Here is a 56,097-nt window from a genome sequence, read left to right as displayed (position 1 = left end):
TGACGCCAGGGATGGCGCCGAGCTTCCAGGCGGCGTAGTTGGCGTTTTCGATGGACCGGGCGGCCTGGCGGGAGAGACCCTCGTTGCCGGTGAGGCAGAGATTAATGAGCGCGCGCAGGGCGCACAGGGCCTGGTTGGAGCAGATGTTGGACGTGGCCTTCTGGCGGCGGATGTGCTGTTCGCGGGCTTGCAGGGTCAGCACGTAGCCGGTGCGGCCGGCGGCGTCCTTGGTGCGGCCGGCGATGCGGCCGGGCATCTGGCGCACGAGGCTTTTCTTGCAGGTCATGATGCCGAGGTAGGGGCCGCCAAACGACAGCGGCAGGCCCAGGCTCTGGCCTTCGGCCGTGGCGATGTCCGCGCCCATGGCTCCGGGGGTTTTGAGCACCGTCTGGAGCACCGGGTAGCAGGAGATGACCGACACCGCGCCCTTTTCCCGGGCGTGGTCGAACAGGGCGGTGAAGTCCTGGACACTGCCGAAGAAATTGGGATTTTGCACGACGATGGCGGCGGTGTCGCCGTCCACGGCGGCTGTCAGGGCCTCGAAGTCGTCCAGGCCGTTTTTATGGGGCACGACGACCAGATCGAGGTGGAGATTTTTGGTGTAGGTGGCCAGCACGATGCGGTAGATGGGGCTGACCGTCTCGCTGACCACGGCCTTTTTGCGCCGGGTGTGGCGCACGGCCATCATCAGGGCCTCGTAGAGGGCTGTGCCGCCGTCGTAGACGCCGGCGTTGGAGCACTCCATGTCCATGAGCCGGCACACCGCGGTCTGGTACTCGAAGATGGCTTGCAGCGTCCCCTGGGAGGCCTCGGGCTGATAGGGCGTGTAAGCGGTGTAGAATTCCCCGCGCGACAGCAGCAGGTCCGAGGCGGCCGGGACGTAGTGGTCGTAGAAGCCGCCGCCGAGAAAGCTCGTCAGATCGGTGCGGTTTTTGGCCGAGAGCTTCTCCATGGCGGCGCGCACGGCCATTTCCGTGGCTCCCTTGGCCAGATCGAAGCTCTGGGGGCGCAGCGCGGCCGGGATTTCGGCAAACAGGGCATCGACGTCGGGCGCGCCGACGGCGTCGAGCATCTCCCGGATTTCCGCCGGGGTGTGGGGGATATAGGGCATGGGGCGCTCCGATTTTAGTGCTCGGCCTTGGCCAGTTCCTCGTACTCCTCGGGCGACAGCAAGCCGGCGGGTTCGTCGGTGAGCCGCACGCGGATCAGCCAGCCTTCGCCGTAAGGATCGGAATTGACCTTTTCGGGAGCGTTTTCCAGCTCCTCGTTGACCTCGATGACCTCGCCGCTGACCGGGCTGTAGAGTTCGCTGGCCGCCTTGACGGACTCCACGGAGCCCATTTCCCGGCCGGCCTCGACGGTGTCGCCTACGGCCGGCAGTTCCACAAAGGTGATGTCGCCGAGTTGTTCCTGGGCGAAGTCGGTGATGCCGACCACCGCGATTTCGTCCTCGACGCGAGCCCATTCATGGGACTTGGAATAGAGTAGATCCTTTTGCATGGCGCTTCTCCCTGGCGTGATGATCGGTCTTAGGCCCGCCCGCGACAGGCCGCGACGGGCTGGCCGTCAAATAGCGCGTTGACAGGCCTGGGGCAAGCGGCGTCGGGGCAATGCTTCGGTTTGCTGCCGAAGAATCGTCGGGCGTGCCCCGGGTTGCGCATTTTCGTGAATCACGGTAACACGGAAGATGCGTCATGGCGCGTTTTTGACTTGTAAGGAAGCTCATTCGTGAACAGAATTGCCGTCCCCGGACCGATCCTGCCCCAGTGGGCCGCCGCGCCCCAATGGGTGGACGGCCGCATGCGCCTGCCGCTGCCCGGCCGCGAATACGTCTTGTGGCGCGAGGCGGACATGGAGTCGCTGTGGGAAGGCCTTGGCCAGGACGGCTTCGGGGCCGACGAGCGGATGCCCTACTGGGCCGAGCTGTGGCCGGCCAGCCTGCTTTTGGCTGCCTGGCTGGAGTCCCGGCCCGACGAACTGGCCGGCAAGCGCGGCCTGGACCTCGGCTGCGGCATGGGGCTATCGGCCATGGCCGGGGCGGCGGCCGGGGCACGGGTGCTGGGCGTGGACCACGAGCCGGCGGCCGTGGCCCATGGCTTGCGCAATGCCCGGGAAAACGGTTTGCCGGCGACCTTCGCCGTCATGGACTGGCGCGCCCCGGCCCTTGTCCCCGGCGTTTTCGACCTCATGTGGGGCAGCGACATTTTATACGAGACGCGGTTTTACGAGCCGCTGACCGCGATTTTCCGCTCCTGCCTGGCTCCGGGCGGCCGCGTCGTGCTGGCCGAACCCTGGCGCGAGGTGTCGCGGGGCGTGTGGGACAGGCTTGCCGCCGACGGCTTTGCCGTCGCCCGGCTGCATGAGGAATCGGTGGCCGTGGCCTCTTGCCGCAGCACCATCAGCCTCTACGAAATCAGACCCTAGTGTTGCGTCCTTAAAAAATACGTCAGTATTTTTTAAGAAAAAACAATGATTCAACGATGGTGTCCTCGAAGAAGGCGTAGGCTTTCTTCGAAGACACGGCACCAGGAGAGGGCGCATGGGACAGACCATCCGCTTTGGCGTGTCGCTCAATTCCGAACTTCTGGAGAAGTTCGACGCGCTGTGCGACGAAAAGAGCTATCAGACCCGTTCCGAAGCCATTCGCGACCTCATCCGGGGCGTTTTGGTGCAAAAGGAATGGGAGCAATCGGACAAGGAAGTGGCCGGCGTGCTGACCCTGGTCTACGACCACCACACCTCCGATCTGGCCCAACGGCTCATTGAGACCCAGCACGAGCAGCACGACGTGATCCTGTCGTCCATGCACGTGCATCTCGACCACCACAACTGTCTGGAAGCGCTGGTGCTCAAGGGGCCGGGCGAGGCCGTGCAGCGGCTGTCGCAAAAGCTCATTTCCACGCGCGGCGTCAAGTACGGCAAGCTGACCCTGGCCACCACCGGCCAGGAGATCGTCTAGCGGCGCGTCCGTATAACCGCTGGCGGCGTTTTGCGGATGACAGAGTAAATTCCTTGTTTTTCCTGAAAAACACCAACGTCTTTTTCAGGAACGAGACATAAAGGCGTTCCCGGCCGGCTTCGTTTTCCGGCCGATGCCAGCCGGAAGGGCAGGACGGCCTGCCGCCGGCTTTACAGGGGCGTCCGCCCGGCGTAGGAAACGCCTCCCCCGCGCCAGACGCCATGGCGGCCCAGGTGCGGGACATCCCTCCCGGAGACACGCCATCATGGCCATGCAAGACGTGCAAAGCGGACCCCCCGAGGTCCCCATCGACCTCGATAGGGTCGGCATCAAGAATTTCCGCCTGCCGCTTCTGGTGCGCGACCGCACGCGCGGCCGCCAGCACACCGTGGCCGACGTGGAGCTGTCCGTCGACCTGCCGGCCCAGTTCAAGGGCACCCACATGAGCCGGTTCGTGGAGGCCCTGTCCGGTTTTGCCGGCGAGCTCGACCTTGTCACCTTCAAGGCCCTGCTCGAAGACGTGCGCGCCCGCCTGGAAGCCCAAAACGCCCACATGACCCTGCGTTTTCCCTATTTTTTGTCCAAGGCCTCGCCGGCCACCGGCGCCGCGGCCCTGATGGACTACGCCTGTCTGGTCTCGGGGGAGTTCGAGGGCGACAAGTTTCGCCTGACGCTGGGCGTGGACGTGCCGGTCATGACCGTGTGCCCGTGTTCCCTGGCCATTTCCGATCAGGGGGCGCACAGCCAGCGGGCGGTCATCTCCATCCGCTGCCGGTTTTCCGGGCTGCTGTGGCTGGAGGAACTCATCGAAACCGCCGAAGCGGCCGGCTCGTCGCCGGTCTACGCCCTTTTAAAACGCGAGGACGAGAAACACGTCACCGAACAGGCCTTCGCCAATCCGACCTTTGTCGAGGATGTGGCCCGCCAGGTGGCCCGTTCCTTGCGGGAGCATCCCAAGGTGACGTGGTTTCGGGTGGAAGTGGAAAGCTTCGAGTCCATCCACAATCACAGCGCCTTTGCCGGCATCGAAGGCCGTAACGCCCGGTAGTCGTTGTCGGATAGGAAATATCCGGATAATTGGTGCGAGGCATGCAATGGCCCTTGCCGGCTGGCCGGGCGACAGGATATGCAATTCTCTATGGGCGGTCAGGAAGCGCTTGCGGCCAACTGCGAGCAGATCATACAACTCGCTCCGGTTTCGATCATGCACATCGACGCCGAGGGCGTCATTACGTTCGTCAACGACTGGCACTTGACCAATTTTGCCCGGGGCAAGCGCGACCGCGATTTTTTTCTTGGCCGAAAGCTCAAGGATATGCCCGGGATCACCAGCTCCTCCATGGGCGGGGAGATCGACCGCATCCTTTCCGGCGAAACCGTCCATCTTGAGGCCGTCTACGTTGACGCCTGCAGCGGCGGCCAGTCCGCCTACCAGAACATCCGGGGCATTCCGGTCATGGAAAGCGGCCGGGTCTCCGGCGGCATCATCATCCGCGAGGACGTGACCAAGATCGTTTTGGCCCAACAGCTGCTCGCGGAAAACCAGGCCATCTTCAAGGCCCTGCTCGACGCCACCCTTGATTCCATCATCCTGTCCGACGTGGACGGCTACATCCTGGTGCTCAACGAGGAGGCGGCAAGGCGTCGGGGCCAGACCGTGGACGCGCTCATGGGCGCGAGCCTGTACAGCCACATGCCCCTGGAACAGGCCGCGACGCGGCGTGACAAGCTGCGCGAGGCCGTGGCCCGCAACGCCATCGTCGGGTATGAGGAGCGCTACGGCGAAACCTGCTATCAGGTGAGCATTTGCCCCATCGCCGACGCATCCGGCCAGGTGCTGTACGTGGCCAGCTATTCCCGGGACATCACAACGCTTAAGGAAACCGAGCACCAGCTTCGCCGGGAACGGGAGCTGGCCTTTTCCTCCAGCCAGGCCAAGTCGCAGTTTCTCGGCAACATCACCCACGAGCTGCGCACGCCCTTAAACGGCATCATGGGGGCCGCCCAGCTGGCCCTGCAGGAAGCGGCCGGGGGCGAGGAGCGGGAGTTGTGGGAGATCGTCGAGGATTCGGGCAAGCGGCTTTTGTCCATCGTCAACAACGTGCTGGAGCTGGCCGACATCGACGCGGCGGCCATCGAACCGGTGCTGGCCACCTTTTCCATGGGCGAGGTGCTGGGGTCGCTTAGCCGCAGCTACGGCGTGCGGGCCAAGGTGCGCGACGTACAGTTTCTCACGCGGCTTGATCCGCGCATTCCCGAGCGGCTGGTGGGCGACGTGTTCCGGCTGCGCCAGATTTTGTCCAATCTGGTCGACAATGCGCTCAAATGCACCAAGAACGGAACCATCGAGGTTCGGGCCAAACTTATCCGGTCGGAGCGTCTCAAGTTTTCCGCCCAATACCGCACGGTGCTGTTCATGGTGCGCGACACCGGCATCGGCATCGCCAAGGAACTGCAGGGCAAGATTTTCGAGGATTTCGAGCTGGCCGAGCACTACCTGACCAAGCGGGTCAGCGGCGCCGGGCTTGGGCTGTCCATCGCCAAGCATCTGGTGCAGCTGCTTGGCGGGCGCATCTGGGTCAAAAGCGCGCCGGGCAAGGGCAGCACGTTTTATTTCGCGGCCCCGTTTTCCCTCACGGATTTCGAGTGCCGGGACGAGTCCGTGGTGTACGCCAGCGAGGACCCGGTGTTTTCGCCCGAAGAGTATACGGTGCTGCTGGTGGAGGACGAGCGCATCAACCGCCTGACCACGGGCCGGGCGCTTTCGCGGCTGGGCTACAACGTGCTGGAGGCGATAAACGGCCAGGAAGCCTTGCAGACGTTGTCCCGGGAGCAGGCCGACATCATCCTCATGGACATCCAGATGCCGGTGATGGACGGCATCGAGTGCACCCACCACATCCGCCACGGCGAGGTGCCGGGGCTGTCCAAGCGCATCCCGGTGGTGGCGCTGACGGCCTATGCCAGCGAAAAGGACCGTGAGCGGTTCTTGCGCCTGGGCATGAACGATTATCTGGCCAAGCCGCATTCCATCGACCAGCTGGCCGAGGTGCTGGAAGCCAACCTCAAGCAGGCCGGCCGAGCCTCGCCCCTGGGACCGAGGATGTAGGCGCGGGCGGGCCGCCTCGTTTGTTTTGGGGCTCCGTCCGCCTTGACCTTCCCCCCGACCGGTGGCAATCCCGGGAAATCGGCGGACTCCCGCCGCGTGCCGCATCCGTCACTCCAACCCGGGAGATAGGCCCCATGCCCACAGTGCGCGACGTCACCTTTGCTCTGCTCAGACGCCTTGGCCTTACCACCGTGGTCGGCAACCCCGGCTCCACCGAGGAAACCTTCCTCAAGAACTTTCCCGACGATTTCACCTATATCCTGGCCCTGCAGGAATCGAGCGTGGTCGGCATAGCCGACGGCCTGGCCCAGGGGCTAGGCAAACCCGTGCTGGTCAATGTCCACACCGGGGCCGGCATGGGCAACGCCATGGGCTGCATCCTCACCGCCTACCTCAACAAGACGCCGCTTATCATCACCGCCGGCCAGCAGACCCGCGACATGCTCCTGGGCGAACCCTTTCTCACCAACATCGACGAGACCATGCTGCCCAAACCCTGGGTGAAATGGAGCTATGAGCCCAAGCGTCCCCAGGATGTGCCCGGGGCCTTCATGCGCGCCTACGCCATGGCCATGCAGCAGCCCCAGGGGCCGGTCTTTTTGTCCCTGCCCCTGGACGACTGGGAAAAGGACATGGACGCCGTGGACGTCTACCGCACGGTCTCGGTGCGCCACGCCCCGGACCCGGCGCGCATCGCGGAATTCGCCGCGCGCATAAATGCCAGCGCGAACCCCGTGCTGGTCTACGGCGCGGACCTGTCGCGAAGCCAGGCCTGGGAACAGGGCATCGCCCTGGCCGAGGCGGTGCAGGCCCCGGTCTGGCTTGGCCCCTTTACCGAGCGCGTGCCGTTTCCCCACAACCATCCGCTCTATGCCGGGGTGTTGCCGCCGGCCGTGGGGCCGCTTAGCAAGGCCCTGGCCGGGCATGACCTCGTGGTGGTCGTGGGCGCGCCGGTCTTTCGCTACTATCCGTGGGTGGCCGGCGAGACGCTGCCGGCCGGAGCCAAGCTTTTGCAGATTATTGACGACCCCTACGAGGCTGGCAAGGCCGTGGTTGGCGACAGTCTGGTTGCCGACAGCTTGCTTGCCGTGGAGGCGCTTTTGCCGCTTGTCGCCAAGCGCCCGGCCCGGGGGCCGGTCCGGCCGGAGCGGGCCAAGGTCGCCGTGCCCGACGACGCGCCGTTGCCGCTGACCCCCAGGCAGATTTTTGGCGTCCTTTCGGAGGTGATCGTCGGCGGCGACTGCATCCTGGTCAACGAGTCGCCCTCGAACATGGCCGATCTGGCGGCCACGCCCCTGGGCGTGGTGACGCAGCCGGACAGCTCCTTTGTCATGGCCTCTGGGGGCCTGGGCTGGGGGATGCCGGCTGCCGTGGGCTTGGCCCTGGCCGAGAAGGCCTCGGGCCGGGGCAAGCCGGTGGTGGCCGTCATCGGCGACGGGTCGTTCCAGTATTCGTTGCAGTCGATCTGGACGGGCGTGCAGCATGGGGCGCACGTGGTCTACGTGGTCCTTCGCAACGACGAGTACGGCATTCTCAAATCGTTTGCCCGGCTGGAAGAGACGCCGGGCGTGCCGGGGCTGGATCTGCCGGGCCTGGACATCGTGTCCCTGGGCAAGGGCTACGGCGCGGCCACGGCCAAGGTCGACACGCCGGCCGCCATCCGCGAGGCCTTTGCCGACGCCCTGGCCTTCAAGGGCGTGTCGGTCATCGAGATCGCGGCCGACAAGCATGTCGGCGACCTCATCCCGAAATAGCGCCGCTTTTCACGGCGTCTCAACGACGCGGGCCGCTCCATGCCTGGAGCGGCCCTTTTTTCATCCTCGCACATCCGTTCTCTTTGCCGTCCGCTCGTCAATACATGTGGGGGGGCTGGGGGCCTCAGGCCCCCAGCGGAGAGGTCCAGGAGAGGCGGCGCCTCTCCTGGCCGCCGGAGGCATTCACCGCTCAAACGACCCGGGCTGGTGCAAAAAAAACGTGGCCTCGGCGCGGGTGATGTCGTTGTCGCAGGGCGGGGCCAGGGCGCGCAGTTCGGCTTCGTCGCGGCCGAAGACGTAGGAGGTCAGCGTGTAGAGCATCTTGCCGCGCGAGAGAAACGTCTGGCGCACGAGTTGGAGTTTGATGCCGCCGTTGCCGTCGTCCACCCGGCGCAGGTAGATGGCGTCGTAGCTGCGCCGGCCTTGGATGGTGGTGGGGCGGCAGGTGACGTTGAAGCCTTTGAGGGTGTCGGCGACGTAGGCCTTGACCAGTTCGCAGTTGGCGAAATCCGAGGTGGTGGGCAAAAATTCCGTGGGGCGAACGCTGACGCAGACGTAGAAGCGGCACTCGCCATGGCGGGCTTCCACGGAGACCTGGCAGGCCTCGGTTTTGTCTTCGGTGACGGTCCAGCCCTTGGGCGGGATGAAGCTGAAGAGATAGGGCTTGTTGACGTAGCGCACGGGCGACTCTGGCGGATCGTAACAGGCCGTGAGGCAGGCGCAAAGGAGCAGGCCGAGGCCGGGCGCGGCAAGGCGCGGGAGAAGGCGCATGGCCGGCTCTAGCATGGGGGGCGGCTGCCTTCAACCGGTTTGCGCCTTGGCGGCGCTTGCCCATGGGGCCGGGCTGCATTATGTGGAAGGGACGGACCCCAATCCCAAGGACGGGAGGGCAGCCCATGACCGACGCCATATCCGCCGCCCAGTCGGCGCTCAGCGCTTTTTCCACGTCCATGGCGGTCACGGCCAACAACGTGGCCAACGTCAACACCGACGGCTACAAGTCCCAGGATGCCCGCCTGGAGACCGGCCCGGACGGGCAGGGCGTGCGCGTGTCCGACATCGTGCGCGACGCTTCGCCCGGCGGCTATCAGCCGGAATCCGTCAGCGCCTACAACCAGGCCGGGGTGTACGAGCCTTCGGCCGGGCTGGTGGAGACGAGCAACGTGGATCTGGCCCGGCAGACCGTGGACATGATCCAGACTTCCCGGGCCTTCGAGGCCAACGTCGTGACCATCCGCAGCCAGGACCAGATGCTCGGCACGCTGCTGGACATGCGGGTCTAGGTTCGCGTCCCTAAATGGCGCGCGGGCGTTTGGCTGGCAGCGCCTTGCAACAGCCGTATATATTGAAAAAACGCTGATGGAATTGGCCGGTGCGCCGAATGCGCCGTTCTTTTTCCTGTCAGTAAATTGACAGCCCCGGAACGAAGCTATAGACCAGGGGAAACCGCCCGGATTGGCGGCGCTTTCTTCCGGAGGCCAGATGGAACTGAACCTTTCCGGCATGGTCGGGCAGAGTGCTTGCCTTGCCGAGGTCCTGCGCGTGCTGGCCAAGGTGGCCCCCACCGACTCCACGGTGCTGGTCACGGGCGAATCCGGCACGGGCAAGGAACTGCTCGTGCGGGCGTTGCACGCCAACAGCCGCCGGGCCGGCAAGCCCTTCGTGCCGGTCAACTGTGGGGCCATCCCGCGCGAACTCCTGGAATCCGAGCTTTTCGGCCACGAAAAGGGGGCGTTTACCTCGGCCGTGCGCACGCGGCAGGGGCGGTTCGAACTGGCCGAGGGCGGCACGATTTTTCTCGACGAAATCGGCGAGATGGACTTGAGCCTGCAGGTGAAAATCCTGCGGGCGCTCCAGGAGAAAGAGTACGAACGCGTCGGCGGCGACAAGACCCTCAAGGCTGACGTGCGCATCGTGGCCGCCACCAACCGCGACCTGGAAACCGAGGTGGCGGCGGGGCGGTTTCGCGAAGACCTTTACTACCGTTTAAACGTCATCCCGCTCCATCTGCCGCCGCTACGCGAACGCGGCCAGGACATCCTGCTTTTGGCCGACTATTTCCTGGGCCGTTTCTGCCGCCAGAAAAGCCGGCCCACCTTGACGTTTTCGCCCGAGGCCCGGGGGCTGGTGCTGGGCTATCCCTGGCCGGGCAACGTGCGTGAGCTGGAAAACTTCATGGAGCGCCTGTCCATCCTGTGCGACAGCGAGGTGGTGGGCATTGAGGACCTGCCGCGCAAGATTCTCGACCATGCCGGCGTGGCCCCGCCGCCACCGCCGGTCGCTCTGGCCGAGGCCGGCTTCCGCTGGCCGACCCTGGCCGATCTGGCCGAGAAATCCATGGGACTCAAGGACTTCATGGACACCCTGGAGGAAAAGCTCCTCATCGAGGCCCTGGGCAAGGCCTCGGGGGTGAAAAACCAGGCGGCGGAACTGCTCGGCATCAAACGCACGACGCTGATTGAAAAGCTCAAAAAGCGCAACATGGCCGGCGATTGAGGCCCAGGCCGCACCTTGCTGGCGTCTTTCCCGGCTGCCCCGGGAGCATTCCCAAACCATCAGGGATGACGCGGGGTTTCACCGAGGGGCGCGTTTCGTTTGCCGCCACCGCGGCAGGGGTAACGGCGAGGGCAAAATGAGCATGGTCCTTGCAAGAAAACCCGGCGTGAGCCTCTCCCTTCGCGCCGCCCTCTGGCGGCTTCTTCTGGCGGTCGTCGTGGCCGCGCTGTCCGCCGGATCGGCGGCGGCCTTGTCCGTGTCCACGGTCACCAAGGCCGACACGGACTCGCTTTTGCTCCAGTTTTCCAAGCGTGGAGGCTATCCGGCCATCAGCCGCACCGGCCCGGTGGAGATCAGCCTGGCCTTTCCGGCCGGAACCCTGGCCGGCGAAACGCCGCCCGGGCCGGCCGATTTCAATTCCTCGCGGCTTTTGGAAGGCGTGCGTCTGGAAGGCGACACCGTCATTGTGCGCCTGAAATCCGACGCTTTCGGTTTCGTGGGCTGGCCCGAGGGCGACCAGGGACTCAAGCTGCAAGTTTACCGCGACCCGGCCGGAGCCAACTGGTCGCCAGGCGCGCCTTCGGCTACGCCCAGCACCACCTGGCCGCCGGTCGATCCCGTCGTCAAGCCGTCCTCGGCCCTGACCCTGCCCGTCACGCCGCCCAATCCCAAGCCCGGTCCCCTGGATTTGCCGCCGCTGCCGCCATCGCTGGCTCCGCCAGCCGCCGAGCCGGCCAAGGCCGGCCAGCCCGAGGCTGCCAAGGAAGCCTTTTACGCCGTGCCCTCGTCCATGCGGGCCACGGCCCTTCGCGTCAGCCCGGACAAGGCCCCGGTGCTGCGCCCCGACGGCATGGCCCGCGCGCCCTCCCCGGCCCTGACCGAACAGCCGGCCGGCGGCAAAGGACAAGTCCCGAGCGGTGGCGGCGAACTGCGTCAGGCCGTCAAATTGCCGCCGATTCCCCCGGCCCTGGCCGGCGACGAGACCCGCGCCCCGGTGACGCCGCCCGCCAAGGACCAGAAACCGGCTCCGGCCGCCAAGGCCGAGGCCGCGCCCAAACCGCCGGCCGCCGACCACGCCCCGGCCAGCGCCGAGGCCACGCCCCCGGCCCAGGAAGAAGACCACGACGCCAACACCCTGGTGGCCGCCCAGGCTGAACGGCTGGCCGGCAACTTCTTCGGGGCCAACAACATGCTGCGCAGCCTGGTGCTGAGCCCCAAGCTCAAGCCCGACGTGCGCGAAGAGGCCATGCACACCCTGGCCGGCGTCCAGATGGACCTGCACAAGGACGATCTGGCCGGCCACTATGACGAAATTCAAAAGGCTTTGAACGAAGCCATCAACGTCAACCCCAACTCCTACCGGGTGCCCGAGACCCTGCTGCAGCTGGGGATGCTCAACCTTCGCGTGGGCAACATCCCCGAAGCCAAGGGCTACTTCAACGTGCTCACGCGCAAGTATCCCACCGACGCCAGCGTCCCCATGGTCAATTTCGCCTGGGGCGAATACTATTTTGATCGCGGCGAGTACAAGAAGGCCGAGGAAGAGTACAAAAACGTCGTCGAAAAGTTCCCGGAGAGCAAGTTCGTGCGCGAAGGGGCCATGGGCATGGCCAAGACCCTGGTTCGCCTGGGTCGCTACAAGGAAGCCGCCCAGATAGCCGACTACATCGATAAACGCTGGCCGCGCTATTATACGGAGTTTCCGCAAATTCTTCGCATCACCGGCGACATCGCCTACAAGAACGGCGATTTCAAGAAAGCTCGCGACTGCTACATGCTGTTCTACAACATGGAGCCGGATGCCAAGGACGCCGATCTGGTCCTGGCCAAGCTCGGCGACATCTACGCCCGCCTGGGCAACAAGCCCGGAGCCGTGGATTTCTACAATTTGGCCATCAAGGACTACCCGGACAGCGAAGGGGGACTCGTGGCCAAGATGCGCCTGGCCGAGCAGGGCGTTCACGACCAGCCCACCATCTCCGAGATGTTCCCGCTTTTCGACAAGCCGCAGTACGGCAGCCCCGAGGAAATCTACCGCAGCATCATCCGCGACCATCCCCAAAGCCCGCTGGCGCCCCTGGCCCAACTCAAGCTGGCCATGTGGCTGCTGCACCAGCAGAACTATCCCGGCAGCCTCAAGGAATCCGCCGCCTATCTGGAGCGCTACCCTCAAAGCGAGCTGGCCCCCAAGGCCGAGGAGACGGCCATCACCGCCTTTGAGCGCATGGCCGCCGACATGCTGGCCCACAAGGACTATGACCGGCTGGTGGCGGCCTACAAGGAATACCGGCTGATCAACACCAACCGGGGGTTGCTGTCGGACACCACCCGCCTGGGGCTGGCCCTGGCCTACCTGCGCACCGGCGATACGGCAAACGCCATCAAGGAAGCCTCGCCCTACATCGGTCCCAAGGAGTCCGACAACGGCAACTGGGCGCTGACCATGGCCATGTCGGTTTACCAGAACGACCGCAACTGGCGCGAGATCGTGGAGCTGGCCCGCAAGGTCCAGGGCTGGCGGTTTTCTCCCAGCCAGCGCCGGGGCCTGGAATATCTGGTGGCCGAGGCCCTGGAAAATCTCGGCGAAGCCTCCCGGGCCTTGCCCCTGTGGACCAAAATGGCCGGCGACCGCGATCTGGAGGCCGAAAAGCGCTGCTATGCCCTCTATTTCGTGGCCAAGGAGGCCATGGCCAAGAAGGAATGGGAAAAAGCCCAGCTCTACGCCGGCGAGGCCGATTTCATGTTCAAGGAAACCGGCCGCGACCCGGACAAGCGCAAGGCCGCCGTCAACATCCAGATCGAAGCCGCCCGGGCCCTTGGCGACTATTCCAAGGCCCTCAAGCTGGCCGAGGCCTACGCCAAGCTGTGCAAGGAAGGCGATGACGACTATGCCGGCAACCGGATGCGCATCGCCGCCATCCAGCGGGCCATGGGCGACGTCGAGGGCTGGCGGGCCACGCTGACGGCCATGCGCGACGCCGCGCCCGAATCCCTCTACGGCCGCATGGCCGCCTCGGATCTGGCCGCCAGCGGCCTGCAAAACCGCCTCGACGCCCTGACTCGTCCCCAATAGCCGCCCGCGCCCTTGTCATTCGCTGCGCCCGGGGCTAGAGAGAGGATGCCGCCGTTCCGTTTTGCTGCCGGCGGCAAGGAGCCGGTCATGCCCGCATCCGCGACGTCCGCCGCATCCATTCGCCAGCCCGTGGTGGCCGGGCGGTTCTATCCGGCCGATCCCGCCGCCCTGGCCCGGGAAACGGCCGCCTATCTGGCCGAGGCCGGCGCACCTTCGGACAAGCCGACCCTGCTGGCCATGGCCCCCCACGCCGGAGCCGTCTACAGCGGCCCGGTGGCCGGCAAGACCCTGGGCGCGGCCAACCTCGCCGACACGCTGCTGCTCCTTGGCCCCAACCACACCGGACGGGGGGGGCGATTGGCCGTGTGGTCGGACGGGGCCTGGCGCATCCCGGGCCGGGACGTGCCCGTGGAGGCGGCCCTGGCCGAGGCCTTGCTCGCCGCCGCGCCCGGGCTTTCGCCGGACCGGGCGGCCCATCTGGGCGAACATTCCCTGGAAGTGCTGCTGCCGTTTGTAACTGCCGTGCGGCCGGGCTGCCGCATCGTGCCGGTGGCCGTGGCCGAGTCGCGTCCGGGCGTCCTGGCCGAAACGGCCCAGGCCATGGCCGAAGTGCTGGCCGCCTGGTCCGGGCCGGTCTCCATCATCGTCAGCTCCGACATGAGCCATTACCTGCCCGAAGCGGCGGCCAAAAAGCGCGACTCCCTGGCCCTGGCCCGGGTTCTCGCCCTGGACCCGCAAGGGCTATTGGACGTGGTGCGGCGCGAGGACATCAGCATGTGCGGCGTGCTGCCCATGACGCTGGGCCTTCTGATCGCCCAGGCGCTCGGGGCCACCTCGGCCCGGCTGGCCGCCTACGCCACCTCCGGGGAGGTCAGCGGCGACTACGACCAGGTGGTGGGCTACGCCGGGGTGCTGGTGGAATGACGGCGGGTGGCGAGGCTTCTCGCGGGGCATGGACTCCGCCCGCGCCAGCCGCTATAGCAAACAAACGGCCTGCCGTCATGGGGCCGGGCAACCATGACCAACGCCATTTACGAGGTATTATGAAACCGTTATCGCGTCTTTCCGGTCCGCTGCGCCTTGTCGTCGCGCTGGCCCTGTCGTTGTCGCTTTTCGCCTGCGCCACCTATACGCCGCCCAATCCGCAAATAAACGGCGTGGTCGATCCGGCCATGCTGCCCAGCGCCGTGCGCACGCCCCAGTGGGATCTGGGCGCGGTGCGCTACGTCTGGGGCGGCAAGGGCATCAACTATTACGAGGCCGGGCTGACCCCGGCGCTGCTTTTAGTGCGCAACAAATCCGGGGCGAGCCCCATCGTCTACGCCGAGGAGTGCCGGGGCATCGGCCCGGGCGGTGTGGAGTATCCGCCGTACCCGGTGGCCCAGGCGGCCGAGGTGGTGTTTGCCTCCACGGCCTACAAGAAAAGCGCCGAGGCGGCGGTGGTGGGGGGGCTGACCGGCGCGGCCGTGGGCGCGGGCCTTGGCGCGCTTATCGGCTCGGGCTTCAACTACGGCTGGGGAGCCGGTCCGGGCGCGCTTATTGGCGCGGGCATCGGCGCGGTGGGCGGCGCGGCGCTTTCCCAACAGCCGAGCATGGAGCAGTACCGGGCCACGGTCTACCAGGACATCGCCACCTACGCCTGGCGGGCCGCGCCCATCGCCCCCGGCGGCCTCATGCCCGGCTACCTCTACTTCCCGTCCAACCTCGGCATCCATTCCCTGCGGGTGGTGCTGCGCTACGATCAGCACGCCCAGACGTTTATCGTGCCCATCAACAACCCAGTTTGGTAGTTTTTCCCTCCCGCTGCAACGCCAAGCCCGGCCCGGAAGCGATTCCGGGCCGGGCTTTTTTATTGTGGGCAACGTGCCGGACAGTGCGGAAAGTCCGCTCCCAGGCCGCAAAAAAAGGGGAGCCCCCGTACGGAGGCTCCCCTTGTCATTGGCAGGGAAAGCGCGACTAGTCGCGGGGACCGCGATCGCGGTCGCGTCCGCCACGGTCGTCGCGACGCGGGCCGCGGTCATCACGACGTGGGCCGCGACGATCGCCGCCGTCGCGGCGGGGGCCGGCGGTCTTGGCGTAGTCGGCCGGATCGTAGGGGATGCCGCGTTCTTCGTTGAGTACGGCCTTGCGCGACAGACGCACGCGGCCGGTAGGCTCGACGTCAAGCACCTTGACCTCGATTTCCTGGCCCATCTTGACCACGTCGGCGGGGCTGGCCACCCGCTCCACGTCGAGCTGAGACACGTGGACCAGGCCTTCGAGGCCCGGCAGGATCTCGACGATGGCGCCGCAGTCGATGATCTTGATGACCCGGCCTTTGTAGTTGGCGCCCACGTCGGCGTGCTGGTCATAGTAGAGCACCCGGGCCTTGGCCTTTTCCAGGGACTCCAAGGTCGGGGCGAAGATGGAGATCTTGCCCGTGTCCTCGATGTCGATGGACGCGCCGGTCTCGGCGGTCATGGCCTTGATGTTCTTGCCGCCAGGTCCGATCACTTCGCGGATCTTTTCCGGGTTGATGTGCACCACGGCCAGCTGCGGGGCCAGGGCCGACAGTTCGGGGCGCGGCTCAGGCAGCACGGCGGCCATGCGGCCCAGGATGTGCAAACGGGCGTCCTTGGCCTGATTGAGGGCCTGGCGCATGACAGCCTGGGGGATACCGGTGATCTTGATGTCCATCTGGATGCCGGTGACACCGTCAGCGGTGCCGGCCACCTTGAAGTCCATGTCGCCCATGGCGTCCTCGTCGCCGAGGATGTCGGTGAGCACCAGGAAGTCATCGTCTTCCTTGATAAGGCCCATGGCGATGCCGGCCACCGGGGCCTTGATGGGCACGCCGGCGTCCATCAGCGCCAGGGACGCGCCGGCCACCGAGGCCATGGACGAGGAGCCGTTGGACTCCATGACCTGGGAGACGATGCGCATGGTGAAGGGGAATTCCTCGGGGCCGGGCAGCACCGGCAGGATGGACCGCTCAGCCAGGGCGCCGTGGCCGATCTCCCGGCGCGACGGGCCGCGCAGCATTTTGACTTCGCCCACGCAGTAGGGCGGGAAGTTGTAGTGGAGCATGAAGCGCTTGTACGTCTCGCCATTTAACGTCTCGATCTTCTGCTCGTCGCCGGTGGAGCCCAGGGTGGCCACGCACAGGGCCTTGGTCTCGCCGCGGGCGAACAGGGCCGAGCCGTGGGTGCGGGGCAGCACGCCGACCTCGATGCCGATGGGGCGCACCGTGGTGGTGTTGCGGCCGTCGAGGCGGATGCCGGTGTCCTTGATGAGCTTGCGCAGGAGTTTTTTCTCCATGCTCTCCAGGATTTCGCCGGCCTTCATCTTGTACAGCGGCGTCTCCGGGTAGGCGGCGACCACGGCTTCGATGACGGCCTGCTTGACGGCCTTGCGGGCTTCGCGACGGGCCATCTTTTCCTGGATGGTGAAGGCTTGCTTGAGTCCGGCTTCGGCCGTGGCCGCAACCAGGGCTTCAAGCTCGACGATGGGCGCGGGCGGGGTAAAGGCGATCTTGGGCTTGCCGGCCTTTTCGCGTAGCTGCTCCTGAAGGTCAAGCAGCGGCAGGATGGCTTTGTGGCCGAATTCCAGGGCGTCGGCCAGGAGCTCTTCGGAGACGAAGCGTCCCGCGCCTTCGACCATGACCACGGCGTCGCGGGAGGCGGCGAAGACCAGATTGAGGTCCGCGCCGGCCGCGATCTGGGCCACGGTGGGGTTCAGGACAAACTGGCCGTCGATGTAGCCCACCCGGCCGCCGGCGATGGGGCCCTGGAAGGGAATCTTGGAGAGGTGCAAAGCGGCGGACGCGCCGGTCAGGGCCAGAACATCGGGTTCGACCTCGCCGTCGGCGGACAGCACGGTGGCGATGATCTGGACTTCGTCACGGAAGCCCTTGGGGAAAAGCGGCCGGCAGGGGCGGTCGATAAGGCGGCACACCAGCACCTCGCGCTCGGAGGGGCGGCCGATTTCGCGGCGGAAGTAGGAGCCCGGGATGCGGCCAGCGGCGTAGGCCATTTCCTGGTAGTCGACGACCAGGGGGAAAAAGCCTTTTTCTTCGGCCAGGGCCTGGGTGCAGGCGGTGACAAGCACCACCGTGCCGCCGGACTGGATCCAGATGGCGCCGTCGGCCTGGTTGGCTAGGCGGCCGGTTTCGATGGTCACGGTCTTGTCGCCGATGGCGGCTTCAAGCCGGATGGGGGAAAACGTCATTGTCATGAGGACCTCGTTGGATGGTGGGAAGGAAGGAAGCGATTGCCCTCCCGCCATGCAGCAGGCGCGGCGGCAGCCGGGACGGTCTGGAGTCCCGGGAGCGGGCGCGCATAATGCATGCGCGGGAAGGCGGGGCCCGGCGAACCGGGCCCCGTTGTTGCCGACTACTTGCGCAGTCCGAGCTTCGCGATGAGGTCGCGATAGCGCTGGACGTCAGTTTTCTTCAAGTAGTTTAGAAGCTTGCGGCGCTGGCCGACCAGCTTCAAAAGGCCCGTGCGGGAGTGGAAGTCCTTGGGGTGGCTCTTGAAGTGACCCGTCAGGTAGACGATGCGGGACGTCAGCAGGGCGACCTGGACCTCGGGAGAGCCGGTGTCGCCGTCGTGCTTTTTGTGTTCGCCAATAACCTGCGCCTTGTCTTCGGCAGTCATGACCACAGCGATATCCTCCTGGTTAGGGGGTGTCATTGGTGGCGGGGGCGTCATTGCCGCCGCGCCGGGCCGGTTGCGGGTCTCCGAAAAGACCGCGCACGATGGCCCACCTAAGCCGGCCGCCCGTCGCCTCGGCCCTGGCCAGAGCCAGGGGCAGGCGCGCTTCGTCCACGAGCAGGGCGTGGGTCCCGGGGGCGAAATCCCCCGTGACCGGGACACGGATGCCCCGGCGGACGTCATCCGCCGCAGCAGGGCCAAGCGTTGTCGTGGGCCAATGGGGCAGGGCTTTGTCGAGGGGAATGATCCGCTCGGGCAGCGACTGCGGGTCGGCCAGGACAGCGTCGAGGCTGTGCGCCTGCGTCAAGGCGAAGGGGCGGCTCTCCTCCCGGGTCAGGGCTGTCATGATCGCGCCGCATCCCAGTCGCATCCCCAGGCTGTGGACCAGGGAGCGTATGTAGACGCCGGCGGATACCCGTACCCGGAAGGTTGCCGACGGCAGGTCGACCGATTCGGCCTGCGCGTCGAAAACGGAAATATCCTTGACTTTCACCGGGGCGGCCAGACCCTTGCGGGCTAGTTCGTACAGGGGCCGTCCCTGGTGTTTGGCCGCCGAGTAGGGCGGCACTTCCTGGCTGGTCAGTTCCGTCCAGGAAGCGATGGCCTCGGCCAGGGCCGAGGCAGAAACATGATCCCAGGGCGCCTCGGTCGTCACGGTCCCTTCGCAGTCGTAGGTGTCGGTGGCGACGCCCAGGCGCAGCGCGCCCAGATAGGTCTTCTCGCCCTCCATGACGTAGGGGGCGATCTTGGTGGCCTCGCCGAGAAGGACCACCAGCACGCCGGCCGCCAAGGGATCCAGGGTGCCGGCATGGCCGATCTTTTTCTGACCCAGGCGCTTTATGGCCGTCAGGCACCGGGTGGAGGTGGGGCCGGAGGGCTTGTCCAGCACCAGCACGCCGTGGAGCTGCGGCAGCGGGTACTTGTTCTCAGCCACGTGCCGGCTCCACAACCTTGGTCAAGGCCTTGATCAGCGTGGCCTCGGCTTCGTCCAGGGGCGTCTCCAGCTTGCCGCCCGAGGCGTTCTTGTGTCCGCCGCCGCCAAAAGCGGCCGCGACCTGCTGGATGTTGACCGGACCCACCGAGCGCAGGGAAAATTTGACGCCGCCCTCGGGCAGCTCGCGCACGAGCACCGCCGCCTGCACGCCCTTGATGCGCAGGGCGTTGTTGATCAGCCCCTCGCAATCCTCGGGACCGGTTCCCGTGCGGGAAAACATCTTCTGCGATACCCTGATTGCGCCCACCTGTCCATGGCCGTGCAGGGACAGGCTGCCGAGCACCTCGCTCCACAGGCGGATGCGGTTCATGCTCCACTGGTTCTTGATGCGCGCGCCGACCTCGCCGACGTTAAGTCCACCCCGGATCATCTCGGCCACCAGCTCCAGACAGACGGCTGTGGTGCCGCTGAAGCTGAAAAAGCCGGTGTCCGTGGCCATGGCCGTGTAGAGCGCTTCGGCTATGGGGCCGACAAGGGGCACGCCGAGGTCCTTGGCCAAAAGCGCGACCATCTCGCCGGTGGCTCCGCTGGCCGGGTCGATCCAGTTGACGGCGCCGAAGCCGGGATTGCCCAGGTGGTGGTCAATAACGGCGGTGCGGGCCGGGTCGAGATGGCCATCCAAGCCGCCCAGGCGCGGCGCGTCGCCGCAGTCGAGCACAATGGCCAGATCGTAGTCGTCGCAGGGCGGCCGGTCCAGGAGCGGGGCCGGCAGTTCCAGCCAGCCATACTGGGGCGGGGCCGGGGAATCGTTTATCAGCCAGAAGGTCTTGCCCAAGGCTTCGAGGATAAAGCCCATGGCGGCGGTGGACCCCAGAGCGTCGCCGTCAGGCGAGGCATGGGCGGCCACCAGGAAGGACCTGCCGGCCCGGATGCGGCGGACGATCTCACTCCTGGGGTCGGGCATAGACCATGTCCTCCAGGTAGGTATCGCGGGAAAAACGCAGTTCGGGCACGAACTTCATGTGCAGGCGCTGGCCAAGCAGCGTGCGCAGGAAGCCGCGCGCCTGGTCCAGGGCCTTGGCCGCGCCGGCCAGACGCTCGGCGTCGCCGCTAAGGGTATAGAAGACCTGGGCCACGGACAGGTCGGCGTTTAAGGTCACGCCGGTTATGGTCACGAGTTCCAGGCGGGGATCGCGGACGTCTTCAAGAAGGGCTGTGGCCATTTCCCGGGCGATCTGATCGGCAAGCCGGTGCGAGCGGCGCGAGGCGGTGCGTTTCATAGGAGTCTTTATGGGGGCTAGAGCGTGAGAATTTCGATGTCGTCGTAGACCAGTTCGGCCAGGGCGGCGGCTTCGACCATGTTGACGGCCTTTTGCAGGAGGCCCCGGACGTGGGTTGCGTCGCCGGACACGGCCACGGCGGCAAGGACGAGGGTGTCCCAGGATTCCTGCATGGCCACTTCGGCGACGGCCACGTTGAATTTGTTGCGCAGCTTTTGCTTCAGGCTTTGGGCCACGCGGCGCTTGCCCTTGAGGGAGTCGTTGCCGTGGAGGGCGAACTGGAGGGTGAGGACGCCTACGACCATGAATCCTTCCCCGCAAGCCGGGGAGCGGTTGGAAAATCGGTTGTCACAGGGGCGTTCCGACCGCCGCCGAGGCGGCGGCCGGAAATCCCGTCGGCAGGGCAAGCCCGCCGCGTAACGTCGTTACAGGGTGGCCTTTTCTTCCACGGACTCGAAGGCCTCGATGACGTCGGCGACCTTGATGTCGTTGAAGTTTTCCAGGCCAACGCCGCATTCGTAGCCCTTGGTGACTTCCTTGACGTCGTCCTTGAAGCGGCGCAGCGAAGCGAGCTTGCCGGTGTAGATCACCACGCCGTCGCGCACCAGGCGCACGCCGGCATTGCGGGTGAGCTTGCCGTCCATGACGCCGCAGCCGGCCACGGTGCCGACCCGGGGCACGCTGAAGGTGTCGCGCACCTCGGCCTGGCCGAGGTACTGTTCGCGGATCACCGGGGCGAGCATGCCGGACATGGCGTCCTTGATCTCGCTGACGACCTTGTAGATGATGTCGTAGAAGCGCACGTCCACGCTCTCGCGCTCGGCCATTTCCTTGACCTTGATGGTCGGGCGCACGTTGAACCCGATGATGATGGCCGAGGAGGCGGAGGCCAAGAGCACGTCGGATTCGGTGATGGCCCCGGCTCCGGCGTGGATGATGTTGACCTTGACCTTGTCGGTGGAGAGCTTTTTGAGCGCGTCGGCAATGGCTTCCAGGGAGCCCTGCACGTCGGCCTTGAGCACCAGATTAAGCGTCTGGGCCTCGGCCTCGGGGCGGCTGGCCAGGAAGGTTTCCAGGGTGACCTTGGAGGCCTTGCCCAGTTCGCGTTCGCGCTGCTTGGTGGCCCGGGTCTCGGCAATGCGGCGGGCGACCTTTTCGTCCTCGACGCCGACGAACTCGTCGCCGGCCTCGGGCACGCCCTCAAAGCCCTGGACCTCGATGGGCATGGCCGGTCCGGCTTCCTTGATCTTGCGGCCCTGGTCGTCGAAACAGGCCCGCACCCGGCCGGAGAACACGCCGCAGACAAAGGCGTCGCCCTGGTGCAGGGTGCCTTCCTGGATGAGCACCGTGGCCACGGGGCCCCGGCCCTTGTCCAGGCGGGCTTCGACGATGTGGCCCCGGGCGCGCTTGCCCGGGTTGGCGTGGAGCTGGAGCACCTCGGCCTGCAGGAGAATCATTTCGAGCAGTTCGTCGAGGCCGAGCTTCTGCTTGGCCGAAACGTTGGCGAAGATGGTGTCGCCGCCCCATTCCTCGGGCACAAGGCCCAGATCGCCCAGTTCGCGCTTGACCCGGTCGGGGTTGGCGTCGGGCTTGTCGATCTTGTTGACGGCCACGACAATGGGCACGCCGGCCGCCCGGGAGTGGTTGACCGCCTCGCGGGTCTGGTCCATGACGCCGTCGTCGGCGGCCACGACCAGGACCACGATGTCGGTGACCTGGGCGCCGCGGGCGCGCATGGCGGTGAAGGCTTCGTGGCCCGGGGTGTCGAGGAAGACGATGTCGCCCCGGTTGGTGGTCACGTGATAGGCGCCGATGTGCTGGGTGATGCCGCCGGCCTCGCCGGACACGACGTTGGAGGCCCGGATGGCGTCCAAAAGCGACGTCTTGCCGTGGTCGACGTGGCCCATGATGGTGACCACGGGCGGACGCGGGCGCATGTCCTCGGGCTTGTCGGCTTCAGCGCTGATGATGTAGTCGTCCTCGGAAAAGCCCGAACGTTCGACTTCGAATCCGAACTCGGCCGCGGCCAGGGTGGCGGTTTCGATGTCCAGGGACTGGTTGATGGTCACCAGCGCCCCAAGGCCGAGCAGGACCTTGATGAGATCCTGGGCCTTGGCTCCCATCTGGCGGGCCAGATCCGAGACCCGGATGGTTTCTTCCATGCGGATCTTGCGCTTGGCGGCCTTCATGGGCTGGGCCCCGGCGTCGGACTTGGAGGACAGGAAGTCGTCGCGGGTCTTTTTGCGCTTGAACTTCGAGCCGCGACCGCCGGTGCGATCCTGGACCTCGGAGACTTTCTTCTTGCCGCCGGGACCGGCGGCCTTGCGGCGGTCGCCGTCGGCGCCCGGTCCGGTAAATTCCACCACGCGACGATCTTTCTTGCGCTTCTTGGAAGCGTCGTCGCCGGCAGCCGGCGGCATTCCGGGCACGGGCCGGCCGGCCGGACGCGGCGCGCCCGGGGCAAAGCCGCCCGGAGCGCCGGGGCGGCCGGGGCCGCCGGGACGGCCGGGACCACCGGGACGGGGGCCGTCGGCAGGAGCCGGCCGGCGCTCGGGGGCCGGCGGCCGCTTGGGATCGGGCATGGAAATGATGCGCACCTTGGGCGCGGTGGAAGCCGGCTCGGGACGCCGGGGCGGCTGCTTGGCCGGCTGGCCAGCGTCGGAGGCCACCGGGGCGGCCTCGGTGTCGGGAGCCGTTTCAGGGGCCTGGGCGGTCGCCTCGGGAGCCGGGGGGGTGTCCTCGGCCACGGGCGCGGCCGGCGTCGCCGCCGCCGGGGCCGGGGCTTCGGCCACGGGTTCGGCGGCCACGGCGGGGGCAGCGGGCTCCTCGGCCTTTTCCGGCTCGGGGCGCTCGATGATGCGGGCCGTTTGGGCCGGGCGCACGATACGAGCGCCGCCCGTGCGGGGAGCCGGGGCGGGGGGAGCGGGCTCCTCGTCGGGGGCCTGGGCAAAGGCCTCGAAATCTTCGGCCTGGGGCTGGTACTGCACCTCTACGGGCTCCTCATGTTCCGGCTCGGCCGGGGCCGTCGCGGCCACGGGTTCGTCGGCGGGAGCCGGCGATTCGGGTTCGAAGTCCCGGGGGGCTGGCGCGGCGTCGGCCGGGGGGGGGGGGGCGGCCTTGCGGCGGCGGACGATGACGCCGGGTTGGACCTCGGTGTCGATGACCTGGGTGCGGCCGGAGCTGCCCTGGCGCACACGGGCGCGCAATTGGGCGGCTTCCTCGTCGGTCAGCGTGGCCATCTGGCTTTTGACCTGGATACCGAGTTCGCGCAGGAGATGCAGCATGTCCTTGCTGGACAGGGCAAGCTCCTTGGCAATGTCCTTCATTTTAATCTTGTTCACCTTGACCCCCCCCTCCGTCGCCTGGGCCGACCGGAGTATTTCAAAAATTTCTCGGCGCATGCGGGGTTGGCGCAGAGATAGTGCCCGCGTCCGGGCTGGATGGCCCGGGGATCGGGCGCAAGGCCCGCTTCGCCCCCGGCCGTCGCGACGTGTCTGACCAGTTCGCTTTTCGGAAAGCGCTCCCGGCAGATCACGCACATCCGCACCGGCCACGGCGGCCGGGCATGGGACTTGCCGCGCGTCATTTGGCCTCGTCCGCGTTGATTTCTTCCGTGCCGGTCGCGGCATCGCCTTCGGCCGCGTCGTCAACCGGCGTCTCCCCGTCAGCCGGAGCATTGCCCTCGTTCGGGGCGTCCTCGTCGGTCGGGGCATCCTCGTCGTCAGCCGGCGCGGGCTTGTCGAAAGCGCCCATCAGCTTGAGGGCGGCGCGCAGATCGTCGCGCTTGGACGGCGTCATGCCGACGATGGCGTCGATGGCCTCGTCGTCGGCCTCGGCCAGCTGCTCCATGGAGACAAATCCGGCGGCGATGATGTTGTCCACGTGGATCTCGGCCACGCTGGCTAGCTGCTCCAGGAACTTCTTGGAGGCATTGGCTTCACGGAACCGGGATTCGGTGACGATGTCGATCTTCCAGCCGAGCAGTTTGGCGGCCAGTTTGACGTTTTGTCCCTTGCGGCCGATGGCCAGATTGAGCTGGTCGTCGGTGACCACCACTTCCAGGGACTTCTCGTCCTCGTCGACGGAAATGCGGGTGACCCGGGACGGCGACAGGGCGTTGGCGGCGTAGCTGGCGATTTCGGGGTTCCAGACCACGATGTCGATGCGTTCGCCGCGCAGTTCCTGCACGATGTTCTGGATGCGCGAGCCGCGGATGCCGACGCAAGCGCCGACCGGATCGACGTCGCGATCCTTGGAGATGACGGCCACCTTGGCCCGGGAGCCGGGATCGCGCGCCACGGCCACAATCTTGACCGTGCCGTCGGAAACTTCCGGCACTTCGCGGGCGAAAAGGGCTTTCATGTAGTCGCCGTGGGTGCGCGACACGATGATCTGGGGTCCGCGCCCGGAAGGCAGGACTTCGATGATAAAGGCCTGGACCCGGTCGCCGCGCTTGTAGCGCTCGCGGGGGATCTGCTCTTCCTTGGGCAAAAGCGCCTCGGTGCGGCCGAGGTTGATGATCCAACCGGCCCGGTCGCGGCGCTGGATGATGCCGGAAATGATTTCGCCCTTACGGTCCTTGTATTCCTCGTAGATGATCTCCTGCTCGGCGTCACGCATGCGCTGGATGATCACCTGCTTGGCGGACTGGGCGGCGATGCGGCCGAGGTCCTCGACGGCGAGCTTGAAGCCCATCTCGTCTTCCAGGGCCACGTTGGGGTCGATGGCCTTGGCGTCGGACAGGCAGATCTCGGCGGCCGGGTCGGCCACGTCGTCGTCTTCCACCACGACCTTGAACTGGTAGACCTCGATCTCCCCCTGCTCGTCGTTGTAGCTGACCTCCACGTCGAGGTTCTCGCCGTACTTGCGGATCACCGACGAACGGACGGCTTCTTCCAGGGTGTCCACCAGCAGGTCGCGGTCGATGCCGCGATCCTTGCTGATCTGATCGATGGCTTTTTTCAGTTCGGTCATGAGGTTGCCTCCGAGTTGCCGTACGGCCCGCCGTCGCCGTCGGCCTCTCCTTCGGGTGTGGCGTCAAAAGCGTGGATGAGGCGGATTTTGTCCGCCTCGGCAAAATCAAACGAAATCGAAAATTCCTTGGCCCCGGGGTCCACGGTCATGGACACGGTCTGGTCCGAGACACCGGACAGGATGCCCTTGAAACGCTTGCGTCCCTCGCGGGGCACGGCCAGCTTGGCCTCGATCTCCCGGCCGACGTAGGCGAGCAGTTGGCCGGCCTCGAAAAACCGGCGCGACAACCCCGGCGAGGAGACTTCCAGCACATAGGGGTTGTGGAAAATTTCATCGACCTCAAGAAGCGCGCCGAGGTGGCGGCTGACTCTGGCGCATTCGTCGATGGTCACGCCCAGGCGTTCGGGCGTGCGCGGCGTGTCGGCGGCCAGATCGAGATAGAGGCGCACGAGCTGGCGATGGCCGGCCGAAGCCAGCTCCACCCCCCAGACCGCAAGGCCCAGGGTGGCGGCGTAAGGGGCGATAAGATCCCGGACGGCATCGGCCACGGCGTTTTTCTGAAGCATGATTTCCTTGTCAGCAAAAAAAAAGTGGACCGATCGTCAGGCCCACCTCGTCACGTCAACCATTCGGTTGGGAGACTCAGGTTTGGAGCGGGCGACGAGGATCGAACTCGCGACACCAAGCTTGGGAAGCTTGTACTCTACCAGCTGAGCTACGCCCGCTCGAATGGGAGGAAATACCACTTCGCCGAGGTTTGTCAAGCTGTGCGAGGCCGGCCCGCGAAAAAAGACGACGGCTCGGCCGGGTTTCGCCCGGTCGGGGCGGCCGAGGCTGGCCCGCATGTTGCAAAGCACTGCGCCGAGGAGGACCGCTTCCATGGAAATGAGCATGTACAGCGCGGTTTTCGGCGCACTCTCAACGGAAACGCGTCTCAATATCTCCGCCAATAATTTGGCGAACGTCAACACCACGGGCTACAAGCGCGACCGGGTCTCCTTTGAAGACACCTTTTACCGCTACGCCCACGACTACCATATGGATCCCCGGGGCGACATTCGCCAGAAACAGCTTTTGCCACGGGCCGACCTCATTGCCAAGCCCCGCCTGGCCATGCAGCAGATCGACTTCGCCCAGGGGGCGTTGACGGCCACCGGCAACCCGCTGGACCTGGCCATCCAGGGACCGGGCTTTTTCAAGGTCTCGGCCGGCCAGGGCAACTCCTACTACACCCGAAACGGGGCCTTTCACCGTTCGGCCGAGGGGATGCTCGTCAACGACCAGGATATGCCTGTCCTGGGCGGCGGCGGCCCCATTCAACTGCCAGAGGGCCGGATTTCCGTGGGCGGCGACGGCGCGGTCTACGTCGATGGGGCCCAGGTCGGCCAGGTGGACGTGGTCACCGTGCAAAATCCTGACGCCCTCATGAAATACGGGGCCAACCTCTACATGCCCCAGACCGGAGCCACCGTCCAGGAAGGGGTCCTGCGGGCCGGAACCACCGAAGTGGCCCAGGGCTTTCTCGAAAAGCCCAACGTCGAGGTGGTGGAAGAGATGGTCTCCATGATCGAAACCCAGCGCACCTTCGAAGCCTATCAGAAGGTCATGAGCAGCTCCAACGAACTTGACACCAAGGCCATCCGCGTCGGCACCGACAAGATGTAAGGCCAAGGATCCGGAGGGATACTGTTATGATGCGATCATTGTGGACGGCCTCCACCGGTATGGTGGCCATGCAGATGCAAATCGACACCATGTCCAACAACCTGGCCAACGTGAACACCGTAGGCTTTAAAAAGAGCCGGGCCGAGTTCGAGGACCTCATGTACCAGACCTTACAGGTGGCCGGCACCGAGACCGTGGGCGGCAACCGCCTGCCCACCGGCCTTCAGGTCGGCTTGGGCGTCAAGCCGACGACGGTGCACAAGTTCTTCACCCAAGGCGACATGCAAAACACCGGCAACCAGCTCGACATCGCCATCCAGGGCGAGGGCTTTTTCAAGGTCGACGTCAACGGCCGCGAGCTCTATACCCGGGCCGGTTCGTTCAAGCTCAACCAGGACGGCACCATCGTCACGGCCAATGGCTATCCGCTCCAGCCGGCCTTTTCCGTGCCCACCGAAACCAAGACCATCACCATCACCGAAAACGGCCACCTGTCCTGCCTCGACGCCAACAGCGCCGAGCTGGCCGCCACCGACATCCCGCTCTACACGTTTATCAACAATGCCGGCCTGACCGCCGAAGGCCGCAACCTCTATTCCACCAGCCAGGCTTCGGGCGCGGCCAACGAGGTCACTCCCGGCAACCAGAACGCCGGCACCCTGGCCCAGGGGTTCCTGGAAATGTCCAACGTGGAGCTCGTGGACGAAATGGTCGGCCTCATTGTCGGCCAGCGCGCCTACGAGGCCAACTCCAAGTCCATCACCACGGCCGACGGCATGTTGCAGACCGCCGTCAACATCAAGCGTTAAGCGGACGTCCGTCGTCCGGTTCCGTTATTTGGGGCTCGTCCCGCCGCCGCCGCCCGCAACCGGCGGGCGGCGGCGCGGGGAGGGCCCGACAGCCAAGGAGGTCGCCATGAAACGCCGCGCCATCACCATTTTCGCCGTCGCCGTCCTGGCCGCCGCCTGGCTCCTGGCCGCCCTGCCGGCTGGGGCCGGATTGTGGCGGATCGCCGTGCGCGAGGCGGCCACGGCCGCCGGCGAGCGGGTGCTGTTGTCCGAAATCGCCGAACCTTCCGGCGAATTCCCGGCCGACGCCTGGGCCGTGCTCGGGGCCACGCCCCTGTGGTACGCCCCGGAGGCCGTGGGCCGCGTATCCGTCATCCCTTCGGCCAAGGTCATGGAAGGGCTGCGCTATTACCTGCGCGACGCGCCGGTGGAATACGCCCTGCCAAGCCAGCTGACCGTACGGCGGGGGGGGCGGGTGGTCTCCGGCCAGGAGCTGCGGGCCATGGCCGTCGAAACCTTGACGCCCAAGGTCGCGGCCCTGGGGGCCGAGGCCAAGCTCTTGTCGGTTTCCGCCCCGGAGCATCTTTTCATCGACGACAACGCCAGCGTCGGCGTTGAGGCCGCCGAACTCCAGCCCGGCCGCACGACCTTTCGCTACGTGGTGACCGGACCCGGGGCAAGGATCTTGCAACAAGCCCCGGCAGAGGCCGTGGTCGAACATTTCGGCCGGGTGCCGGTGGCCATCAAGAACATTCTGCCCAAGGACGGCGCCGCCATGGAACAGATCGCCTACGTCTACGAACGCCGCAACCTGGCCGGGATCAAGGGCCGGGTGTTCGAGCCGGGCGACGGGCAATGGCGGGCCAGAAAGGGCGTGGGCACGGGACAGGTCCTCATGGCCGACGACATGGAACCCATGCCGCTTATCGTCCGGGGCGATCAGGTCAAGCTCATCTACCAGGGCCGGGCTGTGCGCCTGACCATGCTGGCCGAGGCCATGACCGACGGCGCGCCAGGCGGCAAGATCACCGTGAAAAACAGCAAGTTCGCCAAGGAAATCACCGGCCTCGTCAAGGACAAGACGACGGTGGTGGTGCAGTAGGAAGCCTAGAGTCCCTTCGCACGGACCGCGAAACGCAAAGGAACACGCGCCATGAGACGCACACCGCTTATCCCCCTGGCCCTTATCGCCGCCGCCGTGGTCGGCTGCGCGCCGGCCACCAAGCAGGCCGCCCCGGCTCCCCAGATGACGCCGCCCGTGGCCAAGGCGCCGCCGCCGGCCGACAACCCCGGCTCCATCTACAGCCAAAGCCAGCCCACCTTCCTTTTCGACGACACCCGGGCCCGGCGCATCGGCGACATCCTGACCGTCAACATCGTGGACACCTCCAAGTCCGACCTCAAGGCCGAGACCAAAAACGACCGCACGGCCAGCAACGAACTCGGGGTGCAGAACTATTTCAGCAACAAAAACGTGGCCGGCAACCTGTCCGGCCAGCTCGGCGGCCCCAACTTCGGCATGAACGGGCTTATCGGCAGCGACCCCATCGTCAAGACCAACACGGCCCAGAAGTTCCAGAGCAAGGGCGAGACCAAGCGCGAATCGGCCGTCACCGCCTCCATCGGCGCGCGCATCGTCAACATCCTGCCCGGCGGGGTGATGCAGGTCGAAGGGGCGCGCCAGACGCGGGTCAACGACGAAAACCAGATCATCGTCATCAAGGGGTTGGTGCGGCCCATCGACATCGGCCCCAACAACACCGTGCTGTCGACCATGCTGGCCGACTGCCAGATCGAATACTACGGCGAGGGCGACCTGGCCGACCGCCAGAAGAGCGGCTGGCTTACCCGCATCCTGGACAACGTCTGGCCGTTCTAACCCGGCGCGACACAAAACACTGCTTCGGCCGTCCCTGCCGCCTGACTCAGGCCGCACGGACACGACAAGAAGGATTACCAAGGGGAGCGTATGGACATGCAACCCAATGCAAACGCCCGGAGGGCGAAGACACGGCGTCCGGCCCTGGCCGTCATGACGGCGGCAATGCCGGACAGCCTGCCGGCCATGCTGGCCGTGCTCATCCTGGCCGCCTTGGTGCTTGGCGTGGTCCACACGGCCCACAGCGCCCGCATCAAGGACCTGGCCACGGTGTCGGGCATGCGCAAGAACCAGCTCGTGGGCTACGGCCTGGTGGTCGGGCTTTCCGGCACCGGCGACCAGCGCGGCTCGGATTTCACGGTCCAGTCCATCTACAACATGCTCGACAAGATGGGCGTGCGGGTGGACAAGGCGACGCTCAAGCCCAAAAACGTGGCCGCGGTCATGGTCACGGCCCAGATGCCGGTGTCGTCCAAGGCCGGCAGCCGGCTCGACGTCACGGTGTCGTCGATTGGCGACTCCACGAGCTTGCTTGGCGGCGTGCTGCTGGTGACGCCCTTAAAGGGCATTGACGGCAACATCTACGCCATCGCCCAGGGGTCGGTGCTGGTCGGCGGCGTGTCGGCCCAGGGGGCCGGGGCGTCGGTGTCCAAAAACATCACCACCGTGGGCATGGTGCCCGGCGGCGGCAACATCGAACGCAGCGTGCCCTTTGCCTTCAACGACCAGCCCGATCTGACCCTGTCGCTGCGCAATCCCGACTTTTCCACGGCCACCCGGCTGGCCAAGCGGGTCAACGAATCCCTGGGCCAGGCCATGGCCACGGCCATCGACGCCGGCACCATCAGGTTGGCCGTGCCGCCGGAAAACCAGGGCAACCTGGCCATGCTCATGGCTTCCATCGAAAATCTCGACGTCACCCCGGACCACCGGGCCAGGGTGGTGGTGGACGAAAAGACCGGCACGGTGGTGCTGGGCCAAAACGTCCAGATTTCGCCGGTGGCCGTCACCCACGGCAACCTCCAGATCCAGGTCCAGGAATCGGCCGACGTGTCCCAGCCGTTGCCGTTCTCCAACGGCCGCACCGTGGTCACGCCCGAGACCAATATCGCGGTCAACGAGGAGAACAGGAAGCTCAAGATGATCGAGGGCGCGACCCTGCAAGAACTGGTCGAAGGGTTAAACGCCCTGGGGGCCACGCCGCGCGACCTCATCAGCGTCCTGCGCACCTTGGAAGCCTCGGGGGCGCTCTCGGCCGACCTCGAAGTCAACTAGTCCGGCCGCTGCCGGGCCGGCGCGCGCCGCGCCGTTCGCCAGAAAAGGCATCGCCGCCCCGGCGTCCGTCACGGACCGCCGGGGCGTTTTGTTGCGCAACCGGCGGGGCAGGGGAGGGAGGAGGCCCCTTCACCCATACGAGGGCCGGGAGCCTCAGGCCCTCAGCGGGGAGGGCAAGGCAGAGGCAGCGTCTCTCCTGCCCGCCGTAGTATCGGTGGTTTCCGTCAAGGGCCGTTCGCCTCCGTATGGGCCTATCCTCGCCGAAGCCCCTTAAACATTTCTCCATGTGGGGGGTCTGGGGGCCTTAGGCCCCCAGCCGCCGGAGGCTCTTCTCTCCCTCTCCCAGCCAAACTGGCCCGCAATTTGCCTTACCAGGGGTGTCGGGGCCGAATGGCCAAAAAACCGACGCAGCAACGCGAGGATGACTGCCATGAGCGTTCCCGAGGGCATGGCCGATGTGGCCGCCACCGCCTCTTTGCACAGCGACGTCGCGCAGAAGCTCGAGATCGACGCCCTGCGCCAGACGCTTTCCGGCGGCAAGGACAAGGAAGCCAAGCTGCGCGAGGCCTGCCAGGGCTTTGAGTCGGTGTTCATCTCCAAGCTGTTTTCCCAGATGCGGGCCACGGTCCCCAAGGACGGGCTTTTGCGCGGCCAGTACGAGGACCAGTATTATTCCATGTTCGACAAGGCCATGTGCGACAAGATGGCCGAGGCCGGCGGCATTGGGCTGGCCGACATGATGTACCGCCAGCTCAAGGGCAAGGTGCTTGGCGGCGGCGAGAAGGCGGGCATCGGCGACGTGTTGCCGGCCAACCGGCCGACGGGAACCCATGGCCTGGGCGTGGCTTCGTCCAATCTGACCGTCACGGACGCGACCCTGCCGCGCGGCGGCCGGCCGGTCCAGGCGCAACAGCTTTCGCCGGCCGTGGCGGCGGCCCTGGCCCGGCCCGGGGCGGCGGCCCATGGCCAGTCGGCCATGCCGGCGCTGAGCCCGGCCCACGAGCCGGCCGAAGGCAGCCGTCAAAACGATGACGGACTGGCCGAGGCCCAGGCGGCCCGGCCCATGGCCGCGCCGACCCGGGGCGACATCACCTCCGATTACGGCTGGCGCACCGATCCCTTCAAGGGCGGCAAGGCTTGGCACGCCGGCATGGACATCGCCGCGGCCGAGGGCGATCCGGTGGCCGCCTGCTGGGACGGCGTCGTCACTTATGCCGGAACCAAGGGCGGCTATGGCAACGTGGTGGAGGTGGAGCATCCCGGCGGCTGGAAGAGCGTGTACGGCCATTTGCGCGGTTACGCGGTGCGGCCGGGCGACAGCGTCCAGGCTGGCGGAAAAATTGCAGAGGTAGGAAGCACCGGACGCTCCACCGGGCCGCATTTGCACTTCGAACTGCGCCGGGGCGGCGACACGGTGGACCCCCATGGCCTGCTGGCCGTTTCGGGAGTCCTGCAGGGACCGCTTTAATTTGCTGGAATTGCGAATAAAATCGAGGAACGCCATGAAGGGTCAGATACTTGCGAACCTGCGCCGGCAGCTTGGAGCCGTCGCCCTCCTGGAAAGCCTTCTGGCGGAAGAATTTTCCCATCTTTCCACGCGCCAGCCCGCGGCGGTAGCCTCGGTGGAATTTTCCATCCAGGAGTTGCTGCGCCAGATCACGGCGGAGCGCCACAGCCTCCACGCCCTGTACGCCGCCCTGGACCCCCAGGCCAAGCGGTTGGCCGATCTGGTCGGACAGCTCGACCCCCAGACCCGGGAGGCGGCCCTGGGCCTTTATGAGGCCATCGAAAAGACCGAGCAGCGCTCGGCCAAGCAGGCCTCGCGCAACTATGCCATGGCTCTTGGGCTGTATGACGTGACCAAGTCGAGCCTGGACAACCTGCAAAAGCTCATGACCCCGAAAAAGGGCGTCTACGGGGCCAGGGGCCGCATGGCCTCGGCCACGCCGCCTCCGGGCATGATCAGCGGGAGGCTCTGATGTCCGGCATCACTTCCCTGCTGTCCATGGGGGCAGGGGCCCTTCGCGCCAACCAGGCGGCCTTGCAGGTCACCGGCAACAACATTTCCAATGTTGACACCGAGGGCTACAGCCGCCAGTCGGTGGTGCTCAAGGACGGCCAGTACGTCAACACGTTCACCGGCCAGGTCGGCACCGGCGTGGTGGCCCAGGAAGTGGTGCGCGCCCATGACAAGTTCGTCGAGGCCCAATACCTGACCAAGGTGTCGGCCCGGGACCGCTACCAGACCCTCTACAACGGCCTGCAAAGCGTGCAGAATCTCGTCAACGAGTCCAACACCGATGGGCTCAACACGTCGCTGAGCACCTTTTTCGACGACTGGGGCGACCTGACCACCAATCCGGAAAGCGCCGCCGTGCGCCAGACCCTGGTGGACGACACCGAGACCCTGCTCAGCACCCTGCGCTCCGAGGCCGATTCCATGCGGCAGCTCGAAGATCAGGCCGATCAAAGCATCGCCGCCGGCGTGGACAAGCTCAACGAACTGGCCAAGGACATTGCCGACCTCAACAACCAGATCAACCAGACCCAGATCGACGGTAAGAGCAATCCCAACAATCTCTACGACCTGCGTGACGTCAAGCTGCGCGAGATGGCGGGCCTTGTCGATATCAACGTGATCGATAACGGCAAGGGCGACATCACGGTCTACACTACGGCTGGACAGACCGTGGTGGACGGGGTGGTGGCCTTTGACTTCAAGTTCGAGCAGGGCCAGACCGTGCGCCAGCTTTCGCCCACGTCCCTTGGCCCTCCCGTCAGCGACGTCCAGGCCTACTACGACGGCGCCGACAACGACGAATACACCCTCAAGGTGGTGTCGGGCGGAGCCGTGGGCGGAGGCGCGGCCTTCCAGGTGTCCCTGGACGGCGGCCGCACCTGGTTGACCAACGACGACGGCACGACGGCGGTCTATCAGGCCGAGGCCGAGGGCTCCAAGGTCCGGGTTGGCGACCTCGACATCTGGTTCGCCAATGTTGACGACCCAGACACCCCGGCGGCCGACAACCTCAATGTCGGCGACACCTTCACCCTGGTCCCGAAAAAGGCCTTGTACTGGTACACCACGGCCGGCACGGCCGAGAACATCACCCCCCAGCAGTACGCCGACGGCACGGACAACACCCGGCGTCTCACCGGGGGGGCGCTGGCCGGCGCGTTCCTGTTCCGCGACGAGGAGCTCGGCGAGTTTCAGGACACCCTCGACGCCTTTGCCAAGAGCATGGTCTGGGAAGTCAACCGCATCCATTCCCAGGGCGCGGGCCTGACGAATTTCAGTACGGTCCTGGGGACCAACGCCGTTTCGTTGACGAACGTGGCGCTTGATTCCCGGTCTTCGGGCTTGGATTTTGGCGACAGGCTCCAGTCCGGCGCGTTCATGCTGTATGCGTACGACGCCAACGGCAATCTCGCCGTGGACGGCAGCGGCAACCCGGTCCAGGCGTCCATCGCCTTCACCCCCGGGGTCACGACCCTGGATGATCTGGTCACGGCGATAGACAACGCGTTTTCTCCGCCAGCCTTTTCCGACACCTATCTCGACGCGTCCATCAGCAACAACCGCCTGTCCATCAGCGGGGTCAACGGGCGTACCTTCCAGTTCGGCGACGATTCCTCGGGTGTTTTGGCCGCCCTTGGCGTCAACACGTTTCTCACCGGCTCCCGGGCTTCGGACGTGGCCGTCAACGATGTCGTCGGCACCGACCTCAATCGGATCAACGCCGGCCACGTGGGCGCGGACGGGCTGGTGGCCGTGGGCGACAACCTCACGGCCAAGGCCATGACCGAACTGGAAAACACCGCCATTTCCTTTTATGTCGCCGGCAAGACCACGGTGAACCAGACGCTTACCGACAATTACGCCTCCCTGGTGTCCAAGATCGGTTCGGACACCGCCGCCGCCTCGTACCAGGCCACCTACCAGGCGGCCTTGGCCGCCGAGCTCAACGAGCAGCAGCTCTCGACTTCCGGCGTCAATCTCGATGAGGAACTGACCAACATGATCAAGTTCCAGCATTCCTACCAGGCCGCGGCCAAGCTCGTCAGCACCGCCAATTCGATGTTCGAGACAGTCCTGGGGCTCAAAAACTAGGCTCCCGGAGGTTCACCATGGTCATGCGCGTCGCCCAGCAAAGCATCTACGGCTCCATCGTCCGGCAAAACAATGCCGCCTTGAGCCGGCTCATGGAGACCAATCTCCAGTCGTCCACCCAAAAGCGCATCAACGCGCCCTCCGACGATCCCAACGGCGCGGCCTTGGTGCTCCAGACGCGCTGCGACATCAGCCAGCTCACCCAGTACAAGCGCAACATCACCAGCGCCGAAGGCTGGCTGACCCAGTCCGACAGCGCGCTGACCTCGGTCAGCACGCTCATCACCTCCATCAAGGGCTATGCCGAGCAGGGGGCCACGGGGTCCGTCACCGAGGAGAACCGGGGAGAGATCGCCTCGGCCGTGCGCCAGTATTTCCAGCAGCTCATCTCCCTGGCCAACACCGAGTACAGCGGGCAGTCCCTGTTCGCCGGCCAGAAGGTGGATACCGAAGCCTTCTCCGAGGCCCTGTGGATGAACTCCAACGACGAGACCTTCAATGCGGCGGTCGCCGCTTCCAACGGCGGCTTCACCCTCACCGGCTCCAGCAATTCCACGCTGCTGGTGCAGTTCATGGGCACCGACACCGCCGGACACCAGCCGGCGTTTTCCTACTCCGCCGACGGCGGGACCACCTGGACCACCGGCTCCTACAATACCGCCACCACCGACGATCCCCAGGAACTCAACCTCGGCGGCGTGACCATGACCCTGGACAACGACGCCCTGGACACCGTCACGGCCTGCGCCGACCACGAGGACGAAAACGGCACCTGGATGTGGATCCGGCCCACGGCGGTCTACAACGGCAACACCAACGACGGCGTGACCGTCATCGACGCGACCAACTCCGGGGCCACGGCCTCGGCGGCCGGGGTATTTTCCGGCAACGTCGCCGTGCGTCTGGACGAGGACTGCGATTTCAGCGCGCCCTTTGCCTATTCCTACAGCACCGACGGCGGCCGCTCCTGGGTGTCGGGCAACACCTCGGGCACGCCCAGCGGCACGACGGTGAGCCTGCCCGTGCCCGGCGGCTCGCTGACCCTCGACAGCGCCGGCACCGTGGTTTCCGGCAGCCAGTTTTTCATCCAGCCCAGCACCGCCGACATCAGTGTGGCCATTTCCCCCACGGACTCGGTCACGGTCAACGGCGTGGGCAAGGACATCTTCGGCGGCGTCTACAACGGGCAGGCCGTGACCTTCGAAGGCTCGGTCGATGCCAACCTGTTCGAGACCGTGGGCAAGCTCGTGGGCTACCTCGAAACCAACAACCAGCAGGGTTGCCAGGAAGCCCTGGACCAGCTGACGGCGTCCCAGGAGCAGGTGCTCACCGTGGCCGCCTCGGTTGGCGCGCGGGAAAACCGGGTGACGGCGGCCGGCGTCATGGTCGACACCCTGGCCGAGAACGCTGGGGATACCCTGAGCAAGACCGAGGACGCCGACTTGACCGAGCTCATCACCAAGCTGGCCCAGCAGGAGCTGGCCTATCAGGCCGTGCTCAAGTCCTCGAGTACGGTGATGAACCTGTCCCTGGTCAGCTATATTTAGCAGCCGCGGCCCCAGGCGTTGACAAAGGCCGGCCCTCACGGCTAGAAGGGTCGATAACCGGGCGCGAAGACGGCATTTTTCGCGTCCAGAAACACAAGTGGGGGCGTGGGCGTTCATGCTCATCTTGACCCGGAGGCCGGGCGAAAGCCTGCACCTCGGAGACCATATCAAGATCACCGTCCTGGGAGTCCAGGGCAAGCAGATCAAGATCGGGCTGGAAGTGCCCGACGACATGCAGGTGTATCGCGAAGAGGTTTATCTGCGGGTGCTTGAACAGAATCGGCAGGCGCTTTGCGCCATGGATTCCGATGTCCTGGCGGCGGCGAAGTTATGGCCAAAAAAAACGAACGAATAGTGGAAACGCGCCTTGGGCGCTTGACGTTGCCGGAAGAACGGGTGCTGCAATTCCCCAGAGGCCTCATTGGCTTCGGGGATCAGCGGGAATTCACCCTTATCCAGGTGCGCGAGGACTCCCCGTTTTTGGTGCTGCAAAGCCTCGACAACCCGTCGCTGGGGCTGCTCGTGGCCGATCCCTACTCGTTTATGACCGAATACGAAGTGGTCATCGGCGAGGCGGACCGGCGGCTTTTAGGCATCGACTCCCGGGAGCAGGCCACTGTCCTGGTCACCGTGACCATCCCCCAGGGGATGCCCGAGCGTACCACCTTAAATCTCAGCGGCCCCATCGTGGTCAACAACGAGGCCCGCGTCGGCCTGCAGATTCCCCAGACCGACTCCCGCTACCCGGCCCATTATACGCCGGGCATGGCCACTCCCAAAAAGAGCTGACGCCTTCCCGGACCCGCCGAGGCGGTCCGAAAAGGCGTCAGGAAATACTTGTCCGTTAGTTCGCGTCGCCGCGTCGCCCGAGGGCTTCGCGGCGCGTTTTTTGGCGCGTGCGGCCTAGCCGAACAACTCCGACTCCATGGTCAGCAGCTTCTCGGCGATTTTCTTGGAGTCCGGCTGGTAGGTGCCGGCCTCCACCTGGGCCTTGAGGGCGGCGACCTTGTCGGCCCGCGATTCCGGGGCTTCCTGGGCCGTTCGGGTGGCCACGGATACGAGCCTGCCGCCGTCGGAAAGCGTCACCCGGTCGGCCGACGAACCGGACGCGCCGCCGGAACTGCCCGCCTTGCCACGCGAAACGCTTGAAGATTCGCCGGAGTCGCTACGCCCGACACGATTTTGCCCATAGGGCTGATTGATTCCGAAGATGTTCTTGATGTCCATGGCGACCCCCCTCCCGCGTTATCCGCACTGTACTTATCGGCAGCGGGGGGACCGATGATTAGAGCATGGTTGCGTCAACTTTTTCCAGAGCCAATTCCCACAACCGCCGCATGGCGGCCGCCTTGGCCTCGCCGACAAGAGGTTCGGCCTGTCTCCCCGGGTCCTTGCGAAAAATCTGCATTTCCTGTTCTTCAGGAGGATAGGCGAACACCACGGGGAAGCCGAGTTCCTCTTCCAGTTCGGCCTTGAGCTCCTCGACCACCGGCGTTTCACTGCCGGCCACGATGCAGTTCTCCACGATCTCGGCCGCCACCCGCCCCACCAGTTCCCGGCGCTTGGCCTCCCGGGAAATCTGGGTTTCCTCGTCATCGACGGGCTGCAGCGACCGACGGAACCGGGCCAGCCGCCGGGCCGTGGTCACCTGCCGTCCGTAGGTGCGCAGCATGGCGCTGACCTGATAAGGGATGGCGGTCACGGCGAATGGCTCCTTCTCTGGGGTCTTATCGGACGCTTCGCCCTAACCTTTAGAGGGAGCGGCAAAAAAAATCCATGCCCAATCGCCGGGAAACCCGGGGCCGCCTTCCTTGTATCGCCTGCCCCTTTGCCTTATAACACGCTTCCCCCGGCCTGATCGGGGCAACAACAACCGGACCCACATCATGTCGCCTTCCATACGCACTGTTCTCGTCATCTACAAAGCCGACCACGACCAGGCCCGGGCCATGGCCTGGACCGTGGCCCAATGGCTTGCCGCCCGGGACGTCGTGTGTCTCGTGCGGGAAAATCTGCCCGACGCCGCCCACGCGGTCCTGCCGGCCGGGGCCGTGGTGGCCGCGCCGCCGGACCTGGCGCTCATCCTTGGCGGCGACGGCACCATGCTCTCGGCCGCCCGCAAGCGCGTGGTCGACGGCGTGCCGCTACTGGGCATCAACCTCGGCCGGGTGGGCTTTATGACCTCGGCCGGCCTCGCCGACTGGGAAGCGGTGCTCGGCGACATCCTGCGCAACGGCTTTGTTGAGACCCGCCGCCTCATGATCGAGGTGGCCGTCATCCGCCGGGGCGAGACGGTCTTTTCCACCATCTCGGTCAACGACGCCGTGATCAGCCGCGGGGCCATGGCCCGGCTGGCCGCCTTTGACGTGACCCTTGGCGATACCGACGTCTGCACGCTTCGGGCCGACGGCGTGGTCATTTCCACCCCCACCGGCTCCACCGCCTACTGCGTCTCGGCCGGCGGGCCGCTCATCTACCCGGGCCTGGACGTCCTGTGCGTGGTGCCCATCTGCCCGTTTTTAAGCGACTTCAAACCCGTGGTCGTGCCGGCCGACGCGCCGGTGCGCCTGGCCCTGTCGGCCCCGGAAACCAACATGTACCTGACCTGCGACGGCCAGGAACTCTTTGCCCTGGACGACCACGACGTGGTGCTCGTCACCAAGGCCGACCGCTGCCTGCGTCTGGCCAAGCGCCCGGGGGAAAGCTATTTCGAGCGCCTGCGGCTCAAGGGATTTATTAACCGCCCATGATCCAGGAAGTCCCCTCCGTTCTGCCCGTCCCCGGCCAAGCCCCGCGCTACGGCGTCGATCCCATCCTCGACGCCTGGCTTTTGCATTTCATGACCGAGAACAACCTCGAACACTCCATCGACCCGGAAAAAAACGCCTCCCCCGAGCAGCTGCGCTTCATGGTGGCCCTGGCCCCGGACCAGATCTACGTGCCCTGCACCGACGCCATGTTCGGCCATCTGCTCACCGAGCAGGCCGATCCGCTGGTGGTGGCCGAGTACGACGCCCGCCTGGCCCGCATCGACGGGCTCATCGACGCGTTTGTCCCCGACGACTACACCCGGCGCAAGATCCGCACCCTGTGCCAGCTCAAGTACCGCCAGGCCCTGGTCAAACCTACGCTGATTCCCTCGCGCCTGGGCAAGCGCCTCAACACCATTTTCCTCACCCAGTCGGGCCTGGACGACCCCTACCGGGAACGCCGCCGGGCCGCCAACCGCCGGGCCTTCGCCTTCATCCAAAGCGAAACCTTTCGCGGCATGCTCCACGCCTGCCCGACCGATCTGCCCGGCTGCGGCTCCATCCCCGAGCTGCGCCATGTCCTGGACCTGCTGGAGCTCAAGCGGCTGTTCGCCATGTCCGTCATGCCCGAAGTCTGGGAGGGCGACGGGGCCTGTCCCGGCCCGGAAGCCCTGGACGCGGTCATGGAAAGCTTCCCGCCGGAATTTTCCCGGCTGGAGACCATGCTCGATCCCCGGCGCGGGGCCAGGCTCAAGATCCTTTATCTCATCGATACCGCCGGCGGGGTCATGTTCGACCTGCTGGCCGTGCGCACGCTGTTGCGCATGGGCCACCGGGTCATGCTGGCCTTCAAGGAGGGTTTCTACTTCGAGGCCCCGACCATCTGGGACACCGACGGCGACCCCATCCTGGACACGGCCCTGGCCGACGCCCATTTCCTCACCGACCAGCGCATCACCAAAAACGAGCTGCTGCAGGTGATCCGCGAAAATCCGCTCACCGTCATCTCCGACGGCACCCGCGAGCGGCTTAATCTCTACCGCGTGTCCGTGACCTTTGCCCGGGCCTGGAAAGAGGCCGATCTCGTGGTGGCCAAGGGCGAACGCAACCATCGTCGGCTCATCCTCACCAGCCACCAGTTCACCCGGGACGTGGCCGCCTTCTACCGCCTGCCCGGCGACGGGCTGCGTTTCGACTTCAAGCCCCGCGCTCCCGGAGCGGTGTCCTTTACCGAGGCCGAGATCACGGCCAAGGCCGAGGAGATCATCCTCGGCATGCGCCAAGCCAAGACGGCCGGCCGGTCAGTGATGTTCTACAGCGCCATCATCGGCTCGGTACCGGGCCAGACCAAGGTGGCCATCGAGCTGGTCACGGCCTTTGTGGCCTACCTGCGCCGCAAGCTGCCCGGGGTCTACATCATCAATCCGGCCGAGCACTTCGAAGAGGGCATGGACGCCGACGATTTGATGTTCATGTGGGAAAAGGTGCAGCGCAGCGGCCTTATTGATGTGTGGCGGTTCCAGACCCACTTCGACATCGAAAAGAGCTTCGAGCTCATCGGCCGCAAGGCGCCGCCGGTCTGGGCCGGCAAGGACGCCACCTTCTCCACCGGCTGCACCAAGGAGATGCGCATCGCCCTGTCCATGCAGCAGCGCCACCGGGAAATGCAGATCATCGGCCCGGACCCGGAAAAGTTCTTCCGTCGACGCGAATACGGCGTTGGGCGGTTTTGCGACGCGGGGATCGATTGTGGGTAGGGGGGAAAGAGGCCTCCGGCGGCCGGGGGGATGATCCCCCCGGACCCCTGCAAAGGGAAAGGCGGGGCGAGACTCCATAAAAAAGGGCCGCAGCGCAATGCCGCGGCCCTTTTCTGTGGAGGGAGCGTTTTCCGGTTTCGGGAACGGGAGCGGTTTTCGCCTGCCCTGGTCTGCTAGCCTTTCAGCTTCGCCGCGATGTCGGCGGCGACCTTTTCGCCCGACAGCAGCATGCCGCCGAAGATCGGCCCCATGCGGTAGGAGCCGTAGCTGGCGTTGGCGGCCATGCCGGCCACGTACAGTCCGGGGAAGATCTCGCGGGTGTTCTTGACGGTGTTGATCTCGGCCGTGTCGGCCCACATGGACTGTTCGCCCTCGATGCCGCCCGAGGGCGTGTTGAGGCGCACGTCGTTTTTGCGCACCAGGGTTTGCAGCACTTCCACGGCGTGGCCGGTGGCCTCGACGAGGTATTTGGACCCCAGCACCACGGGATCGACGTGCAGGCCGGCGATTTCCACGGGCGAGGAGTTGATGACGATGCCGGTGACGCGTTTGACGCCGTTTTCCTCGCGCAGCATGACGTCCTCGACGCTCATGCAGTTGAAGATCTTGGCGCCGGCCAGGCAGGCGGCCGAGGCCAGGGTGGTGGTGGCGGCCACGGCGTCGGCGGTGAAGTAGTTGTCCTTGTAGCGTTTGACCGGCACGCCCACGTCGGTGAGCAGGTGCACGCTCTCTTCCTGGACGACGATCATGTTAAACGTCATGCCGCCGCCCCACATGCCGCCGCCAAGGGACAGCTTGCGTTCGAACAGGGCGACGTTGAAGCCGTCGGCGGCCAAAAGCCGGGCGGCGGTCATGCCCGAGGGGCCGCCGCCGACGATGGCGACGTCAAGATCAAGGCTCGATTTGAACTTCTCGAAATAGGTCTCCAGGATGGCCTGGGTGATGATGCGTTCGTCGAGAGACATCTGTTGGGTCCTTTTCGCTTTGGGTTGCGTACTACTTCCCGCCGATGACGGCGCGAATGGACTCGACATAGGGCGCGGTCAGGACACCGCGCTCGGTGATGATGCCGGCGATGAGTTCGGCCGGGGTGACGTCGAAGGCGTAGTTGTAGACCGGGACGTTTTCCGGGGTGATGCGGTGTTCGCCCACATGGGTGACTTCGCGCGGGGTGCGGTCCTCGATGGGGATCTCGTCGCCCGTGGCGATGCGCAGGTCGAAGGTGGAAGCCGGAGCGGCCACGTAGAAGGGCACGCCGTGGGCCTTGGCGGCCAGGGCCACGGTGTAGGTGCCGATCTTGTTGGCGGCGTCGCCGTTGGCGGCGATGCGGTCCGCGCCGACCACGACCTTTTGGACCATGCCGCGCTTCATGAGATGGCCCACGGCGTTGTCGCAGGCGACGGTCACCGGGATGCCTTCCTTGGCCAGCTCATAGGCGGTCAGGCGCGCGCCCTGCAAAAACGGCCGGGTCTCGTCGGCGATGACCTGGATGCGCTTGCCCTGCTCGAAGGCGGCCCGGATGACGCCCAGGGCCGTGCCGTAGCCGGCCGTGGCCAGGGCGCCGGCATTGCAGTGGGTGAGCACGGTGTCGCCGTCGGCAATGAGGTCGGCCCCGTTTCTGCCCATGGCCTTGTTGATCTCGATGTCTTCGCTGTGCATGTCCTGGGCCAGACCCAGCCAGGTCGAGAGCAGCGTCTCCAGGGAGACGTCGCCCATGGACGCCCATTTTTCCCGCATCCGTTCCACGGCCCAGCGCAGGTTGACGGCGGTGGGGCGGGCCTGTTCCAGCTCGACGAGGAGTTCCCGCAGGCGGTCCTTCCAGGCGTCTCCGGCTTCGGCCGCTTCGCGTCCGGCCAGCCAGCAGCCGTAGGCGGCAGTGACGCCGATGGCCGGCGCGCCGCGAACCACCATGGTTTGCAGGGCGTAGACGGTGTCGGCGGTGTTGCGCACCACGAAGCATTCCTCGCGGTCGGGCAGGAAACGCTGGTCAAGGAGGAGCAGGGCCTGTTTGTCGACGGAAAAGGCGATATGGTCGGTCATGGCGGCTTCCGGGATAAGAGTGTCCAAAACGCGCCCCGCGCCGCCTCCGGGCGGTCGGGCAGGCCCTGGCGGCCAGGGCAGCATCAGTCGCAAATTTGGCGTGTTGCGTTTCACCCTGGCCCGGGCGGCCGCCCAAAAGGCGTCGCCACAAGCCACGCGCAAAACCCTTCCGCGCAACGCTCCGGGCGGTTCGCCGCGTCATGAGGCTGCGCCGCGTCCGAGCAAAAAGGGCGGCAGGCCGCGTTCACCGCGGCCGGGATTCCTTTCGTCTTCGGAGCGCGGCCCTAGCCGAGCTTTTTTTGCAGCAGTTCGTTGACGAGCCCCGGGTTGGCCTGACCCTTGGTCGCCTTCATGATCTGCCCCACGAAAAAGCCCATGAGCTTGGTCTTGCCGCCCCGGAAGGCTTCCACCTCGGCCGGGTTGGCGGCCAGCACGGCCTCCACGGCAGATTCCAGAGCGTTGGAATCGGAAATCTGCGACAGGCCCTTTTGACGCACGTAATCGGCCGGGTCAAGGCCCTGGGCAAAAAGGTCGGGGAAGATTTGCTTGGCGATCTTGCCGGAGATTTCGCCGGAGTCGATGAGCTTTACGAGGGAGGCCAGTTTCTCGGGGGTGAGCTTGGCGTCCCGGGCGGCGACGCCAGCCTGGTTGAGTTCGCGCAAAAGCTCGCTTTGCATCCAGTTGGCGGCCTTTTTGGGGTCGGCCCCGGCGGCCACGGCGGCTTCGAAGTATTCGGCCATGTCGCGCTCGGCGGTGAGCACTTCGGCGTCGTAGTCGGACAGGCCGAAATCGGCGACGAAGCGGGCGCGGCGGGCTTCGGGCAGCTCAGGCAGTTCGGCGCGCCATTTATCCAGGGTGGCGGCCTCGATGCGCACGGGCACGAGGTCGGGGTCCGGGAAATAGCGGTAGTCGTGGGCCTCTTCCTTGCCGCGCATGGAGGCGGTGGTGTTTTTGGCGGCGTCGTAGAGGCGGGTTTCCTGGATGACCTTCCCGCCGTCGTCGAGGATGTCGGCCTGGCGTTCCACCTCGTATTCAATGGCTTTTTGGACGTGGCGGAAGCTGTTGAGGTTTTTGAGCTCCGCCCGGGTGCCGAACTCGGCCTGGCCCACCGGGCGCAAGCTCACGTTGGCGTCGCAACGGAAGGAGCCTTCTTCCATGTTGCCGTCGCACACGTCGAGGTAGACGAGGATGGCGCGCAGGGCCTTTAAGTAGGCCACGACTTCCTCGGGGCCGCGCATGTCCGGTTCGGAGACGATCTCGATAAGCGGCACGCAGGCCCGGTTGAGGTCCACGTAGCTTAGGTTGTCGGCGGCGGAGTGGATGTTCTTGCCGGCGTCCTCTTCCATGTGGATGCGGGTGATGCCGATTCGCTTGGCCGTGCCGTCCACGGTGATGTCCACATGGCCGTGCTCGCAGATGGGCTGCTCGAACTGGGAAGTCTGGTAGCCCTTGGGCAGATCGGGATAGAAATAGTTCTTACGGGCAAAGACCGAGACCGGATTGACGACGCAGCCCGTGGCCAGGCCCATCTTGGCGGCATACTCGACGACCGTGGCGTTTAAGACCGGCAACACGCCGGGCATGCCCGAGCAGACTGGGCAGACATTTTCGTTGGGATCAACGCCAAAGCGGGTGGAACAGGAGCAAAAGATTTTGCTTTTGGTTTTGAGCTGGGCGTGGACCTCGACGCCGATGACCGTTTCGTACCTGGCCATGAAAGGGGCTCCTTGCAGCGGCCGCGCAAGCCTGCGCGGGGCGAAATTTCGCTGGCGGGTGTACCCCGCTTCCGGCAAGCCGGTCAATGGCACGCCAAGGCGCAACTTGGTCCGGCAAACGGTTGTAATTTTGGAGCGGCGGGCCTACAACGGGCATGGACGCGCCCGCCTGCGCCGGCTGGCGGCGGGGATGTCCCACCATATTACAGGACGCGAGGCATGCCATGGGTCGAATCGACATGTTGACGGGACGCGGCGGACGCGTTGCCGGTTTTGTTGCGGCGGTTTGCTGTTTGGTCGTGTTGGCGCTTTTTGCCCCCGGGCAGGCGGCGGCCCAGGATTATGACTCCATGATGCCGGAGCAGCTGGCCAAGGAGCTGCGCAAGGCCGAGACCGAGTACCGCAAGGTGATGGAAGAGGTCCGGGCGGCGGAAAACGAGCGCATCGCCCGCAAGGCGGCCGGCGCGGCCGACGCGGCCCTGGCCGAGGCGGACGCGGCCCTCAAAAGCCTGCTCGGCAAGGCCGAGGAATTCAAGATCAAGGCCGATTACCTTGACGAACTCTACGAAGTGAAGCGCAAGGAATACAAGAACAAGTAATCCTGGTGCAGGGTGTCGGCAAACGGCCGCCGCCGGAGTCGCGCACTCCGGCGGCGGCCGTCTCTTTTGGCGGGTTTGTGACAGGATTGTAAAGAACTGATGCGGTATTGGCTTGCCAAAATCATGAACATTGTCTATGAAGTGATCGTGGAAGTTGTATTGTTGCTGCACGAACCAAGGAGGAGGAGCATGAAAAAGTGGATTTCCGCTGCACTGTTGGCCTTGACTCTGGGGATGTGTTTGGCTCCAACCGCCGCCATGGCGGCTGATCCGGCATCGACGCTGTATCAGAGCATCGTCGATGCCCTTGGCAACAACAACGGCAAGTTTGAGACCGTCGACTTTTTCCTGATCTGGCTCGACTAGTCGTATTCAGCTTCGCGTTGTACGGGGCCGCCTGAGCGGCCCTTTTTTATTGTGCGTGACCTGCGGCCGGACGTCTTTAGCGGTGCAGAACCATCGAGCTGGCGTCGCATTCTCTCCCGGACGCGATGCCAGGGGAAAACACCTCATGCTGGGCGGGAAATATAACCAGCCGTGCTGTTTGAAAGACAGACCAATCAATCAGGCTCTGTTCATTGCGCCGTTTGCCTGGAGAAGCGGAAACGGCGTCAGGCCGAAAAGGCGGCCAGCGCAGCGGGCGAGCCGGCCATGAGCGCCTTGGACGTCCCCAGAGTCGTTTCCACGGCATTGGTGGCGTAGCGCGCAAGCATCCCCAGGGTCGCATCCTGGGGGATCAACGCCTTGCCGGCCAGGCCGGCGTAATCCTCGGGATACCAGCTGGCGTAAAAGACCGACGTCTCCGAGCCCGGAGCCGCGCCTTCGAGCACGGTGCGGTCGGCGTCGTAGACCCAGGCCGTGTCGCCCTCGGGCGTCACTTCCACCAAGGTCCCGGCGTCGCCCACGGTGGTGAGGGTGTTGCCGTCGGGCAGGCGCTGGGCGCCGCTCATGCGGGCGGAATAATACGTGGTCGGCGTCTGCGCCGTGTAGGACCAGCTCGCTTCGGCCGGGCCGTAGGTTCCGTCGGAGGACAGATAATAGATCCCGTCCCCGGCCGTGGGCACGGCCAGTTCCAGCACCCGGGAATACTTGCCGCCCAGGCGCTCGGCCCCGTTGTCGAAAACCAGGATATTGCCGGCCCCGGGCAGGCCGTCGTCGATCCACTTGGCGTCGTGCTGGCCGTTAAGCTCCCGGTCGGCCCGGGTTCCGGCCCGGTAGGCCTCGGGATTGCCCCAGCGGTAGAGCAGGTCGCCGCCGTGGCCCCAGTCTCCGCCCGTATGGCCGGCGGCCTCGGCCGTGGTGGTCGTGTGGTCGATGATCCAGATTTCGTTGTAGTTGCGCACGCTAACGAGCACCTGTCCGGTGTCTTCGTCGTAGTCCACGCTGTTCATGTGGGTCCAGCCGTCCGGGAAGGACGGCCGGCCCTCGTAGTTGAAGTCCACGAGTTCCGGGTGGGCGGCCACGTTGCCGTACGTGCCCTTGCCGGGGGTCACGTCCTGGACGATGTGGTCGATGGCCCGCCACTCCCAGACCACCTCGCCGCCGGAAAGGCCGTCCGGCTTCACTTCCACGAGCTTGTCGGCCACGAGATAGCCGTCGCGCAGCTTGGCGGGATCGCGGCCCAGGGCCAGGGCTTCGTCGGCGGTGATGATCTCGGCGGCGATAAACAGCACGTTGCCGTTTGGCAGGACGGTGAAATCGTGGTGCTGGAATTCCTCGGCGTCGTTGTAGAAATACTGCCAGACCAGGTTGCCGTCCCAGTCGTATTCTTCGATGACGCCGCCGGAACCATGGATGTAATGGTCGTTGGCCACCTTGCCGGCCCGGAAAAGATGGCCGTCCTCGGTGAGCGTGGCCGTCAGCCCGGCGTTGAAGTCGCTTTTCCAGGTATGGACCACCGCGCCGCCCCGATCGACCAGATAGGTGAACGTCGATTCCTGCGGGGCGACCAGGACGTAACCGGAAAGCACGGACTCGCTCATAAGGCCTCGCCGAAAGTGGTTGTGGTCAAACGGCCCGGGCCAAGCGCCGCATCAGGATCATGCCATGGCCGCCGGCATTTCGGAAGCCTTGCGGCCGCGCCAGGCGGCGGCGAAGTCGAGATAGCCGGCCACCCGGTTTTGCCGGTCATAGGCCGGGGATTCCTCGGGGCGCGGGGCAATGGCCCAGGTCCAGGTCCGGTCCGGCGGCGGCAGGGCCACGCCTTCCAGGGCGTCGCAGCTTTCGAGCACCTTGTCGCCGTCCACTCGCTCCCAGGCCGTGTCGCAGCACAGGCAGACCCGGCCGGGCAGCCCGGCCAGCCAGTCGCCATGGGCCATGACGATTCCCGTGTAAAAGGCCTGCCGGGCCTCGTCGGGCAGGCGGCGGCCCAGGCGTGAATAAAACGGGATGGCCAGCTGGGAGGCCAGATTGACCGAGGCCGTGAAGTCCGGGGCAATGCCGGGCAGCGGATCAGGCAGGGGCACGGGGGAGGGCAGGGCGGCCCGGCCCTTGGCGACGTCGCGGGCGACCCCGGCCAGACCCGTCACGTCGGCGGCGACCAATCGCACGTTAGGCAACCCCTTGGCCAGGGCACGGGCCTGCCAGGGGTGGTGGGCATCGACCAGCACCACCTGGGCAAACTGTTCGGCCAGCTCGGCCACGGGCACGTCCAGGCAGGCCCCGGAACCCAGGACCACGGCGGTGTCGCGTTCCGGGGCCAAGACGGCGGCGTCGAGGACCAGCCGCCTGGTGGCGGCCAGATGCGGTTCCCAGGCCGCCCGGCAGCGGCGGTGGCGGGCGGCGATGGACACGGCCTCCCGGTCCTGGCCCAGGCTGCGGGCCAGACGCGCACCCCGGTCGCGCCACAAAGCGAACAGTTCCCGAAGCATGTTCCCTCCGTCAAAGTAGTGTAAACCAACCCGGCGAGAGCCGGCAAGAGGGGCGGAACCTTGCCCGCCGCCTCGCTTTTCTTGACACCCCCCCGGGCCGGCTCCTAGTGTCGCACAATGCCCAATCGGTTCGCCCGAAACGCGGCGGGCCGGCAACCCAAGGAGGTATCCATGCGACGCATCCTGTGGACGGCGGTCCTGTGCGCCTGGCTGGCCGCCGTGCCGGCCGGCCGGGCAGCCGCCCAGACCGCCCCGGCCGAACCGGCCAAGGCCGCGGACATCACCCCCGAGGCCAAGGCCCCGGTGGAGGCCATGTGCGCCTTTCTGGCCGGCAAGAAAACCTTCACCTTCTCCGTGGAAATAAACGAGGAACAGGTCTACCCCAGCGGCCAGACCGTGCAGCTCACCCGCTTCGCCGACGTGGCCGTCAAACGCCCGGACAAGCTCTATTCCCGGGTCACCGGCGACGAGCGCGACCGGGAGATGGTCTACGACGGCAAGACCGTGACCATGGCCGACTACGACCGGGGCGTCTACGCCGTGGTGGACGCGCCGCCAACCATCGACGCGACCATCGCCATGCTGGCCGACACCTACGGCATCGTCGCGCCGCTGTCCGACCTGCTCTACGCCGACCCATGCCGGGAAATCCTGGCCAATGTGCGCACCGGCGACTGCGTGGGCGTGCACACCGCCGGCGGAGTGGCCTGCGACCATCTGGCCTTCACCCAGAAAAACGCCGACTGGCAGCTGTGGGTGGAAAAGGACAAGACCCCGCTGCCGCGCAAGGTGGTCATCACCGATAAGCACGTCATGGGCTGGCCCCAATACGCCGCCGCCTTCTCCGACTGGAACATGACGCCCAAGCTGCCGGCCGATCTTTTCACCTTCAAGCCCGGCAAGGAGCTGCGGCGCATCGAACTCAAACCTCTGGCCGAGGGCCAGGCGGCCCAGGGAGGCGGCCATGAATAGCCCCACCCGACGCGCCCGGCTGGCCGGGACCATCCTGGCCCTGGCCGCGGCCCTGACCCTGGTCTTCGATGTTCCCGGCATCGTGGCCCTGTCCCATCTGCTGACGCCCGAGGCCCAGGCCCGGGGCGGCGGCGGTGGCGGTCCGCGCGGCGGCGGCGGGGGAGGCCCCCGCCCCGGCGGCTTTGGCGGCGGGCCACGCCCGGGCGGATTCGGCGGCGCGCCGGGAGCCATGGCCCCGCCAAGCGGCGGTCTGCGCTTCGGCGGCGGCCCGCCCATGGGACCCACGCCCACGGTCCGGCCGCCCGCGCCCGGCGGCATGGCCAAACCCAATTTCGCGCCCATGCCCGGTCCGGTGCCGGTGGCGCCGGGCATCGCGCCGCGGCCGCCCGTGGCCGGCCCGGTCCCCGGCCCTGGAGTGCGGCCGCCCGCGCCGGTTCCCGTCCCCGGCCCGGGCTACGGTCCCCGACCCATCGCGCCGGTCCCGGTGCCCGGCCCCGGCTATGGCCCCCGGCCCATCGCGCCCGTGCCGGTTCCAGCCCCCGTGCCGGTGCCCGGACCGCGCCCCTGGGGACCGCCGCCGCCCATCGCGCCCGGCCCTTGGCTGTGGGCCCTGCCCGCTGCCGCCGCCGCCGTCACCATTGCCGGCATGACCTACTATAACGTCAACAACACCTGCTATATCGAACAGTACCAGGGCGACCGCGTGGTCTACGTCCCGGTCAAGGGGCCCTGCCCGCCGCCGCCGCCGTATTGAGCCGGCAACAACCCCACGAAACACACGCCGATGTCCGGGAGAGGGAAACCTCTCCCGGACCGCTCCGCCGCCGCCAGATCCAGCCAAATCCGTTGGCTCAAGGGGATGGGGACGATCCGAAACTCTTGCCCGGTTCCCGGCCTGGCGGACGCCGTGGGCTTGACCGGCCCCGAAGCGTTGCATAATGGCTGTTGACATGTCCCCCCAAGCCATGATGAAGAGACTGGTTCGCGTCGGCGAATGCAGCCGGCCTGACCGAGCCCCGACCGGCCGGCACGCCAGACCCGCTCCGGCGGCCGGGGACCATCCCCCGCGCCAGGCCGCCCCCCAGTCCCTCAAGGAGATCCCATGCCCCCTATCGTGGCCATCGTCGGACGGCCAAACGTAGGCAAGTCCACGCTTTTCAACCGGCTGACCCGTGGTCGCCGGGCCATCACCCATGACCTCCCCGGCGTCACCCGGGACCGGTTGGAGGCCCCGGCCGAGATCGAAGGCCGCTTTGTCACCCTGGTCGATACCGGCGGCATGGACTACGAGGCCGAGGAAAGCCTGGCCAGACAAATCGTCGAACAGGCCGAGGCCGCCCTGGTCACGGCCGACGTGGTGCTGTTTCTCGTGGACGGCAAGGCCGGCCGCACCGCCTTGGAAGACGATCTGGCCGAGCGTCTGCGCCGGCTGGGCAAGCCCGTCATCGTGGCCGTCAACAAGGTCGACGGCCTGGAGCGCGTGGCCGCCATGACCGCCGACTTCCACGCCTGGGGCCTGCCGCTTCTGGCCATTTCCGCCGCCCACGGCCAGGGCATGGCCGAGCTGGCCGAGGCCATCGCCGAGCGCCTGCCCGAAGCCGAGCCGTACGACCCGGACGCGCCCCTGGTCCAGACCGTGCTGCGTCTGGCCGTGCTCGGCCGGCCCAACGCCGGCAAGTCGTCGCTCATTAACGCCCTGGTCGGCGAATCGCGGCTCATCGTCAGCGACATCGCCGGCACCACCCGCGACGCCGTGGACGTGGTGGTGCATCAAAAAGGCAAGCGCTACCTGTTCGTGGACACGGCCGGCGTGCGCAAGCGCACCCGCATCACCGACGGCCTGGAGCGCTACAGCGTGGCCAAGGCCCTTTCCAGCGCCAAGCGGGCCGATGTGGCCGTGGTCGTCATCGACGCCACCGGCGGCGTCGGCGTCCAGGACAAGCGGCTCATTTCGTTTCTGGACAGCGAGCGCAAGGCGTTTTTGGTGGCCGTCAACAAGACCGACCTCGTGCCCCAAAAGGACATGCTGGCCCTGCAAAAGGACATCGCCCGGGAACTGCGCATGTGTTCCCACGTGCCGGTGCTCTATATGTCGGCGGCCAAGGGCAAGGGCGTGGCCAAGGTGCTGCCCCAGGCCGAGGCCATCTGGGCCGAGTGTCAGATCCGCATCGGCACGGGCGAGCTCAACCGGGCCATGCGGGCCTCGCTGGACAAGCACCAGCCGCCCCTGGTCAACGGCCGGCGGGCGAAGTTCTACTACCTGACCCAGGCCGCCGACGCGCCGCCGACCTTCGTCTTTTTCGTCAGCGACACCGAGCGAGTGCGCGATTCCTACATCAAATACCTGGAAAACAGCCTGCGCAAGCTCTTTGGCATCGCCACGGCCCCGGTCAAGGTCGTCTGCCGGGCCAGCCACAAGCCCAAGGACGAGCGGTAGAGGAGCGACCGCGAAAAGCGCCTATGGCGGTTCGTAGACAACAAACCAAACCCATTATTATTCCTAAAAAAATACTGTTGTATTTTTAAGGGACGCCCGACCGCGAAAAAGCCCCTTGCCGCAACCGCGCCAGGGGGCTTTTTGTAGGACGCAGCCAACCCGCCGCTCCCTTTGCTCTCTCACGCCTCCAACCATCCCCCTTTCAGGGAGGGTCCGGGAGGGGGTCACCCCCTCCCGGACGCCGGAGGCATCTTCCTCGTTTTTCTTATCCCTTCGCCTTGCCCTGGGCGGCCACGGCGGCGGCTTTGCGGGCCACGGCTTCGGCGTCGCCGAGGTAGAAGTGTTCGAGGGGTTTGAGGGAGGCGTCGAGTTTGTAGATAAGCGGCACGCCTGTTGGGATATTGCATTCGCTTATGGCGTCGTCGCCGATGGCGTCGAGGTATTTGACCAGGGCGCGCAGGGAGTTGCCGTGGGCGGCCACGAGCAGCCGCGTGCCCGAGGCGATGGCCGGGGCCATGACGTCGTGCCAGAAGGGCATGACCCGGGCCACGGTGTCCTTGAGCGATTCGCAGCGCGGCAGTTCGGCGTCGGTGAGGGTTGCATAGCGCCGGTCGCGGCCGGGGAAGCGTTCGTCGGCGGGGTCCAGGGCCGGGGGCGGAGTGTCGTAGCTTCGGCGCCAGACGAACACCTGCTCCTCGCCGTACTGGGCGGCCATTTCGGCCTTGTTAAGGCCCTGGAGCCCGCCGTAGTGGCGTTCGTTTAAGCGCCAGGATTTGGTGACCGGCAGCCACAGGCGGTCGAGGCCGGTCAGGAGGATGTCGAGGGTCATGACGGCCCGGGAGAGCACCGAGGTCAGGCAGGCGTCGAAGTCGTAGCCGCCGTCGCGAAGGAGGTTTGCCGCCTGGGCGGCTTCCTCCCGGCCCTGGGGCGTCAGGCCCACGTCGGTCCAGCCGGTGAACCGGTTTTCGAGGTTCCACACGCTTTGGCCGTGGCGCACGAGGACCAGGGTATGCATGGCGCTCTCCCGGGGTTGCCGTCGGATTATTTCGTCTTGGTCTCACCCGTCGTGGGGCACTCGAAGGCGTCGGTGTTCATCATGCGCATGGCGCACATGGCCCCGCACATGGCGCATTCCTTTTCCTGGCTGTGCTTGGCCCGCCGGGCGCGCACCATGTCCGGGTCCAGCGACAGTTCGGTCATGGCTTCCCAGTCGAGGTCGGCCCGGGCCTGGCTCATGGCCAGGTCGCGGCCGGCGGCGTGGGGGCGGCCCAGGGCGGTTTCGGCGCTCTGGGCCGCGATGAGGCTGGCCTTGATGCCGGCCCGCACGTCCTCGACATTGGGCAGCGTCAGGTGTTCGGCCGGGGTCAGGTAGCACAGGAAATCCGCGCCGAAGTAGGCGGCCAGCGCCCCGCCGATGGCACCGGCGATGTGGTCGTAGCCCGGCGCGCAGTCGGTGGTTAGCGGGCCAAGGACATAGAGCGGCGCGCCGTGGGTGAGCCGTTTGATGCCCTGGATCTGGCCTTGGACGAGGTGCAAGGGCACATGCCCGGGGCCTTCGATCATGGTTTGCACGCCGCGTTCCATGGCCCGCACGGCCAGTCGGCCGAGATTGATGACCTCTTCCCACTGGGCTCCGTCGCCGGCGTCGGCCCCGCAGCCGGGCCGCAGGCCGTCGCCCAGGCTGATGGTGACGTTGTGGGCCAGACAGATGTCGAGAATGTCGTCGTAGTGCGTCAAAAAGGGGTTTTCCTCGCCGTGACGCCGCATCCAGCGGCCCAGGATGGAGCCGCCGCGCGACACGATGCCGGTGACCCGGCCGCCTTCGGAAGCCAGTTCCACGCCCCGACGGGTGATGCCGCAGTGCAGGGTCATGAAGTCCACGCCTTGTTCGGCCTGCCGGGCGATTTCGGCCAGGATCTCGGCCACGGTGAAGTCGCTGGGGTCGCCGCCCTTGGCGATGTGGCGCTGGGCCACGCCATACAGGGGCACGGTGCCCAGCGGCAGGTCGGTGGCGGCCAGGATGTCGCCGCGAATGGCGTGCAGGTCGCCGGCCGTGGACAGGTCCATAAGCGCGTGGGCTCCGGCGGTCTTGCACAGCCGGACCTTATCCATTTCCATGGCCACGTCGGTGACGAACATGGAGGTGCCGATGTTGGCGTTGACCTTGACCTTGGCCGGCTGGCCGATAATGGTCGGGGTGACGTCCTTGTGGGCCGGGTTGGCCAGGATGACCATGGTTCCGGCGGCGACTCCCGCCTCGATGGTTTCCGGGGACAGGCCTTCGGCGGCGGCGAGCTGGCTGGAATGGGCGCGGAAAATAGCGGCGAGCTGGGTGTTTTTGCTGAAGATGGACATGCTGCTTCCTTGTCGCAGGTGGAGTTGGGGAGTTGTCTACCACGGCGGGCGGCAAAGTCCAAGCCGGTCGGTTTGAAATCATGTGCCACGAAGGGCTTGCCAAGGGCATAAAAAGGCGTTAGTTCATCTCGCTTTCCCGGAAGGGACATTCAAGGAGTCGAGCCATGAAGAAAGATATCCATCCCAAGACGTTCAAGGCCACCATCCGCTGCCACTGCGGTTTCGAAGCCCAGGCCCTGTCCACCAAGGGCGAGCTGGTCCAGGTCGAAGTCTGCTCCAACTGCCATCCGTTTTTCACTGGCAAGCAGCGCTTCCTCGACACCGCCGGCCGCATCGACCGCTTCCGGAAAAAGTACGCCAATTTCGAGAAAAAGGCCTAGTGCGGCCTATGCCCGAGACCGTCGGGCGGACCACCCGCCCGGCGGCCCCTTGCGGACCCCGGCCATGAAACGTTTGCTGCGTCTTTTGCCGCTTCTCGTCGCTTCGCCCACCGTTGGCGGCCAGGCTGTCATGGAGGGAGTCATGATGCGCGACCGGGAGCGGCTGGCTATCGCCGTGCGCAAGCCCGGCGGCGACATCCTGCTCGATGTGCGCCCCTGGTTCTCGCTGACCGCCTCCAAGTGGCTCAAAAAGCCGCTGTTGCGCGGTTTTCCGGTGCTTCTGGAGACGTTGGTCAACGGCATCAAGGCGCTCAATTATTCGGCCCAGGTCGCTCTTGAGGACGAAGAAGACGGCGTGGAGATGGGGCCGTGGGCCATGGGGTTGACCCTGGCCGCCTCCATCGGCTTCGCCTTGCTGCTTTTCGTCGTCACACCCCACCTGTTTTCGCTGGGGATGCGCGGCATGGGCCTTTCCGGCGGCGTGGAGGACTTAAGCTTCCACGTCTGGGACGGGCTTTTCAAGATGCTCCTGTTCCTGGGCTACGTGGCGGCCATCTCCTATCTGCCGGACATCCGTCGGGTGTTTCAGTACCACGGGGCCGAACACAAGGTCATCTGGGCCTATGAGCAGGGCGCGCCGCTGACCCCCGAAGGCGCGCGGGGCTTTTCCCGCCTGCATCCGCGTTGCGGCACAGCCTTCCTGCTTTTCGTCCTGGCCATCTCCATTGTGCTTTACGCCTTTCTCGTGCCCTGGCTCATGACGTTTTACGTGCCGGACAACAGTGTGCTCAAGCAGGCCTATATCGTGGTCATGAAGCTTGTGCTCATGGTTCCGGTCAGCGCCCTGGCCTACGAGGTCATCAAACTGGCCGGCAAGTTCCACACGAACATCGTCTGCCGCCTGATCTCGGCCCCCGGGCTTTTCATGCAGATGCTCACCACCAAGGAACCCGACGACGCCCAGATCGAGGTGGCCCTGGCCGCCCTGGACGGCGCGGTGGCCGAGCGTCCCGTCGCCTGATAGCGCGGCGGCCGCGTCCCCGGACCGAGCGTCGCCCCTCGGGCGAAACCACGAACGCCTTTATTGCGAATCGTATTAAACACCACCGCTTTGGCGCGCGACGCCCGGTCGGACTCTGCGCGAGACGACCGTCGCCCCAAACGCCCCGCCCCGGAGAAGCCCCATGTTCGCCAAGCTCGAAAGCCTCGAACGCAAGTACGAGGATCTGGAACGCCAACTGTCCGCGCCCGACGTCGTCTCCGACCAGGAGCGCTTCCGTAAGCTGTCCAAGACCCACTCCGACCTCAGCGATGTGGTGGCCGCCTTCCGGGAGTACAAAAAGATCGCCCAGGACCTGGAAGACAACCAGGAAATGGCCCAGGACCCCGATCCCGAGATCCGCGAGCTGGCCCAGGCCGAGACCAAGGCCCTCAAGGAAGCCCAGGTCGAACTGGAAGCCCGGCTCAAGGTGCTGCTTTTGCCCAAGGATCCCATGGATGAAAAAAACATCCTGCTGGAAATCCGGGCCGGCACCGGCGGCGACGAAGCGGCCCTTTTCGCCGGCGACCTCTTCCGCATGTACACCCGCTACGCCGAGACCAAGCGCTGGAAGGTCGAGATCATGAGCCAGTCCGAGACCGGCTCCGGGGGCTTCAAGGAAGTCATCGCCTCCATCTCCGGCGACAA

Annotated in this window: 53 protein-coding genes and 1 tRNA gene (2 of these 54 only partly in view); 31 read left to right on the top strand and 23 right to left on the bottom strand. The window is 66.0% G+C overall.

What is annotated here, in order from left to right:
* On the bottom strand, positions 1–1,111 hold the 5' portion of the coding sequence (gcvPA, locus tag DMR_RS15225) for an aminomethyl-transferring glycine dehydrogenase subunit GcvPA (protein ID WP_015861821.1). 221 nt of this gene lie to the left of the window's left edge; 1,111 of the gene's 1,332 nt are visible here — the first part of the coding sequence; it begins with the start codon at positions 1,109–1,111; its stop codon lies beyond the left edge, outside the window.
* 14 nt (positions 1,112–1,125) lie between these two features.
* The gene (gene gcvH / locus DMR_RS15220) at positions 1,126–1,500 is read right to left on the bottom strand and encodes a glycine cleavage system protein GcvH (protein ID WP_015861820.1); all 375 of its coding nucleotides are present in this window, start codon (positions 1,498–1,500) and stop codon (positions 1,126–1,128) included.
* Positions 1,501–1,728: 228 nt separating this feature from the next.
* On the opposite strand from gcvH, the gene DMR_RS15215 reads away from it, so the two are divergent.
* The 5 genes from DMR_RS15215 (at position 1,729) to mdlC (ending at position 7,822) form a co-directional block, all read left to right on the top strand.
* Positions 1,729–2,424 carry a class I SAM-dependent methyltransferase gene (locus tag DMR_RS15215; RefSeq protein WP_015861819.1) on the top strand — a complete coding sequence of 232 codons (696 nt, stop codon included), beginning with the start codon at positions 1,729–1,731 and terminating at the stop codon, positions 2,422–2,424.
* 115 nt (positions 2,425–2,539) lie between these two features.
* Positions 2,540–2,959 (top strand): nickel-responsive transcriptional regulator NikR, encoded by a 420-nt coding sequence (gene nikR, locus DMR_RS15210; RefSeq protein ID WP_015861818.1) that lies wholly within the window; start codon positions 2,540–2,542, stop codon positions 2,957–2,959.
* A gap of 271 nt (positions 2,960–3,230) precedes the next feature.
* Positions 3,231–4,007 carry a GTP cyclohydrolase FolE2 gene (gene folE2, locus DMR_RS15205; RefSeq protein ID WP_043601804.1) on the top strand — a complete coding sequence of 259 codons (777 nt, stop codon included), beginning with the start codon at positions 3,231–3,233 and terminating at the stop codon, positions 4,005–4,007.
* 78 nt (positions 4,008–4,085) lie between these two features.
* A complete protein-coding gene (locus DMR_RS15200; RefSeq protein ID WP_015861816.1) occupies positions 4,086–6,068 on the top strand; it encodes a PAS domain-containing sensor histidine kinase in 1,983 nt (660 codons plus the stop codon).
* Positions 6,069–6,202: 134 nt separating this feature from the next.
* Complete coding sequence (gene mdlC, locus DMR_RS15195) at positions 6,203–7,822, top strand: benzoylformate decarboxylase (protein ID WP_015861815.1); 1,620 nt, start codon at positions 6,203–6,205, stop codon at positions 7,820–7,822.
* A gap of 183 nt (positions 7,823–8,005) precedes the next feature.
* Here the strand turns inward: mdlC and DMR_RS15190 are convergent, their stop codons facing one another.
* Complete coding sequence (locus tag DMR_RS15190; protein WP_043601802.1) at positions 8,006–8,593, bottom strand: hypothetical protein; 588 nt, start codon at positions 8,591–8,593, stop codon at positions 8,006–8,008.
* A 125-nt stretch (positions 8,594–8,718) separates the two neighbouring features.
* On the opposite strand from DMR_RS15190, the gene DMR_RS15185 reads away from it, so the two are divergent.
* From DMR_RS15185 to DMR_RS15165, 5 genes are all read left to right on the top strand, one after another.
* Positions 8,719–9,105 (top strand): flagellar basal body rod protein FlgC, encoded by a 387-nt coding sequence (locus DMR_RS15185; protein ID WP_015861813.1) that lies wholly within the window; start codon positions 8,719–8,721, stop codon positions 9,103–9,105.
* A 199-nt stretch (positions 9,106–9,304) separates the two neighbouring features.
* Positions 9,305–10,318 carry a sigma-54 interaction domain-containing protein gene (locus DMR_RS15180; protein ID WP_015861812.1) on the top strand — a complete coding sequence of 338 codons (1,014 nt, stop codon included), beginning with the start codon at positions 9,305–9,307 and terminating at the stop codon, positions 10,316–10,318.
* 136 nt (positions 10,319–10,454) lie between these two features.
* Positions 10,455–13,391 carry a tetratricopeptide repeat protein gene (locus DMR_RS15175; protein ID WP_015861811.1) on the top strand — a complete coding sequence of 979 codons (2,937 nt, stop codon included), beginning with the start codon at positions 10,455–10,457 and terminating at the stop codon, positions 13,389–13,391.
* Between the two features lie 87 nt (positions 13,392–13,478).
* Positions 13,479–14,315, top strand: coding sequence for an AmmeMemoRadiSam system protein B (amrB, locus tag DMR_RS15170; protein ID WP_043601797.1), 837 nt, complete (start codon positions 13,479–13,481; stop codon positions 14,313–14,315).
* Between the two features lie 119 nt (positions 14,316–14,434).
* A complete protein-coding gene (locus tag DMR_RS15165) occupies positions 14,435–15,181 on the top strand; it encodes a hypothetical protein (RefSeq protein WP_043600818.1) in 747 nt (248 codons plus the stop codon).
* Positions 15,182–15,347: 166 nt separating this feature from the next.
* Here DMR_RS15165 and pnp read toward each other — a convergent pair whose 3' ends face one another.
* The 11 genes from pnp to DMR_RS15115 form a co-directional block, all read right to left on the bottom strand.
* A complete protein-coding gene (pnp, locus tag DMR_RS15160; protein ID WP_015861808.1) occupies positions 15,348–17,603 on the bottom strand; it encodes a polyribonucleotide nucleotidyltransferase in 2,256 nt (751 codons plus the stop codon).
* A 158-nt stretch (positions 17,604–17,761) separates the two neighbouring features.
* Complete coding sequence (gene rpsO / locus DMR_RS15155) at positions 17,762–18,031, bottom strand: 30S ribosomal protein S15 (RefSeq protein WP_015861807.1); 270 nt, start codon at positions 18,029–18,031, stop codon at positions 17,762–17,764.
* Positions 18,032–18,047: 16 nt separating this feature from the next.
* Entirely contained in the window at positions 18,048–19,016 is a 969-nt protein-coding gene (gene truB, locus DMR_RS15150) for a tRNA pseudouridine(55) synthase TruB (protein ID WP_015861806.1), read from the bottom strand.
* Positions 19,009–19,980 carry a DHH family phosphoesterase gene (locus tag DMR_RS15145; protein ID WP_015861805.1) on the bottom strand — a complete coding sequence of 324 codons (972 nt, stop codon included), beginning with the start codon at positions 19,978–19,980 and terminating at the stop codon, positions 19,009–19,011. The genes truB and DMR_RS15145 overlap by 8 nt, the downstream gene beginning before the upstream one ends.
* Positions 19,961–20,296 (bottom strand): 30S ribosome-binding factor RbfA, encoded by a 336-nt coding sequence (gene rbfA, locus DMR_RS15140; protein ID WP_043600816.1) that lies wholly within the window; start codon positions 20,294–20,296, stop codon positions 19,961–19,963. The genes DMR_RS15145 and rbfA overlap by 20 nt, the downstream gene beginning before the upstream one ends.
* A gap of 17 nt (positions 20,297–20,313) precedes the next feature.
* Positions 20,314–20,601, bottom strand: coding sequence for a DUF503 domain-containing protein (locus DMR_RS15135; protein WP_006921378.1), 288 nt, complete (start codon positions 20,599–20,601; stop codon positions 20,314–20,316).
* Between the two features lie 120 nt (positions 20,602–20,721).
* Complete coding sequence (infB, locus tag DMR_RS15130) at positions 20,722–23,637, bottom strand: translation initiation factor IF-2 (protein ID WP_015861804.1); 2,916 nt, start codon at positions 23,635–23,637, stop codon at positions 20,722–20,724.
* On the bottom strand, positions 23,634–23,837 hold the full coding sequence (locus DMR_RS23560) for a YlxR family protein (RefSeq protein WP_327194907.1): 204 nt from the start codon (positions 23,835–23,837) through the stop codon (positions 23,634–23,636). Before DMR_RS23560 ends, infB begins: the two co-directional genes overlap by 4 nt.
* Before the next feature lie 41 nt (positions 23,838–23,878).
* Positions 23,879–25,270: a transcription termination factor NusA gene (gene nusA / locus DMR_RS15125; RefSeq protein WP_015861803.1), complete on the bottom strand. Its 1,392-nt coding sequence runs from the start codon at positions 25,268–25,270 to the stop codon at positions 23,879–23,881.
* Entirely contained in the window at positions 25,267–25,836 is a 570-nt protein-coding gene (rimP, locus tag DMR_RS15120; protein ID WP_015861802.1) for a ribosome maturation factor RimP, read from the bottom strand. Before rimP ends, nusA begins: the two co-directional genes overlap by 4 nt.
* 83 nt (positions 25,837–25,919) lie before the next feature.
* Positions 25,920–25,995, bottom strand: a tRNA-Gly gene (locus DMR_RS15115).
* Positions 25,996–26,149: 154 nt separating this feature from the next.
* Here DMR_RS15115 and flgF point away from each other — a divergent pair.
* From flgF to fliW, 11 genes are all read left to right on the top strand, one after another.
* A complete protein-coding gene (gene flgF / locus DMR_RS15110; RefSeq protein ID WP_015861801.1) occupies positions 26,150–26,935 on the top strand; it encodes a flagellar basal-body rod protein FlgF in 786 nt (261 codons plus the stop codon).
* 26 nt (positions 26,936–26,961) lie between these two features.
* The gene (flgG, locus tag DMR_RS15105) at positions 26,962–27,744 is read left to right on the top strand and encodes a flagellar basal-body rod protein FlgG (RefSeq protein ID WP_015861800.1); all 783 of its coding nucleotides are present in this window, start codon (positions 26,962–26,964) and stop codon (positions 27,742–27,744) included.
* Positions 27,745–27,850: 106 nt separating this feature from the next.
* Positions 27,851–28,825: a flagellar basal body P-ring formation chaperone FlgA gene (gene flgA, locus DMR_RS15100; protein ID WP_043600810.1), complete on the top strand. Its 975-nt coding sequence runs from the start codon at positions 27,851–27,853 to the stop codon at positions 28,823–28,825.
* A gap of 51 nt (positions 28,826–28,876) precedes the next feature.
* Positions 28,877–29,602: a flagellar basal body L-ring protein FlgH gene (locus DMR_RS15095; protein WP_015861798.1), complete on the top strand. Its 726-nt coding sequence runs from the start codon at positions 28,877–28,879 to the stop codon at positions 29,600–29,602.
* 153 nt (positions 29,603–29,755) lie between these two features.
* The gene (locus tag DMR_RS15090; RefSeq protein WP_043601793.1) at positions 29,756–30,877 is read left to right on the top strand and encodes a flagellar basal body P-ring protein FlgI; all 1,122 of its coding nucleotides are present in this window, start codon (positions 29,756–29,758) and stop codon (positions 30,875–30,877) included.
* A 430-nt stretch (positions 30,878–31,307) separates the two neighbouring features.
* Complete coding sequence (locus DMR_RS15085; protein WP_043600807.1) at positions 31,308–32,345, top strand: peptidoglycan DD-metalloendopeptidase family protein; 1,038 nt, start codon at positions 31,308–31,310, stop codon at positions 32,343–32,345.
* A 34-nt stretch (positions 32,346–32,379) separates the two neighbouring features.
* Positions 32,380–32,856, top strand: a complete 477-nt coding sequence (gene flgN / locus DMR_RS15080; protein WP_015861795.1) for a flagellar export chaperone FlgN — start codon at positions 32,380–32,382, stop codon at positions 32,854–32,856.
* The gene (gene flgK, locus DMR_RS15075) at positions 32,856–34,988 is read left to right on the top strand and encodes a flagellar hook-associated protein FlgK (RefSeq protein ID WP_015861794.1); all 2,133 of its coding nucleotides are present in this window, start codon (positions 32,856–32,858) and stop codon (positions 34,986–34,988) included. The genes flgN and flgK overlap by 1 nt, the downstream gene beginning before the upstream one ends.
* 17 nt (positions 34,989–35,005) lie before the next feature.
* Positions 35,006–36,535 carry a flagellar hook-associated protein FlgL gene (gene flgL / locus DMR_RS15070; RefSeq protein ID WP_015861793.1) on the top strand — a complete coding sequence of 510 codons (1,530 nt, stop codon included), beginning with the start codon at positions 35,006–35,008 and terminating at the stop codon, positions 36,533–36,535.
* Between the two features lie 115 nt (positions 36,536–36,650).
* On the top strand, positions 36,651–36,890 hold the full coding sequence (csrA, locus tag DMR_RS15065) for a carbon storage regulator CsrA (protein WP_006918472.1): 240 nt from the start codon (positions 36,651–36,653) through the stop codon (positions 36,888–36,890).
* On the top strand, positions 36,866–37,324 hold the full coding sequence (fliW, locus tag DMR_RS15060) for a flagellar assembly protein FliW (RefSeq protein ID WP_015861792.1): 459 nt from the start codon (positions 36,866–36,868) through the stop codon (positions 37,322–37,324). The genes csrA and fliW overlap by 25 nt, the downstream gene beginning before the upstream one ends.
* Before the next feature lie 114 nt (positions 37,325–37,438).
* Here the strand turns inward: fliW and flgM are convergent, their stop codons facing one another.
* Both flgM and DMR_RS15050 read right to left on the bottom strand, forming a co-directional pair.
* Positions 37,439–37,762 carry a flagellar biosynthesis anti-sigma factor FlgM gene (gene flgM / locus DMR_RS15055; RefSeq protein ID WP_015861791.1) on the bottom strand — a complete coding sequence of 108 codons (324 nt, stop codon included), beginning with the start codon at positions 37,760–37,762 and terminating at the stop codon, positions 37,439–37,441.
* A 58-nt stretch (positions 37,763–37,820) separates the two neighbouring features.
* A complete protein-coding gene (locus tag DMR_RS15050; RefSeq protein ID WP_015861790.1) occupies positions 37,821–38,237 on the bottom strand; it encodes a DVU0524 family FlgM-associated protein in 417 nt (138 codons plus the stop codon).
* Between the two features lie 184 nt (positions 38,238–38,421).
* Here DMR_RS15050 and DMR_RS15045 point away from each other — a divergent pair, with 184 nt between their 5' ends.
* A complete protein-coding gene (locus DMR_RS15045; protein WP_015861789.1) occupies positions 38,422–39,285 on the top strand; it encodes an NAD(+)/NADH kinase in 864 nt (287 codons plus the stop codon).
* A complete protein-coding gene (locus DMR_RS15040) occupies positions 39,282–41,042 on the top strand; it encodes an ARMT1-like domain-containing protein (RefSeq protein WP_015861788.1) in 1,761 nt (586 codons plus the stop codon). Before DMR_RS15045 ends, DMR_RS15040 begins: the two co-directional genes overlap by 4 nt.
* Positions 41,043–41,215: 173 nt before the next feature.
* Here the strand turns inward: DMR_RS15040 and DMR_RS15035 are convergent, their stop codons facing one another.
* From DMR_RS15035 to gatB, 3 genes are all read right to left on the bottom strand, one after another.
* Positions 41,216–42,007, bottom strand: a complete 792-nt coding sequence (locus tag DMR_RS15035) for a sulfide-dependent adenosine diphosphate thiazole synthase (protein WP_015861787.1) — start codon at positions 42,005–42,007, stop codon at positions 41,216–41,218.
* A 31-nt stretch (positions 42,008–42,038) separates the two neighbouring features.
* On the bottom strand, positions 42,039–43,082 hold the full coding sequence (gene mtnA, locus DMR_RS15030; protein WP_043600805.1) for an S-methyl-5-thioribose-1-phosphate isomerase: 1,044 nt from the start codon (positions 43,080–43,082) through the stop codon (positions 42,039–42,041).
* A gap of 284 nt (positions 43,083–43,366) precedes the next feature.
* Complete coding sequence (gene gatB / locus DMR_RS15025) at positions 43,367–44,797, bottom strand: Asp-tRNA(Asn)/Glu-tRNA(Gln) amidotransferase subunit GatB (protein WP_015861785.1); 1,431 nt, start codon at positions 44,795–44,797, stop codon at positions 43,367–43,369.
* 224 nt (positions 44,798–45,021) lie between these two features.
* Here gatB and DMR_RS15020 point away from each other — a divergent pair, with 224 nt between their 5' ends.
* The gene (locus DMR_RS15020; RefSeq protein WP_043600803.1) at positions 45,022–45,396 is read left to right on the top strand and encodes a hypothetical protein; all 375 of its coding nucleotides are present in this window, start codon (positions 45,022–45,024) and stop codon (positions 45,394–45,396) included.
* 189 nt (positions 45,397–45,585) lie between these two features.
* Positions 45,586–45,762 (top strand): hypothetical protein, encoded by a 177-nt coding sequence (locus DMR_RS24915; RefSeq protein ID WP_158304254.1) that lies wholly within the window; start codon positions 45,586–45,588, stop codon positions 45,760–45,762.
* Positions 45,763–46,007: 245 nt separating this feature from the next.
* Here the strand turns inward: DMR_RS24915 and DMR_RS15010 are convergent, their stop codons facing one another.
* Together DMR_RS15010 and DMR_RS15005 are read right to left on the bottom strand one after the other, a co-directional pair.
* Entirely contained in the window at positions 46,008–47,378 is a 1,371-nt protein-coding gene (locus DMR_RS15010; RefSeq protein ID WP_015861782.1) for an aryl-sulfate sulfotransferase, read from the bottom strand.
* 57 nt (positions 47,379–47,435) lie between these two features.
* Positions 47,436–48,266 (bottom strand): hypothetical protein, encoded by an 831-nt coding sequence (locus DMR_RS15005; protein WP_015861781.1) that lies wholly within the window; start codon positions 48,264–48,266, stop codon positions 47,436–47,438.
* Positions 48,267–48,437: 171 nt separating this feature from the next.
* Between DMR_RS15005 and DMR_RS15000 the strand changes: the two genes are divergently transcribed.
* The 3 genes from DMR_RS15000 (at position 48,438) to der (ending at position 51,675) form a co-directional block, all read left to right on the top strand.
* Positions 48,438–49,238, top strand: a complete 801-nt coding sequence (locus DMR_RS15000) for a DUF2092 domain-containing protein (RefSeq protein WP_043600800.1) — start codon at positions 48,438–48,440, stop codon at positions 49,236–49,238.
* Entirely contained in the window at positions 49,231–49,992 is a 762-nt protein-coding gene (locus DMR_RS25400) for a hypothetical protein (RefSeq protein ID WP_232502809.1), read from the top strand. Before DMR_RS15000 ends, DMR_RS25400 begins: the two co-directional genes overlap by 8 nt.
* 348 nt (positions 49,993–50,340) lie before the next feature.
* The gene (gene der / locus DMR_RS14990) at positions 50,341–51,675 is read left to right on the top strand and encodes a ribosome biogenesis GTPase Der (RefSeq protein WP_015861778.1); all 1,335 of its coding nucleotides are present in this window, start codon (positions 50,341–50,343) and stop codon (positions 51,673–51,675) included.
* A gap of 265 nt (positions 51,676–51,940) precedes the next feature.
* On the opposite strand, the gene gpmA is transcribed toward der, so the two are convergent.
* Positions 51,941–52,690 (bottom strand): 2,3-diphosphoglycerate-dependent phosphoglycerate mutase, encoded by a 750-nt coding sequence (gene gpmA, locus DMR_RS14985; RefSeq protein ID WP_015861777.1) that lies wholly within the window; start codon positions 52,688–52,690, stop codon positions 51,941–51,943.
* Between the two features lie 26 nt (positions 52,691–52,716).
* Positions 52,717–54,030 carry a phosphomethylpyrimidine synthase ThiC gene (gene thiC, locus DMR_RS14980; protein ID WP_015861776.1) on the bottom strand — a complete coding sequence of 438 codons (1,314 nt, stop codon included), beginning with the start codon at positions 54,028–54,030 and terminating at the stop codon, positions 52,717–52,719.
* A 164-nt stretch (positions 54,031–54,194) separates the two neighbouring features.
* Here thiC and rpmE point away from each other — a divergent pair, with 164 nt between their 5' ends.
* From rpmE to prfA, 3 genes are all read left to right on the top strand, one after another.
* A complete protein-coding gene (gene rpmE / locus DMR_RS14975; RefSeq protein ID WP_015861775.1) occupies positions 54,195–54,410 on the top strand; it encodes a 50S ribosomal protein L31 in 216 nt (71 codons plus the stop codon).
* A gap of 64 nt (positions 54,411–54,474) precedes the next feature.
* Positions 54,475–55,431 (top strand): DUF1385 domain-containing protein, encoded by a 957-nt coding sequence (locus DMR_RS14970; RefSeq protein ID WP_015861774.1) that lies wholly within the window; start codon positions 54,475–54,477, stop codon positions 55,429–55,431.
* A 163-nt stretch (positions 55,432–55,594) separates the two neighbouring features.
* Positions 55,595–56,097, top strand: the beginning of a protein-coding gene (gene prfA / locus DMR_RS14965; RefSeq protein ID WP_015861773.1) for a peptide chain release factor 1. It continues 571 nt past the right edge of the window; only the first 503 of its 1,074 coding nucleotides appear in the window; the start codon lies at positions 55,595–55,597; the stop codon falls past the right edge of the window.

Origin of the sequence: Solidesulfovibrio magneticus RS-1, from assembly GCF_000010665.1 — a bacterium.
In the GTDB taxonomy this organism is placed as follows: Bacteria; Desulfobacterota; Desulfovibrionia; order Desulfovibrionales; family Desulfovibrionaceae; genus Solidesulfovibrio; species Solidesulfovibrio magneticus.
The sequence above is the reverse complement of the archived record's forward strand: the minus strand, read 5'-3'. Positions and strand labels throughout refer to the sequence as shown.

Bases quoted from the DNA above. Each gene is read 5' to 3' on its own strand.
- gcvH (WP_015861820.1), bottom strand. From the start codon at position 1,500: ATGCAAAAGGATCTACTCTATTCCAAGTCCCATGAATGGGCTCGCGTC.
- nikR (WP_015861818.1), top strand. From the start codon at position 2,540: ATGGGACAGACCATCCGCTTTGGCGTGTCGCTCAATTCCGAACTTCTG.
- folE2 (WP_043601804.1), top strand. From the start codon at position 3,231: ATGCAAGACGTGCAAAGCGGACCCCCCGAGGTCCCCATCGACCTCGAT.
- DMR_RS15200 (WP_015861816.1), top strand. From the start codon at position 4,086: ATGCAATTCTCTATGGGCGGTCAGGAAGCGCTTGCGGCCAACTGCGAG.
- mdlC (WP_015861815.1), top strand. From the start codon at position 6,203: ATGCCCACAGTGCGCGACGTCACCTTTGCTCTGCTCAGACGCCTTGGC.
- DMR_RS15190 (WP_043601802.1), bottom strand. From the start codon at position 8,593: ATGCGCCTTCTCCCGCGCCTTGCCGCGCCCGGCCTCGGCCTGCTCCTT.
- DMR_RS15185 (WP_015861813.1), top strand. From the start codon at position 8,719: ATGACCGACGCCATATCCGCCGCCCAGTCGGCGCTCAGCGCTTTTTCC.
- DMR_RS15180 (WP_015861812.1), top strand. From the start codon at position 9,305: ATGGAACTGAACCTTTCCGGCATGGTCGGGCAGAGTGCTTGCCTTGCC.
- DMR_RS15175 (WP_015861811.1), top strand. From the start codon at position 10,455: ATGAGCATGGTCCTTGCAAGAAAACCCGGCGTGAGCCTCTCCCTTCGC.
- amrB (WP_043601797.1), top strand. From the start codon at position 13,479: ATGCCCGCATCCGCGACGTCCGCCGCATCCATTCGCCAGCCCGTGGTG.
- DMR_RS15165 (WP_043600818.1), top strand. From the start codon at position 14,435: ATGAAACCGTTATCGCGTCTTTCCGGTCCGCTGCGCCTTGTCGTCGCG.
- pnp (WP_015861808.1), bottom strand. From the start codon at position 17,603: ATGACAATGACGTTTTCCCCCATCCGGCTTGAAGCCGCCATCGGCGAC.
- DMR_RS15145 (WP_015861805.1), bottom strand. From the start codon at position 19,980: ATGCCCGACCCCAGGAGTGAGATCGTCCGCCGCATCCGGGCCGGCAGG.
- rbfA (WP_043600816.1), bottom strand. From the start codon at position 20,296: ATGAAACGCACCGCCTCGCGCCGCTCGCACCGGCTTGCCGATCAGATC.
- DMR_RS15135 (WP_006921378.1), bottom strand. From the start codon at position 20,601: ATGGTCGTAGGCGTCCTCACCCTCCAGTTCGCCCTCCACGGCAACGAC.
- DMR_RS23560 (WP_327194907.1), bottom strand. From the start codon at position 23,837: ATGTGCGTGATCTGCCGGGAGCGCTTTCCGAAAAGCGAACTGGTCAGA.
- nusA (WP_015861803.1), bottom strand. From the start codon at position 25,270: ATGACCGAACTGAAAAAAGCCATCGATCAGATCAGCAAGGATCGCGGC.
- rimP (WP_015861802.1), bottom strand. From the start codon at position 25,836: ATGCTTCAGAAAAACGCCGTGGCCGATGCCGTCCGGGATCTTATCGCC.
- flgF (WP_015861801.1), top strand. From the start codon at position 26,150: ATGGAAATGAGCATGTACAGCGCGGTTTTCGGCGCACTCTCAACGGAA.
- flgG (WP_015861800.1), top strand. From the start codon at position 26,962: ATGATGCGATCATTGTGGACGGCCTCCACCGGTATGGTGGCCATGCAG.
- flgA (WP_043600810.1), top strand. From the start codon at position 27,851: ATGAAACGCCGCGCCATCACCATTTTCGCCGTCGCCGTCCTGGCCGCC.
- DMR_RS15095 (WP_015861798.1), top strand. From the start codon at position 28,877: ATGAGACGCACACCGCTTATCCCCCTGGCCCTTATCGCCGCCGCCGTG.
- DMR_RS15090 (WP_043601793.1), top strand. From the start codon at position 29,756: ATGACGGCGGCAATGCCGGACAGCCTGCCGGCCATGCTGGCCGTGCTC.
- DMR_RS15085 (WP_043600807.1), top strand. From the start codon at position 31,308: ATGAGCGTTCCCGAGGGCATGGCCGATGTGGCCGCCACCGCCTCTTTG.
- flgN (WP_015861795.1), top strand. From the start codon at position 32,380: ATGAAGGGTCAGATACTTGCGAACCTGCGCCGGCAGCTTGGAGCCGTC.
- flgK (WP_015861794.1), top strand. From the start codon at position 32,856: ATGTCCGGCATCACTTCCCTGCTGTCCATGGGGGCAGGGGCCCTTCGC.
- flgL (WP_015861793.1), top strand. From the start codon at position 35,006: ATGGTCATGCGCGTCGCCCAGCAAAGCATCTACGGCTCCATCGTCCGG.
- csrA (WP_006918472.1), top strand. From the start codon at position 36,651: ATGCTCATCTTGACCCGGAGGCCGGGCGAAAGCCTGCACCTCGGAGAC.
- fliW (WP_015861792.1), top strand. From the start codon at position 36,866: ATGGCCAAAAAAAACGAACGAATAGTGGAAACGCGCCTTGGGCGCTTG.
- flgM (WP_015861791.1), bottom strand. From the start codon at position 37,762: ATGGACATCAAGAACATCTTCGGAATCAATCAGCCCTATGGGCAAAAT.
- DMR_RS15045 (WP_015861789.1), top strand. From the start codon at position 38,422: ATGTCGCCTTCCATACGCACTGTTCTCGTCATCTACAAAGCCGACCAC.
- DMR_RS15040 (WP_015861788.1), top strand. From the start codon at position 39,282: ATGATCCAGGAAGTCCCCTCCGTTCTGCCCGTCCCCGGCCAAGCCCCG.
- DMR_RS15035 (WP_015861787.1), bottom strand. From the start codon at position 42,007: ATGTCTCTCGACGAACGCATCATCACCCAGGCCATCCTGGAGACCTAT.
- mtnA (WP_043600805.1), bottom strand. From the start codon at position 43,082: ATGACCGACCATATCGCCTTTTCCGTCGACAAACAGGCCCTGCTCCTC.
- gatB (WP_015861785.1), bottom strand. From the start codon at position 44,797: ATGGCCAGGTACGAAACGGTCATCGGCGTCGAGGTCCACGCCCAGCTC.
- DMR_RS15020 (WP_043600803.1), top strand. From the start codon at position 45,022: ATGGGTCGAATCGACATGTTGACGGGACGCGGCGGACGCGTTGCCGGT.
- DMR_RS24915 (WP_158304254.1), top strand. From the start codon at position 45,586: ATGAAAAAGTGGATTTCCGCTGCACTGTTGGCCTTGACTCTGGGGATG.
- DMR_RS15010 (WP_015861782.1), bottom strand. From the start codon at position 47,378: ATGAGCGAGTCCGTGCTTTCCGGTTACGTCCTGGTCGCCCCGCAGGAA.
- DMR_RS15005 (WP_015861781.1), bottom strand. From the start codon at position 48,266: ATGCTTCGGGAACTGTTCGCTTTGTGGCGCGACCGGGGTGCGCGTCTG.
- DMR_RS15000 (WP_043600800.1), top strand. From the start codon at position 48,438: ATGCGACGCATCCTGTGGACGGCGGTCCTGTGCGCCTGGCTGGCCGCC.
- DMR_RS25400 (WP_232502809.1), top strand. From the start codon at position 49,231: ATGAATAGCCCCACCCGACGCGCCCGGCTGGCCGGGACCATCCTGGCC.
- der (WP_015861778.1), top strand. From the start codon at position 50,341: ATGCCCCCTATCGTGGCCATCGTCGGACGGCCAAACGTAGGCAAGTCC.
- gpmA (WP_015861777.1), bottom strand. From the start codon at position 52,690: ATGCATACCCTGGTCCTCGTGCGCCACGGCCAAAGCGTGTGGAACCTC.
- thiC (WP_015861776.1), bottom strand. From the start codon at position 54,030: ATGTCCATCTTCAGCAAAAACACCCAGCTCGCCGCTATTTTCCGCGCC.
- rpmE (WP_015861775.1), top strand. From the start codon at position 54,195: ATGAAGAAAGATATCCATCCCAAGACGTTCAAGGCCACCATCCGCTGC.
- DMR_RS14970 (WP_015861774.1), top strand. From the start codon at position 54,475: ATGAAACGTTTGCTGCGTCTTTTGCCGCTTCTCGTCGCTTCGCCCACC.